Origin of the sequence: Actinomycetospora aurantiaca (assembly GCF_037401875.1) — a bacterium.
GTDB lineage: Bacteria > Actinomycetota > Actinomycetes > Mycobacteriales > Pseudonocardiaceae > Actinomycetospora > Actinomycetospora aurantiaca.
The window spans coordinates 1-56,599 of record NZ_JBBEGN010000002.1; the positions used below are offsets into that span (position 1 = coordinate 1).

52 protein-coding genes and 1 pseudogene (1 of these 53 cut by a window edge) are annotated in these 56,599 nt (G+C 75.5%); 27 read left to right on the plus strand and 26 right to left on the minus strand.

What is annotated here, in order from left to right; genetic code table 11:
- Positions 1-356: DUF3253 domain-containing protein (locus tag WCD74_RS04530; RefSeq protein WP_337693644.1), on the minus strand; the 356-nt coding region annotated here is incomplete at its 3' end.
- A gap of 75 nt (positions 357-431) precedes the next feature.
- Here WCD74_RS04530 and WCD74_RS04535 point away from each other — a divergent pair.
- Positions 432-1,265 carry a PhzF family phenazine biosynthesis protein gene (locus WCD74_RS04535; RefSeq protein WP_337693645.1) on the plus strand — a complete coding sequence of 278 codons (834 nt, stop codon included), beginning with the start codon at positions 432-434 and terminating at the stop codon, positions 1,263-1,265.
- Positions 1,266-1,591: 326 nt separating this feature from the next.
- Here the strand turns inward: WCD74_RS04535 and WCD74_RS04540 are convergent, their stop codons facing one another.
- Positions 1,592-2,110: a GNAT family N-acetyltransferase gene (locus WCD74_RS04540; RefSeq protein ID WP_337693646.1), complete on the minus strand. Its 519-nt coding sequence runs from the start codon at positions 2,108-2,110 to the stop codon at positions 1,592-1,594.
- A gap of 17 nt (positions 2,111-2,127) precedes the next feature.
- Here WCD74_RS04540 and WCD74_RS04545 point away from each other — a divergent pair, with 17 nt between their 5' ends.
- From WCD74_RS04545 to WCD74_RS04555, 3 genes are read left to right on the plus strand one after another with little or no spacing between them, the layout of a single operon-like run.
- Positions 2,128-2,583 (plus strand): GNAT family acetyltransferase, encoded by a 456-nt coding sequence (locus tag WCD74_RS04545; RefSeq protein WP_337693647.1) that lies wholly within the window; start codon positions 2,128-2,130, stop codon positions 2,581-2,583.
- The gene (locus WCD74_RS04550) at positions 2,580-3,713 is read left to right on the plus strand and encodes an alpha/beta hydrolase (protein WP_337693648.1); all 1,134 of its coding nucleotides are present in this window, start codon (positions 2,580-2,582) and stop codon (positions 3,711-3,713) included. Before WCD74_RS04545 ends, WCD74_RS04550 begins: the two co-directional genes overlap by 4 nt.
- 14 nt (positions 3,714-3,727) lie before the next feature.
- Positions 3,728-4,153, plus strand: coding sequence for an SRPBCC family protein (locus WCD74_RS04555; RefSeq protein WP_337693649.1), 426 nt, complete (start codon positions 3,728-3,730; stop codon positions 4,151-4,153).
- A gap of 25 nt (positions 4,154-4,178) precedes the next feature.
- Here the strand turns inward: WCD74_RS04555 and WCD74_RS04560 are convergent, their stop codons facing one another.
- The gene (locus WCD74_RS04560; protein ID WP_337693650.1) at positions 4,179-5,177 is read right to left on the minus strand and encodes an aldo/keto reductase; all 999 of its coding nucleotides are present in this window, start codon (positions 5,175-5,177) and stop codon (positions 4,179-4,181) included.
- 109 nt (positions 5,178-5,286) lie between these two features.
- On the opposite strand from WCD74_RS04560, the gene WCD74_RS04565 reads away from it, so the two are divergent.
- Entirely contained in the window at positions 5,287-6,327 is a 1,041-nt protein-coding gene (locus WCD74_RS04565) for a hypothetical protein (RefSeq protein ID WP_337693651.1), read from the plus strand.
- A gap of 7 nt (positions 6,328-6,334) precedes the next feature.
- On the opposite strand, the gene WCD74_RS04570 is transcribed toward WCD74_RS04565, so the two are convergent.
- The 3 genes from WCD74_RS04570 to WCD74_RS04580 all read right to left on the minus strand — a co-directional run bounded on the left by WCD74_RS04570 (position 6,335) and on the right by WCD74_RS04580 (position 9,551).
- On the minus strand, positions 6,335-7,972 hold the full coding sequence (locus WCD74_RS04570; RefSeq protein ID WP_337693652.1) for an FAD-binding dehydrogenase: 1,638 nt from the start codon (positions 7,970-7,972) through the stop codon (positions 6,335-6,337).
- 22 nt (positions 7,973-7,994) lie between these two features.
- On the minus strand, positions 7,995-8,402 hold the full coding sequence (locus tag WCD74_RS04575; RefSeq protein WP_337693653.1) for a transglycosylase family protein: 408 nt from the start codon (positions 8,400-8,402) through the stop codon (positions 7,995-7,997).
- Between the two features lie 201 nt (positions 8,403-8,603).
- A complete protein-coding gene (locus tag WCD74_RS04580) occupies positions 8,604-9,551 on the minus strand; it encodes an SAM-dependent methyltransferase (RefSeq protein WP_337693654.1) in 948 nt (315 codons plus the stop codon).
- 304 nt (positions 9,552-9,855) lie between these two features.
- On the opposite strand from WCD74_RS04580, the gene WCD74_RS04585 reads away from it, so the two are divergent.
- From WCD74_RS04585 to WCD74_RS04600, 4 genes are read left to right on the plus strand one after another with little or no spacing between them, the layout of a single operon-like run.
- Entirely contained in the window at positions 9,856-11,064 is a 1,209-nt protein-coding gene (locus tag WCD74_RS04585; protein WP_337693655.1) for a glycosyltransferase family 4 protein, read from the plus strand.
- Complete coding sequence (locus WCD74_RS04590; RefSeq protein WP_337693656.1) at positions 11,061-11,903, plus strand: GNAT family N-acetyltransferase; 843 nt, start codon at positions 11,061-11,063, stop codon at positions 11,901-11,903. The genes WCD74_RS04585 and WCD74_RS04590 overlap by 4 nt, the downstream gene beginning before the upstream one ends.
- Entirely contained in the window at positions 11,900-12,847 is a 948-nt protein-coding gene (locus tag WCD74_RS04595; RefSeq protein WP_337693657.1) for a lysophospholipid acyltransferase family protein, read from the plus strand. Before WCD74_RS04590 ends, WCD74_RS04595 begins: the two co-directional genes overlap by 4 nt.
- Entirely contained in the window at positions 12,837-13,502 is a 666-nt protein-coding gene (locus tag WCD74_RS04600; protein WP_337693658.1) for a class I SAM-dependent methyltransferase, read from the plus strand. The genes WCD74_RS04595 and WCD74_RS04600 overlap by 11 nt, the downstream gene beginning before the upstream one ends.
- A 62-nt stretch (positions 13,503-13,564) precedes the next feature.
- On the opposite strand, the gene WCD74_RS04605 is transcribed toward WCD74_RS04600, so the two are convergent.
- On the minus strand, positions 13,565-14,491 hold the full coding sequence (locus WCD74_RS04605) for a DUF4190 domain-containing protein (protein ID WP_337693659.1): 927 nt from the start codon (positions 14,489-14,491) through the stop codon (positions 13,565-13,567).
- A 311-nt stretch (positions 14,492-14,802) separates the two neighbouring features.
- Between WCD74_RS04605 and mihF the strand changes: the two genes are divergently transcribed.
- The gene (gene mihF, locus WCD74_RS04610; protein WP_337693660.1) at positions 14,803-15,114 is read left to right on the plus strand and encodes an integration host factor, actinobacterial type; all 312 of its coding nucleotides are present in this window, start codon (positions 14,803-14,805) and stop codon (positions 15,112-15,114) included.
- Positions 15,115-15,178: 64 nt separating this feature from the next.
- On the opposite strand, the gene WCD74_RS04615 is transcribed toward mihF, so the two are convergent.
- Positions 15,179-16,417 (minus strand): heparin lyase I family protein, encoded by a 1,239-nt coding sequence (locus WCD74_RS04615; RefSeq protein ID WP_337693661.1) that lies wholly within the window; start codon positions 16,415-16,417, stop codon positions 15,179-15,181.
- 460 nt (positions 16,418-16,877) lie between these two features.
- Here WCD74_RS04615 and WCD74_RS04620 point away from each other — a divergent pair, with 460 nt between their 5' ends.
- The 4 genes from WCD74_RS04620 to WCD74_RS04635 all read left to right on the plus strand — a co-directional run bounded on the left by WCD74_RS04620 (position 16,878) and on the right by WCD74_RS04635 (position 22,969).
- Positions 16,878-17,591: a pyridoxamine 5'-phosphate oxidase family protein gene (locus WCD74_RS04620; protein WP_337693662.1), complete on the plus strand. Its 714-nt coding sequence runs from the start codon at positions 16,878-16,880 to the stop codon at positions 17,589-17,591.
- Between the two features lie 4 nt (positions 17,592-17,595).
- A complete protein-coding gene (locus WCD74_RS04625; protein ID WP_337693663.1) occupies positions 17,596-18,627 on the plus strand; it encodes an MBL fold metallo-hydrolase in 1,032 nt (343 codons plus the stop codon).
- A gap of 41 nt (positions 18,628-18,668) precedes the next feature.
- Positions 18,669-21,182 (plus strand): HelD family protein, encoded by a 2,514-nt coding sequence (locus tag WCD74_RS04630; protein WP_337693664.1) that lies wholly within the window; start codon positions 18,669-18,671, stop codon positions 21,180-21,182.
- Positions 21,183-21,403: 221 nt separating this feature from the next.
- Positions 21,404-22,969, plus strand: coding sequence for a protein kinase domain-containing protein (locus WCD74_RS04635; RefSeq protein ID WP_337693665.1), 1,566 nt, complete (start codon positions 21,404-21,406; stop codon positions 22,967-22,969).
- On the opposite strand, the gene eccB is transcribed toward WCD74_RS04635, so the two are convergent.
- Positions 22,970-24,391 carry a type VII secretion protein EccB gene (gene eccB, locus WCD74_RS04640; RefSeq protein WP_337693666.1) on the minus strand — a complete coding sequence of 474 codons (1,422 nt, stop codon included), beginning with the start codon at positions 24,389-24,391 and terminating at the stop codon, positions 22,970-22,972.
- A 104-nt stretch (positions 24,392-24,495) separates the two neighbouring features.
- Positions 24,496-24,966 (minus strand): hotdog fold domain-containing protein, encoded by a 471-nt coding sequence (locus WCD74_RS04645; protein WP_337693667.1) that lies wholly within the window; start codon positions 24,964-24,966, stop codon positions 24,496-24,498.
- 165 nt (positions 24,967-25,131) lie between these two features.
- On the opposite strand from WCD74_RS04645, the gene WCD74_RS04650 reads away from it, so the two are divergent.
- Positions 25,132-25,539, plus strand: a complete 408-nt coding sequence (locus tag WCD74_RS04650; protein WP_337693668.1) for a hypothetical protein — start codon at positions 25,132-25,134, stop codon at positions 25,537-25,539.
- 5 nt (positions 25,540-25,544) lie between these two features.
- Here the strand turns inward: WCD74_RS04650 and WCD74_RS04655 are convergent, their stop codons facing one another.
- On the minus strand, positions 25,545-26,282 hold the full coding sequence (locus tag WCD74_RS04655) for a class I SAM-dependent methyltransferase (RefSeq protein ID WP_337693669.1): 738 nt from the start codon (positions 26,280-26,282) through the stop codon (positions 25,545-25,547).
- Positions 26,283-26,359: 77 nt separating this feature from the next.
- Between WCD74_RS04655 and WCD74_RS04660 the strand changes: the two genes are divergently transcribed.
- Positions 26,360-27,700, plus strand: coding sequence for an MFS transporter (locus tag WCD74_RS04660; RefSeq protein WP_337693670.1), 1,341 nt, complete (start codon positions 26,360-26,362; stop codon positions 27,698-27,700).
- Here the strand turns inward: WCD74_RS04660 and WCD74_RS04665 are convergent.
- A complete protein-coding gene (locus WCD74_RS04665) occupies positions 27,681-29,672 on the minus strand; it encodes a glycosyltransferase family 39 protein (protein WP_337693671.1) in 1,992 nt (663 codons plus the stop codon). The two genes, WCD74_RS04660 and WCD74_RS04665, sit on opposite strands and share 20 nt — an antisense overlap.
- Before the next feature lie 287 nt (positions 29,673-29,959).
- Here WCD74_RS04665 and WCD74_RS04670 point away from each other — a divergent pair, with 287 nt between their 5' ends.
- Both WCD74_RS04670 and WCD74_RS04675 read left to right on the plus strand, forming a co-directional pair.
- Entirely contained in the window at positions 29,960-31,258 is a 1,299-nt protein-coding gene (locus WCD74_RS04670) for an LCP family protein (protein ID WP_337693672.1), read from the plus strand.
- Between the two features lie 31 nt (positions 31,259-31,289).
- Entirely contained in the window at positions 31,290-32,057 is a 768-nt protein-coding gene (locus WCD74_RS04675; RefSeq protein ID WP_337693673.1) for a LamB/YcsF family protein, read from the plus strand.
- On the opposite strand, the gene WCD74_RS04680 is transcribed toward WCD74_RS04675, so the two are convergent.
- The 9 genes from WCD74_RS04680 to WCD74_RS04720 all read right to left on the minus strand — a co-directional run bounded on the left by WCD74_RS04680 (position 32,045) and on the right by WCD74_RS04720 (position 41,602).
- Positions 32,045-33,403, minus strand: coding sequence for an acetyl-CoA carboxylase biotin carboxylase subunit (locus WCD74_RS04680; RefSeq protein ID WP_337693674.1), 1,359 nt, complete (start codon positions 33,401-33,403; stop codon positions 32,045-32,047). The two genes, WCD74_RS04675 and WCD74_RS04680, sit on opposite strands and share 13 nt — an antisense overlap.
- Positions 33,400-33,639 carry an acetyl-CoA carboxylase gene (locus WCD74_RS04685; RefSeq protein ID WP_337693675.1) on the minus strand — a complete coding sequence of 80 codons (240 nt, stop codon included), beginning with the start codon at positions 33,637-33,639 and terminating at the stop codon, positions 33,400-33,402. The genes WCD74_RS04680 and WCD74_RS04685 overlap by 4 nt, the downstream gene beginning before the upstream one ends.
- A gap of 12 nt (positions 33,640-33,651) precedes the next feature.
- Positions 33,652-34,623, minus strand: a complete 972-nt coding sequence (locus WCD74_RS04690; RefSeq protein WP_337693676.1) for a 5-oxoprolinase subunit C family protein — start codon at positions 34,621-34,623, stop codon at positions 33,652-33,654.
- Positions 34,620-35,504 carry a 5-oxoprolinase subunit B family protein gene (locus WCD74_RS04695; protein ID WP_337693677.1) on the minus strand — a complete coding sequence of 295 codons (885 nt, stop codon included), beginning with the start codon at positions 35,502-35,504 and terminating at the stop codon, positions 34,620-34,622. The genes WCD74_RS04690 and WCD74_RS04695 overlap by 4 nt, the downstream gene beginning before the upstream one ends.
- The gene (locus WCD74_RS04700) at positions 35,504-37,882 is read right to left on the minus strand and encodes a xanthine dehydrogenase family protein molybdopterin-binding subunit (protein ID WP_337693678.1); all 2,379 of its coding nucleotides are present in this window, start codon (positions 37,880-37,882) and stop codon (positions 35,504-35,506) included. Before WCD74_RS04700 ends, WCD74_RS04695 begins: the two co-directional genes overlap by 1 nt.
- Positions 37,883-37,944: 62 nt before the next feature.
- Complete coding sequence (locus WCD74_RS04705) at positions 37,945-38,385, minus strand: hypothetical protein (RefSeq protein ID WP_337693679.1); 441 nt, start codon at positions 38,383-38,385, stop codon at positions 37,945-37,947.
- Entirely contained in the window at positions 38,382-39,116 is a 735-nt protein-coding gene (locus WCD74_RS04710) for an SDR family oxidoreductase (protein WP_337693680.1), read from the minus strand. The genes WCD74_RS04705 and WCD74_RS04710 overlap by 4 nt, the downstream gene beginning before the upstream one ends.
- 36 nt (positions 39,117-39,152) lie before the next feature.
- A complete protein-coding gene (locus WCD74_RS04715; protein WP_337693681.1) occupies positions 39,153-40,052 on the minus strand; it encodes an RNA polymerase sigma-70 factor in 900 nt (299 codons plus the stop codon).
- Positions 40,053-40,150: 98 nt separating this feature from the next.
- On the minus strand, positions 40,151-41,602 hold the full coding sequence (locus WCD74_RS04720; RefSeq protein ID WP_337693682.1) for a S1C family serine protease: 1,452 nt from the start codon (positions 41,600-41,602) through the stop codon (positions 40,151-40,153).
- Between the two features lie 226 nt (positions 41,603-41,828).
- On the opposite strand from WCD74_RS04720, the gene WCD74_RS04725 reads away from it, so the two are divergent.
- The 6 genes from WCD74_RS04725 to WCD74_RS04750 all read left to right on the plus strand — a co-directional run bounded on the left by WCD74_RS04725 (position 41,829) and on the right by WCD74_RS04750 (position 48,359).
- Complete coding sequence (locus tag WCD74_RS04725; RefSeq protein WP_337693683.1) at positions 41,829-43,079, plus strand: bifunctional glycosyltransferase family 2/GtrA family protein; 1,251 nt, start codon at positions 41,829-41,831, stop codon at positions 43,077-43,079.
- 94 nt (positions 43,080-43,173) lie between these two features.
- Complete coding sequence (locus WCD74_RS04730) at positions 43,174-45,159, plus strand: glycosyltransferase family 39 protein (protein WP_337693684.1); 1,986 nt, start codon at positions 43,174-43,176, stop codon at positions 45,157-45,159.
- A gap of 126 nt (positions 45,160-45,285) precedes the next feature.
- Positions 45,286-45,720: a hypothetical protein gene (locus WCD74_RS04735; RefSeq protein WP_337693685.1), complete on the plus strand. Its 435-nt coding sequence runs from the start codon at positions 45,286-45,288 to the stop codon at positions 45,718-45,720.
- 167 nt (positions 45,721-45,887) lie between these two features.
- Complete coding sequence (locus WCD74_RS04740; protein WP_337693686.1) at positions 45,888-46,991, plus strand: hypothetical protein; 1,104 nt, start codon at positions 45,888-45,890, stop codon at positions 46,989-46,991.
- The gene (locus WCD74_RS04745) at positions 46,988-47,602 is read left to right on the plus strand and encodes a class F sortase (protein ID WP_337693687.1); all 615 of its coding nucleotides are present in this window, start codon (positions 46,988-46,990) and stop codon (positions 47,600-47,602) included. The genes WCD74_RS04740 and WCD74_RS04745 overlap by 4 nt, the downstream gene beginning before the upstream one ends.
- Before the next feature lie 55 nt (positions 47,603-47,657).
- A complete protein-coding gene (locus WCD74_RS04750) occupies positions 47,658-48,359 on the plus strand; it encodes a phosphatase PAP2 family protein (protein ID WP_337693688.1) in 702 nt (233 codons plus the stop codon).
- Here the strand turns inward: WCD74_RS04750 and WCD74_RS04755 are convergent.
- Positions 48,292-48,767: pseudogene (locus WCD74_RS04755) on the minus strand (methyltransferase domain-containing protein); the annotation flags it as partial. The gene WCD74_RS04750 and the pseudogene WCD74_RS04755 sit on opposite strands and share 68 nt — an antisense overlap.
- A gap of 262 nt (positions 48,768-49,029) precedes the next feature.
- Positions 49,030-50,508 carry a WS/DGAT/MGAT family O-acyltransferase gene (locus tag WCD74_RS04760; RefSeq protein ID WP_337693689.1) on the minus strand — a complete coding sequence of 493 codons (1,479 nt, stop codon included), beginning with the start codon at positions 50,506-50,508 and terminating at the stop codon, positions 49,030-49,032.
- A gap of 280 nt (positions 50,509-50,788) precedes the next feature.
- Between WCD74_RS04760 and WCD74_RS04765 the strand changes: the two genes are divergently transcribed.
- Both WCD74_RS04765 and WCD74_RS04770 read left to right on the plus strand, forming a co-directional pair.
- The gene (locus WCD74_RS04765) at positions 50,789-51,379 is read left to right on the plus strand and encodes a hypothetical protein (RefSeq protein ID WP_337693690.1); all 591 of its coding nucleotides are present in this window, start codon (positions 50,789-50,791) and stop codon (positions 51,377-51,379) included.
- Between the two features lie 37 nt (positions 51,380-51,416).
- Positions 51,417-52,292 (plus strand): acyl-CoA thioesterase, encoded by an 876-nt coding sequence (locus tag WCD74_RS04770; RefSeq protein ID WP_337693691.1) that lies wholly within the window; start codon positions 51,417-51,419, stop codon positions 52,290-52,292.
- Positions 52,293-52,302: 10 nt separating this feature from the next.
- Here the strand turns inward: WCD74_RS04770 and WCD74_RS04775 are convergent, their stop codons facing one another.
- The gene (locus tag WCD74_RS04775; protein WP_337693692.1) at positions 52,303-53,160 is read right to left on the minus strand and encodes a LysR family transcriptional regulator; all 858 of its coding nucleotides are present in this window, start codon (positions 53,158-53,160) and stop codon (positions 52,303-52,305) included.
- A gap of 64 nt (positions 53,161-53,224) precedes the next feature.
- Here WCD74_RS04775 and WCD74_RS04780 point away from each other — a divergent pair, with 64 nt between their 5' ends.
- Positions 53,225-54,211, plus strand: a complete 987-nt coding sequence (locus WCD74_RS04780; protein WP_337694251.1) for an aldo/keto reductase — start codon at positions 53,225-53,227, stop codon at positions 54,209-54,211.
- Between the two features lie 7 nt (positions 54,212-54,218).
- On the opposite strand, the gene WCD74_RS04785 is transcribed toward WCD74_RS04780, so the two are convergent.
- Both WCD74_RS04785 and WCD74_RS04790 read right to left on the minus strand, forming a co-directional pair.
- Complete coding sequence (locus WCD74_RS04785) at positions 54,219-55,772, minus strand: flavin-containing monooxygenase (protein ID WP_337693693.1); 1,554 nt, start codon at positions 55,770-55,772, stop codon at positions 54,219-54,221.
- On the minus strand, positions 55,762-56,599 hold the 3' portion of the coding sequence (locus WCD74_RS04790; RefSeq protein ID WP_337693694.1) for an alpha/beta fold hydrolase. Its footprint extends 131 nt past the window's final position; 838 of the gene's 969 nt are visible here — the last part of the coding sequence; the start codon falls outside the window, past its right edge; the stop codon is at positions 55,762-55,764. Before WCD74_RS04790 ends, WCD74_RS04785 begins: the two co-directional genes overlap by 11 nt.

Consider the following 56,599-nt stretch of genomic DNA (forward strand, 5'->3'; position numbering starts at 1 on the left):
GTCCTCCGGAGCCGGATCGGTCCCTTCGCGGTGGAGGGGTCGACGACGCGGCCCTGCTGCGTGATCTCGATCGTCCCGGCGTCGACGAGCCGGCGCGCGGCGCGGCGGGCGGGCTCCATGAGGTCACGCCAGTCGTCGCCGCCGACCTGCTTCGCCGCCTCGGACGGGCAGATCGTCTTCCCGGCCGCGCGCTGGTCGAGCAGCTCCACGATCGTCGTCTCCAGCGACCGGTCGGTGTCGTCCGGCCTGTGTCGGCGGCAGGCGTCGGAGCAGTAGCGCACGTTCTCCCAGTCGCGGGCCCACTTCTTGCGCCACTCGATGCGGCGGCCGCAGGTGGCGCAGGTCTTCTCCTCCACGACTCCGGTGTACCCGCTGCCACCTGGGCGCGGGTGGCTCTGCCGCCCCGACCCGACGTCGGGAAGGGTCGGATCGTGCACCGCTTCACCCAGGTCGACGTGTTCACCGACGAGCTCTTCGCCGGCAACCCCGTGGCGGTCGTCCACGACGCCGACGACCTCACCGACCGTCAGATGGCGGCCATCGCCTCGTGGACGAACCTCTCCGAGACGACGTTCCTGCTGCGCCCGACTCAGCGCGGCGCCGACTACCGGCTCCGCATCTTCACGCCGCGCCGCGAGCTGCCATTCGCCGGGCATCCCACCCTCGGGTCCGCACGGGCATGGCTGGAGGCCGGCGGGATTCCCGACGACGGGGACGGACCGGTCCAGGAGTGCGGCGCCGGGCTGGTGCGGGTGCGGGCCGGGGCACGGTTGTCGTTCGCGGCGCCGCCGCTGGTGCGGTCGGGGCCGGTCGACCAGGCGGACCTCGAGGCGTTGACGGCGGGGCTGGGGGTGGACGACGTCGTCGACGCGGCGTGGGTCGACAACGGCCCGGGCTGGGTGGCGCTGCTGCTGCCGGACGCCGCGACCGTCCTCGCGCTGGAACCCGACCTGCGGGCGTTGGCGGAGCACGAGCTGGGTCACGCGGTCGGGGTGGTGGGCCCGCACCCGGCCGGGTCGGACGTGGCGTTCGAGGTGCGGGCCTTCGTGCCGGCGATGGGCGTGGGCGAGGACCCGGTCACGGGCTCGCTCAACGCGGGCCTGGCGCAGTGGCTGGTGCCGGCCGGGCACGCCCCGTCGTCGTACGTCGCGGCGCAGGGCACCGCGCTCCGTCGGCGGGGACGGGTCCACATCGAGCACGTCGACGGACCGGTGTGGGTCGGCGGCGACACGGTGGTGGGCGTGTCGGGGACGCTCGCGGTCTGACGCCCGCCGACGCGCGGGCCGGTCCGGCGCGAGGGCTACGTGAGGCAGGAACCTCGACCGCTGGACCTGTCCTGTGTCGCACTCGCGCGGGTGGGCGGGGCTGACCGAGGTCGTCCAACCGTGTCCATCCGACACGGTTGCGCGGTCGCGGTTCGGACCGGAGACCGCCGGCCGCGGGGCCGCTTCGGCGCGAGGGCTACACGAGGCAGGAACCCCGCCCGCTGGACCTGCTCTGTGTGTCACTCGCGCGGGTGGGCAGGGCCGAACCGTGTCCGTCCGACACGGTTGCGCGACCGCGGTTCGGGCCGGAGGCCGCCGCCCAGCGCTCAGCGTTCGAGCGTCAGCACCACCACCTCCCGGACCGAGCCGTCCCGCAGCTGCCGGGCCGGGTCCACGTGGTCCGCGACGAACCCGGGCCGCCGGGCCACGGCGAGCGAGGCGGCGTTGGCCGGCTCGATCGTCAGCTCCAGCCGCCGGCAGTCCCGCTCCGCGAACGTCCAGGCCACCACCGTCGCCAGCGCGTCCGCCGCCCACCCGCGCCCCCGGGCCTCGCGGGCCATCCAGTAACCGATCTCGCCCACGCCCTCCCGGACGTGGAGCAGCGCCATGCTGCCCGCCACGCGGCCCGGGTCGGACAGGCCCTCGACGCAGAACGACGCCCCGCCCTCGGCCGCCACGTCGTGCACGTGGTGGGCCAGGAACCAGTCCGCGTCCTCACGGCGGTAGGGGGAGGGCACCGTCGTGAAGCGCTGGACGTCGTCGTCCTGGCAGGCGCGGTAGATCGCCTCCGCGTCGTCGTCGCGCCAGGGGCGGAGGCGGGTCAGGGCGCCCAGCAACGTCGTCACCACCCCATCATCGGTGCGTGCGCATCCGAGATCTCCGTCCCGCCGAACACGACGCGGCGATCGCCCTCTGGCACGAGGCCGCCCTGACGCGACCGTGGAACGACCCGCGCGCCGACCTGGACCGGGCCCTGGCCGGGCCCTCCTCCACCGTCCTGGCCGCTGTTCCCGACGGCGGGGACGGCCTGCTCGGGACGGTCATGGTCGGCCACGACGGGCACCGCGGGTGGATGTACTACCTGGCCGCGGCGCCCCGAGGCGAGGGCACGGGCCGGGCCCTCGTGGCGGCGGCCGAGGCGTGGTTGTCCGCGCACGTCCCGAAGGTCCAGCTGATGGTCCGCGGCGGGAATCCGGACGCATCGGACTTCTACGCCCACCTCGGCTACGAACGGTCCGACGTCTCCGTGTGGCAGCGGGTGGTCGGGCCGGGCCGCCCGGCGACGCCGTCGCCGGGGCTCCTAGGCTCCCAGGAGTGAAGTTCCCGATCCTGCGTCGCGTGCTGCGTGGGCTCGTCGGGCTCCCGCGTCCGGTGAAGCGAGCAATCGCCGGGCGCCGCGTCGAGCTCGACGGCCAGGTCCTCGATCTCGACGTCCAGATGGTCATCAAGCTGATCTCGCTGGCGGCCAACCCGGGGGAGGAGCCGCCGCTGTCCGACCAGCGACGACTCACCGACGAGGCCGCCACCGGCCTCGCCGAGGTCACCCGCGGGGTGGTCAGCCGGTCGCTGACGATCCCGGTGCCGGTCGGCCCGTCCCGCGACGCCCCGGGCACGCTGGACGCCCGCCTCTACGAACCCGTGGACGTCTCCGGCTCGACGGCCGGCCTGCTCGTGTTCTTCCACGGCGGCGGCTTCGCCCTCGGCAGCATCGTCTCGGGCGACCCGCTGTGCCGGGCGCTCGCCCAGCAGGCCGGCGCCCGCGTGCTGTCCGTGGAGTACCGCCTGGCCCCCGAGCACCCGTTCCCGGCGGGCCTGGCCGACGCCGTGGCCGCCCTCCGGTACGTCCTCGACCACCGCACCGATCTCCGCGCGGGCGCGGTCGCCGTCGGCGGCGACTCCGCGGGCGCCAACCTCGCCCTCACCGCCGCCCACCAGCTCGCCCGCCGGGGCGAGACCACCGCGGAGTTCGTCCTGGCGCTCTACCCCGTCACCGACGCCGGGCGCTCGGGCGGCTCCCGCGAGCTGTTCGCCGACGGGTTCGGGCTGCGCACCCAGGACGTCGAGTGGTTCGAGGGCCTCTACCTGCCCGAGGGCCTCGACCCCATCCGCCCCACCGCCCTGCTCGACGCGCACGACCTCGACGTCATGCCCCCGGCCTACGTCGCCACCGCGGGCTTCGACCCGCTGCGCGACGAGGGCGAGGAGCTGGTGACGGCGCTGCGGCGGGTCGGGGTCCCGGTCGTGGCGCGGCGCTTCCCCGGGCTGGTCCACGGCTACGCCGGCTTCGCCGGGCTCATCCCCGCCGCCCGCGACGCGGTGCTCGACGCCGCCTCCGCGCTGCGGGCGGGGATCGCGCTCACCGGCCCGCACGCGGCGTCCGAGGCGGCGTCGGGGGCCATGGCGCTGGACACGCCGGGCGTGGAGGAGCACGGCGCGGGTATCTCCTGAGCATGGCGGGCCCCGTGAAGGAATCCATTGCGATCGCCGCGCCGGTGGCGACGGTCATCGACGTCGTCGCCGATCTCGAGAACACCGACCGGTGGGCCAACGAGGCGAAGGAGGCCAAGGTCGTCGCGCACGACGACGCCGGTCGCCCGTCCCGCATCGAGGTCACCCTCGGCGCCATCGGGTTCAGCACCACGGCCGTCTACGACGTCGCGTACACCGACTCCTCGGTGACGCTGACGTGCACGAAGGACGGCGGCCGGCTGATCGGCGAGAGCACGATCGCCTACGAGGCGGCGGAGTCCGGCACCGGGACCGAGCTGACCATGACCTCCACGATGGAGGTCACCGTCCCGGTGCCGAACTGGGGCCTGGAGCGGGCGATGCACCGCTCCGCCCGCAAGAACCTCGAGTCGGTGAAGGCCGACGCGGAGGGTCGCTGAGCGGCGCGGTCCCGGTCGGTCCCGCTCAGTGCCGCAGTGACCCCATCGCCGCCTCGGGGTAGCGCTCGCCGGTCGCGACGCCGAGCGGGGCGGCCTCGTCGATGGCAGCGAGGTCCTCGGCGGAGAGCGTGACGTCCAGGGCGCGCACGTTCTCCTCGAGGTAGGTGCGCCGCTTCGTGCCCGGGATCGGCACGACGCCGGACGGGATCTGCCGGGCGAGCACCCAGGCCAGCGCGAGCACCGTCGTCGGCACCCCCTTCGCGGACGCGATCTCCTCCACCCGCTCCAGCACCCGCAGGTTGGCCGTCAGCGCCTCCCCGGAGAAGCGCGGCGCGTTCCGGCGCCAGTCGTCGGGCGGCAGGTCGTCGGTCGAGCGGATGTCCCCGGACAGGAAGCCGCGCCCGAGCGGGCTGTAGGGCACGAAGCCGATGCCGAGCTCGCGGCAGACGTCGAGCACCCCGTCGTCCTCGACCTCGCGGGTGAACAGCGAGTACTCCGTCTGCACGGCCGAGACCGGCGCGGTGGCGTGCGCCCGGCGGATCGTCTCCGGGGCGGCCTCGGAGATGCCGAGGTAGCGCACCTTGCCCGCCTCGACGAGCTCGCCGAGCGCACCCCAGGTCTCCTCGATCGGCACCGACGGGTCGACCCGGTGCTGGTAGTAGAGGTCGACGTGGTCGGTGCCCAGGCGGGACAGCGACCCGTCGATCTGCCCCCGCAGGTAGTCCGGCCGCCCGTTCACCCGGCCGGTCCCCTTCCCGTCGGGACCGATCTCGTTGCCGAACTTCGTCGCGATCTCCACCTCGTCGCGGTGCGGGGCGAGGACGCTGCCGAGCAGCTGCTCTCCTGTGTGCGGGCCGTACATGTCGGCGGTGTCGAAGAAGGTGACACCCAGCTCGAGGGCGCGCTCGAGGGTCGCCCGCGACTCGTCGTCGTCCTGACCGCCGTACGCGAACGTCATGCCCATGCACCCGAGTCCGAGCGCGGACACGGAGAGGCCCTGCGATCCGAGGGTTCGTCGTTCCATGTCCCCGGTGTGCCCGGGCGGGGCCCGGACCGATCCCCACTACGGCATTCCGTGCGCCGCACTACGGCATTCCCGGCCCCGGTCCCGACGACCGGCCTACCGTGCTCGCGTGGTCCGTGCCCTGGTGGTGGCGATCGTCCTGTTCCTGGCCGGCGCCTGCAGCGTGACCGCCCCGTTCCGCGACCAGGCGCGGCCCGCGCCGGACCCCGCCCCGGCCCCGAGCCGGTCGGGCGGGCTCTTCGCCGGCCCGCAGCCCTGGACGACGGACGTGTCCGGCGCCCCGGCCTCGGAACGGTCGCCCGCGGTCCTCGCCGCGCTGACGGCCGCCGGCGGCTGGGGGAACGGGAACGTGCTGCAGATCGACACGTCGATGCCCGTGCTCACCGCGGACGGCTCGACGCGGCGGCTCACGGTGGGGCCGAACGCCGACTACTGCTTCGGCGGCATCCCCGACTGCGACCCCGTCCCCGCGGAGATGCCGGTGCCCGAGGGGGCGGTGATCGAGGGGTCGTCCGACCTGACCTGCGACGCGACCGCCGAGGACTGCCACCTGCTCGTGGCCGACACCGCCGGCCGGCGGCTCTACGAGCTCTACCAGGCCACGCAGGTCGGCGACGGGCTCACCGCGACCGGCCTGTTCGTCTGGGACCTCGACCGCGCCTACTCCGACGACCTCCGCGGGCCGCAGTGCACCAGCGCGGACGCCGCCGGCTTCCCGATCGCCGCCCTCACGCCGACCGCCGACGAGGTCGCCACCGGCCGCATCGACCACGCGCTGCGGTTCATCCTGCCCAACGACCGGATGAAGGCCGACGTCTACGTCCCGCCCGCCACGCACGCCGGCGGCCCGACGAACCCGGACCCGGACGCCCCGCCCTACGGCGTCCACCTCCGGCTCAAGCCGACGGTCGACACCGCGGCGTACACCGGTCCGCAGCGGGTCGTGCTCACGGCGCTGCAGACCTACGGGATGTACCTCTCGGACGGCGGGGAGATCGCGCTGACCTTCGCCGACGACCGGTTCTCGACGGCGAGGTGGGCCGACCTCGGCATCGAGCCCCGCACGTTCGCCGGGCTGACCGTCGACGACTTCGAGGTGATCGACCACGGTCCCGAGGTGCCGGTCACCTACGACTGCGCCCGGAACTGACCCCGACCTACAGCGCCCGGCCGACCGTGCGCCCGCTGAACAGGCAGCCGCCGAGGAAGGTGCCCTCCAGCGAGTTGTAGCCGTGCACCCCGCCGCCGCCGAAGCCGGCCGCCTCCCCCGCCGCGTACAGCCCGGGGATCGGTGCGCCGTCGGCGCCGAGCACCCGCCCGGACAGGTCCGTGTGCAGCCCGCCCAGCGTCTTGCGGGTCAGGACGTGCAGCTTCACGGCCACGAGCGGCCCGGCCGCCGGGTCGAGGATGCGGTGCGGCGGTGCGACCCGGATCAGGCGGTCGCCCAGGTAGCCGCGGGCGTTGCGGATCGCCGCGAGCTGGGCGTCCTTGCCGTACGGATTGTCCAGCTCGCGGTCGCGGGCCACCACCTGGCGCTCCACGTCGGAGAGGTGCAGCAGCGGCTCCGGCGTCAGGGCGTTCATCCGGTCCACCAGCTCGGGCAGCGAGTCCGCCGCCACGAAGTCGGCGCCGCGGCGCTGGAACTCGCCGACCGGCCCGGTCGGACCGGGCCGCCCCCGCTGCAGGGTGAGCCGGACGTCGCGGCCGGTCAGGTCGGGGTTCTGCTCGGAGCCGGAGAGCGCGAACTCCTTCTCCAGGATGCGCTGGGTGGTGACGAACCACGTGTGGTCGTGCCCGGTCCGGCGGATGTGGGCGAGCGTCGCGAGGGTGTCCGAGCCCGGGAAGAGCGGGGCCGGCAGGCGCTGCCCGGTCGCGTCGAACCACATCGACGACGGCCCCGGGAGGATCCGGATGCCGTGCAGCGGCCAGACCGGGGAGTGGTTGACGATGCCCTCGGTGTAGTGCCACATGCGGTCGCGGTGCACGACGGCGGCGCCGGCCGCCTCGGCGTGGGAGATCATGCGGCCGTCGACGTGGGCCGGCACCCCGGAGATCATGTGCTCGGGCGGGGTCCCGAGACGCTCGGGCCAGTACTTCCGCACGGCCTCGTGGTCGCCGCCGATGCCGCCGCTGGTGACGACGACCGCGCCCGCCGCGACCTCGAAGTCCCCCGCCGCCGTCCGCGAGCTGGACTGGCCGCGCCCCACGTCGCTCGGCTCCAGCACCGTGCCGGCGACGCCGGTGACCACCCCCGCCGTCGTCACCACCCGGTCCACGCGGTGCCGGAACCGCAGCTCGACCCGCCCGGCCGCGACCGCGGCCCGCACGCGGCGCAGGAACGGCTCCAGCAGGCCCGGCCCGGTGCCCCACGTGATGTGGAAGCGCGGGACGGAGTTGCCGTGGCCGGTCGCCGACCCGGACCCGCGCTCGGCCCACCCGACGACGGGGAACAGCCGCACCCCCTGGTCGCGCAACCACGACCGTTTCTCGCCGGCGGCCCACTCGACGTAGGCCCGGGCCCAGGCGCGGCCCCACTCGTCGCCGGTCGCGTCGAACTGCGCCGAGCCCTGCCAGTCCGACCAGGCGAGGTCGAACGAGTCGTGGATGCGCAACCGGCGCTGCTCGGGGGAGTCGACGAGGAACAGCCCGCCGAACGACCACCACGCCTGTCCGCCGAGGGACGCCTCGGGCTCCTGGTCGAGCAGGACCACCCGGCGCCCGGCGCCGGCCAGCTCGGCGGTGGCGACGAGGCCGGCCAGGCCGGCCCCGACGACGACGACGTCAGGGGTGCTCACGTCGTCATCATGCCAAGAGCGCTCAGCGCATCCCGAGCTTCTTGGTGCAGGTCGGCCAGGCCTTCCAGCCCTGCTCCTCCTGCACCTTCTTCGCCACGGCGATCTGCTCCTCGCGGCTGGCCTGGTCAGCCGACGAGGCGTACTCCTTGCCGCCGAAGGCCTTCCACGTGGAGTCGGTGAACTGCAGGCCGCCCTTGAAGCCGTTGCCGGTGTCCGCGTCCCAGTTGTTGGTGGACTCGCACTTGGCCAGGCGGTCCCAGGTCGCGTTGCTCTCGGGCGACGCGGAGGCGCTCGGCGCGGCCATGGCGGTGCCGGCCAGCGCCACCGGGGCGGTGACGGTCGCGGCGGCGATGCCGACCTTGAGCGAGGCGAGGGCGAGGCTGCCGGTGGTGTCGGACAGCGTGCTGGGCTTGCGGTGGCGACCAGACATACGTCGGCTCCAAGTCGAGTCGGGGACACTCGGGCCGGGGTGCGTGGGGAGCGGACCGGCAGCGGGGACCGTAATCGAATCGAGACTTACCGTCACCTCGTGTGACCGGCACGGTGCGGTCTGTCGCGGTGAGTGGCGGGTGAGGCGCGCCGGGCGGCGAACGGAGCAACCCTCGTTCGGCTGAATCGGCCGAACGGGCTCTCAGCGCCGGAAGCCCACGGCCGCCCAGTGACCGCGTGCGTCGCCCGGACCGGGAGGGCGTCCGGCCTCGGGACGCCAGTCGCCGGCCCAGACGAGCCCGGGGTCGACCAGGTCCACCCCGGCGACGATCTCCGCCACCTGCTCGCGGGTCCGGGCCCGCGGCGTGCTGTGCACGTACTGCGCGGTGAGGCGCTCGACCGCCGCGGAGGCCCGCGGTCCGTCGGCGGTGTAGTGCGAGACCGCCAGCGCGCTGCCGGGCGCGAGCCGGTCGAGGTAGGCGGCGACCAGGGCGGCCGCGTCGTCGCGGACGTGCTGCAGCACCGAGAAGGCGAGCAGTCCCACGGGACGGCGCAGGTCGAGCAGGCCGGCGACGCCCGGGGCGGTGAGCACGGCGTCGACGTCGGTGACGTCGACCGCGGAGTAGGTCGCGGTCGGGACGGCGGCGACGAGCTGGTGGCCGTGCATCGCGGCGATCGAGTCGACGTCGGTGTACGCCACCAGCGCCCGGGCGCGGGCCCGGGCGACGACCTCGTGGACGTTGCCCATGGTCGGGACCCCCGACCCGAGGTCCAGGAACTGGTCGATCCCGGCCGCGAGCAGGAAGCGCACGGCGCGCCGCAGGAAGGCCCGGTTCTCCCGGACGAGCGCGACGATGTCCCCGCTGCGGGCCAGCTCGTCGCCGAGGCGGCGGTCGACCGCGCCGTGGGCGGCGCCGCCGAGCAGGTAGTCGTAGACGCGGGCGGAGCTGGGGCGCTCGAACTCCTCGGGCGCGGGCCCACTCCGGCGTCCGTGCTCGTCGGCCGGCGGCCGGGCCTGACCCGGCACCGATCCGTCGGGCACGCCCAGCGACGAGCGGGCGGGTGCGGCGCGCTCGGCCAGCCCGCCGACCGGGGCCGGGACGGGGGCGACGGTTGCGGCCGGTCCCTGGCGACGCGGCGGTTCCAGCACGCGACCCCCTCTCCCGACCTGGGCTGACGGCGTTCAGTAGGCGGTGGTGGTCGCGACGGTGTCAAACCGGCGCCACGGTCGGGCCAGCGTTCTCCCGGCTCCACGACCCCGCTGGGTGACCACGCGGGGGCCCCGACCCGACCGCGGGGCCGCACGACCGCGTCCCGGGTACGGGGTGAGCACCCTCGGTGACATGTCACGACTGGGTCACAACGAGTCCCGGCGGAAGCTGTTGGGAGAGGGTTCGGCGGGAGGTCACGTCGTCGTCGCTCACCCGGACCTCACAGCGGCAACCGTCGATCACGTGCGCGTCGCGGTCGTGACCGAATCGTTCCTGCCTCAGGTCAACGGGGTCACCAACTCGGTCCTGCAGGTCATCGCCCACCTCCGGCGGCGGGGCCACGAGGGCCTCGTCCTCGCCCCGGGAGCCGGCCCGGACGAGGTCGAGGGCACCCCGGTCATCCGGGTGCCCGCGCTCGACCTGGCCCTGGTCGACTCCCTGCCGGTCGGGGTCCCCACCCCCGCGGTGCGGGCGACCCTCGAGGAGTTCCGCCCCGACGTCGTCCACCTGGCCTCGCCGTTCGTCCTGGGAGCCCGCGCGATCACCGCGGCCCGCCGGCTCCGGGTCCCCACGGTGGCCGTCTACCAGACCGACGTGGCGGGCTTCGCCGCGTCGTACGGCGTCGGCCTCACCGCGCGGGCCGCGTGGCGCTGGACCCGGCGCCTGCACAGCCGCGCCGACCGCACCCTCGCGCCGTCGGCCTGGGCGGTCGACGCGCTGCGCGAGCACGGCATCCCGCGCGTGCACCGCTGGGGGCGGGGCGTCGACACCGTCCGCTTCCGCCCGGCCGCCGAACAACCCGACGGCGGGGCGGCCGCCGCCGCACTGCGCCGCGAGCTCGCGCCGCGCGGGGAGATGCTGGTCGGCTACGCCGGCCGGCTCGCCCACGAGAAGCAGGTCGAGCGGCTGGCCGCCCTGTCCGGCCTGCCCGGCGTCCGGACCGTGGTGGTCGGGGACGGGCCGGCCCGCGGGCGGCTCGCCGAGCTGCTGCCCGACGCGGCCTTCCTCGGCTTCCGTGGCGGCTCCGACCTCGCCACCGCCTACGCGGCCCTGGACGCCTTCGTGCACACGGGCCCGTTCGAGACCTTCTGCCAGACGGTGCAGGAGGCCAAGGCCAGCGGCCTGCCGGTGATCGCCCCGGACGCCGGCGGGGTGCGGGACCTCGTCGACCCGGGGGCCACCGGCTGGCTGTTCGACACCACCGCCGAGGCGGACGCGGCGGGCGCCGACATCCGCGACCGCGTGCGCGCCTGGCGCGACGACCCCGCGACCCGCCGCCGGATGGGGCTCGCGGCCCGCGCCTCCACGACCGGCCGGACCTGGCCCGCGGTCTGCGAGGAACTCCTCGAGCACTACTCGCAGCTCACCGCCGACGATTCACGCGGAACACACCGAGTCGTCACGCGTGGGTCGGCCGAACGGCGCACTGGCACCGTAGACACCGCGGCATGACCAGCACCGAGGTCCTGCTCACGACGGCGGCCGCCCCGGCCGCCCCGGCCGGCCCGGCCCCCGTCGGGACGGACGTGTCCCGCCCCGGGGACCCCGGAGCCTCCGAGCGCTACAGCCTGCTCGTGTCCCGCGAGTCCGACCACGTCCGCGCGGCGCAGCGCCTGCGCCACGACGTCTTCGCGGTCGAGCAGGGCGCCCGGCTCGCGCCCGGCCCGGCGGCGGACGAGGGGCGCGACGAGGACCGCTTCGACGCGTTCTGCGACCACCTCATGGTCCGGGACGACACCGACGGCCGGATCGTCGGCACCTACCGGATGCTCACCCCCGAGGGCGCCGCCGAGGCGGGCGGCCTGTACTCCGACACCGAGTTCGACCTGCGTCGCCTCGTCGGCCTGCGCCCGCGCCTGGTCGAGGTCGGCCGCTCCTGCGTGCACCCGGACCACCGCACCGGCACGGTGCTGTCCCTGGTCTGGGCCGGGATGTGGCGCTATCTCGTCCTCTCCGGGCACCGCTGGCTGATCGGCTGCGCGAGCGTCCCCCTGACCGCCGACGGCGAGCTGCCCGGCGCGGTGTGGTCGCTGGTGCGGGAGAAGCACTACTCCCCCGACGAGCGCCGTGTGATCCCGCACCGTCCGGCCCCGATCGGTCCCGACGACGGGCGCCGTGCGGCCCGGGCGCAGACCCCGCCGCTGCTGCGCGGCTACCTGCGCCTCGGCGCCGAGATCTGCGGGGCCCCCGCGCTCGACCCGGACTTCGGCGTGGCGGACCTGCCCCTGCTGCTCGACCACACCGCCATCGACCCGCGCTGGCGGCGCCACCTGCTCGGGGAGGACGCATGACCGACGGTGTCTCCGGCTGGTTCCCGACCTCGCCCTGCACCCCGACCTGCCTGCCCACCCCCGCTCCCGACGACGGGTGGGTGCGGCTGCGCCGCCGGGTCCGCACCGTGGCCCGGCTGAGCGCCCTCGCGGTCGTCCTGCTCGCCGGGGTCCCGGTCGCGGCCCTCGCCCCGCTGCTCGGCCCGGCCCGCCTCGGCCGGGCCCAGGCCCTGTGGTGCGGCCGGCTGCTCGCCGCGGCCGGGGTGCGGGTGGTCGTGACCGGACCGCGCCCGGCGCCGGGCTCGCTCGTCGTCGCGAACCACGTCTCGTGGCTGGACGTGCTCGCGCTCAACCGGGTCGCACCGGTGCGGATGCTCGCCAAGACCGAGGTGCGCGACTGGCCGCTGATCGGCCCCATGGCCGCGCGGGCGGGCACGGTGTTCCTGGACCGTGACCGGCTGCGCGCGCTCCCGGACGCGGTCGCCGCCGTCGCCGGTGCGCTGCGCACCGATTCCACGGTCGGCGTGTTCGCCGAGGGCACCACCCGCTGCGGCCGCGACCTCGGGCGCTTCCGCCCCGCCGCCTTCCAGGCCGCGGTGGACGCCGGGGCACCCGTGGTCCCGGTCGCTCTCGCCTACGCGGCCGCCGACGGCACCCCGGACGCGTCCGCGGCCTTCGTCGGCGACGACGACCTGATGTCCTCGCTGATCCGCGTCGCCGCCGCGCCCCGGACGGTGCTCACGGTGCGCGTGCTGCCCTCCTGGACCCCGGTCGCCGACGCCCCGCGGACGGAGCCGGAGCGGCGCCGGTGCGCCCGGCGCGCGGCCGCCGCGGTCACCGCGGCCCTGCCGACGCCCGACCTCGACGCCCGTCCCCTGCCCGCCGTCCACGCGCCGGCCCCGCCGGCCGTCCCTGCCGCGGCCGCCTCGCCGGTCCGGCGCTCGGAGGTGACCCGTGCCGCCTGAGTCCTCCGGCTCGGGACGGGAGGTCGAGCTCCCCACCCGTGACTGGCGCGACGACGCCCGGTTCGCGGCCCAGTTCGTGCGGGCGCCCGTCGCCACCGCGTCCGTGTGGCCGAGCTCCACGGCGCTCGCCCGCGCCGTGGCGGACGCGGCGCTCGGGCCTGCGCGGGCCGGTGACGGTCCCCTGGTCGTGGAGCTCGGCGCGGGGTCGGGGGCCTTCACCGTCGAGCTCGCCCGCCGCCTCGCCGGTCGGGGCCGCCACCTCGCGGTCGAGCTGAACCCGGCGCTGGCCCATCGGCTCGCCGAGCGCCTGCCGTCGGTCGAGGTCGTGCCGGCCGACGTGGCCGAGCTGCCGACCCTGCTCGCGGTCCGCGGGCTGCCCTCGACCGGCGGGGTGGACGTGGTCGTCAGCGGCCTCGGCTGGTCCGCGACGCGCCCCGGCCGGGACGATTCGCTGCTCCCGGTGGTCGCCGCGACGCTCGCCCGCGGCGGCGTGTTCGTGCAGTTCGGCTACACCTTCACCCGCTGGGCCGCGCCGGCGCGGGCCCTGGAGCGGGAGCTGCGCGAGCTCTTCGGCGAGATGTCCACGACCGCGACCGTCTGGCGCAACCTGCCGCCGGCGATCGTGCACCGCGCCGCCCACCCGGTCCGGACGTGACACCGGCCCGGTGCCGGGAGCCTGACGCTCCCGGCACCGGGCCGGATACCCCCCCCCCCGGGTCAGCCGCCGATGACGGCCGTGACCTCGTTCGCCATGGCGGTGGCGTCGTCGCTCAGCGCCGACGCGGCGGCCTGCACCTTGCTGGAGCTCGAGGAGCTGACGATGGTGTTCAGGTCGGTCAGCACCTGGTCGATCGCCGGCAGCATCCGGCTGTCGACCTGCGAGCGCAGCTCGGGGGAGAGCTGGACCGAGGCGGCGGTGTCGCGGAAGCGCTGCAGCTCGTCCCGGTAGGTGGCGACGTCGGCCTTGATGGCGTCCAGGTCGCCGGTGTGGGCGTCCAGGTTCTCGCTCAGCGTCGCGTCGGCAGCGGCCACGTCGAGCCACCCGGTGACCAGCTGGGCCCGCCCGGCGGCCTCGCTCCCGGTGGTCCCGGTGGTCGTCCCGGTGCCGCCCGCCGCGGGGGCCGGGGAGGCGACCGAGGGCACCGCCGGTGCGGCCGCCACCGGCGCCGCGGCGACCGGAGCGGGGTCGGCGGTGTAGGTCACCGTCGTGACCATCGAGAGCACCATGATCGTCGAGACGATGCCCATCAGCGTGAACACGATGCCGAGGGCGAGGCCGGTGGTCGCGAGGCCCTTGCCGCGCTCGCCGGTCCGGGCGATCTGCCGGCGCGAGATCGCGCCGAGCACGATCGCGACCGGCGACACGACGAAGGCGGCGACGACGGACAGCCAGGACAGCGTGTTCAGCGGGGGCTGCGGGGCCGGGGCGAGGGGCCCGGCCGGCCCGGCGAGCCCGGCCGGCATCGCCGCGGTCGGCAGCGGGGCCGCGTAGCCCTGCTGCTGCGGCACGGCGCCCGGCGGGGGCCACCCGGAGGGCTGGGCCAGGGGTGTGCCGCCCGCCGGGGTGGTCGTCTCGGCGTCGACGGAGCCGTCGATCATCGGGGCGGCGGTGGTCTCGGCGCGGGGGTCGGCGTGCTGGGTCATGGCGGTTCCTCCGGGTTCCGGTGCTGGCCCGGCGGCGCCGGGCACGGGACTACCGTCACTCTTCGTGGAACTATTCGCCAAGCAGATCGGCAAATTGCCACTCGTTCGGCCTAGTTAATGTCACGCTGAGCGATATCAGCAGGTCAGCCCGTGGTGGCTTCGAGGTGCCGTGTACGGTCCCGCAACCGTCGGAGTCGTCGGGGCGACCACCTGCCCCCGGCGACACGTGCCGACACGCGGTGCGACATGGTGTGTCGAGGCCGGTCGCACCGACCCACGACCTGTGCAGGTGAGGAGAGAGGGAGACTCCCATGGCACTCCCGACGTTGACCCCCGAGCAGCGCGAGGCCGCCCAGGCCAAGTCGCGTGAGGCTCGTCAGGCCCGTTCGGCCCTGCTGGCGGGCATCAAGAGCGGCGACGAGACGATCCCTGCCGTGCTCGAGCGCGGCAAGGAGGACCCGATCGCCGGCAAGACCAAGGTGTCGCAGCTCGTGCGGGCCCTGCCCGGCTACGGCCCGGCCAAGGCCGCGGCGATCCTCGAGCAGGCCGGCATCCCCGAGGACCGCCGGGTGGCGGGGCTCGGCGCCCGCCAGAAGGAGGCGCTCGTCAGCGCCCTCGGCTAGACCGTTCACGACGACGGGCCCGGTCACCTCGCGAGGTGGCCGGGCCCGTCGTCGTCGGGCGGCGTCAGTCGAGGCCCGCGGGCAGGTCCTTGCTCACCGAGCCCAGGCTGGTGCCGATCGCCCAGCTGCCGAACGAGAGCTTCCCGGCCTGGCCGATGGAGCTGTCGCGGTAGATGCCGGTCTTCACGTAGCTGTTCTTGCCCGCGTACTTGGTGCCCGACGGCGGGGCGTAGTCGGTCAGGCGCTGGACGCCGTCCTGCCAGGCGCTCACGCGCCCGTCGGAGGACGAGAACTTCACCTTGAGCACCAGGTGCGTCCACTGCCCGGGGCGGGCGTCGCCGACGACCTGGCTGAACGACCCGCCGTCGCCGTCGATCAGGAACTTGCCGTCCTGGACCTTGAGCTCGAGCGGCGGGGTGCCGGTGCCGTCGTTCTTGAACTGCGTGATCACCTGCCAGTCGGAGGTGTCCGCAGGGAAGTCCGGGGCGAGGCGCACCGAGAAGCCGAAGTAGTACTCGTCGCCCTCCCGGAGGCTCTTGAAGTCGGGCTCGACCTCCGAGCGCTTGCCGCCCCCGGGCATGAGGAAGTTCAGCAGCCCGCCCGCGAGGGTCGGGGACTTCGCGCCCTGGTTGTTCCACGGGGTGGACTTGAAGTTCGACATGCCCGCGTTGCGGAAGTCCGCCGACCACAGCGTCCGCCCGTCGTCGGCCGGTGCGGGCCGCTCGCTGGTCGTGGTGGGCGCCGGGGTCGTGCTCGGGGCCGGGGCGCTGGTGTGCGGCGTGACCTGCGGGACGGCCTCGGAGAGACCGGCGGGGGCGACCGCGAGGGTGTCCGGGCGCTGCAGCTCGCCGGTGTCCGCGGGCGGGTCGGCGAGGAAGGCCGGGCCGGTGCTGGCGGCGGCCACGCTCGCGCCGGCGAGCGCGCCGAACAGGGCGAGCGCCCCGGCCGCGCGGGTGGTGGTGAGCGCCCGCGGCCGCGTCACGCGGTGGCCGGAGGGGCGGGCGGCGGGAGCCGGCACGGCGGTGGTGGACGGCGCGCCGGCGGGCTGGTCGGAAGGAGCCGGGGACGACCCTGCCTGCGACACCGAGGGCACGGGGGTCACCTGGGTGGCCCGGCGGTCACCGGTGTCCTCCCGGGCGGTGGCCGCGGCCCGGGCGATCGCGGCGAGGTCGAGCGGGGTGGTGGCCGGGTCGTGACGGTGTCGCCCGCCGACGGGACGCGGGCCGGTCGGCGGGGCGTCCAGGGCGGCGGGCCACGACCCCGTGCGCGGGGTCGCGTCGGACCCGGAGCGGTGTCGAGCCATGCGTCGATGTCCTCGGTCGTGGCGCTGCGGACCCGGTCGAGGGGGAGCGAACCGGTACCGCGCCGTCGCGGTGCGTCCACCTGTCCCGCACGGGTTCGGGGGGCCGGGCTCGCCGGGACAGGCAGGCGCGTCGAGACCGGGGAGGGCACCCCGGGGGAGCCCGCCGGGACCCACCGTAGGGAACCCGGGACCGGCGCACCGGTCGGGCGCGGGCGGGCGCGCAGGGGGCACCATCACGAAACGGTCACGTTCTCGCTGCTCACGGGCCGGTCTCGACCGCGGGACGCGCAGGTCACGGGCGGCTGTCCGGCGGCAACGTGACAGACGTCACTCTCAAGTTGCTCCGAACGGCCTCCGGGACCGCGCTCACCCAGTTCGGAGCCGATCGTCGGCGTCCGTACCATCGCTGCGGAGGCGCTCCCCGACCCCCGACACGCGACCCCGACGCGAGACGAGGACCATGACCGACGCTGCCTTCGACCCGCGTGACCTGCTGCCCGGTTCGCGGGGCGAGCACCGGCTGCAGGAACGCCTCGGCACGGTGACGCGGGCCGAGCGCTTCTACGGCGACCAGGTCCGCGACCGCCTGCTCCCGACGATGGTCGAGTTCGTCCAGCGGATGAGCATGATGTTCGTCGCGACCTCCGACGGCCACGGCGAGTGCGACAACTCCCTGCGCGCCGGGCCCGAGGGCTTCGTCGAGGTCCTCGACGACCGTCACCTGGCCTACCCGGAGTACCGCGGCAACGGCGTGATGGCGAGCCTGGGCAACATCGGGGAGAACCCGCACGTAGGGCTCCTGATGGTCGACTTCGTGGAGGACCTCATCGGCCTGCACGTCAACGGCACCGCCCGGGTGGTCGAGGACGCGGACCTGCGCGCGGAGCACCCCGACCTGCCCGCGGACCCTTCCCCGGGTCGCCGGGCGGAGCTGTGGGTGGTGGTCGAGGTCGAGGAGGCCTACATCCACTGCCGCAAGCACATCCCGCGCATGGTGCCGACCGACCGCCGCCGGCGCTGGGGCACCGACGCCGCGGCCCCGAAGGGCGGCGACTTCTTCGGCGCCGCCGCCACCCGGAAGGCCGAGGAGGCCGCCGACGCGACGGCGCACGCCCGGCGCGGAAGTGACGTTGCCCCGTCCGGCGAGCGCGAGGGAGCGGGCGCGGCATCCTGAGCCGATGACCACCCCCGACCGCCACGCCTGGAGTCGTCCGGAGCCCGAACCCGTCGCCCCGGGCGTGCTGCGGGTGCCGCTGCCCCTGCCCTCGGACGCCCTCCGCGCGGTCAACGTCTACGTGCTCGACGACGGACCGGGCCTGACCCTCGTCGACGGCGGGTGGACGCTGAGCCGGTCGCGCGACCTGCTGGCCGCGGCGCTCGCGGGCCGCGGCGCCGGGTTCGGCGACATCCGGCGCTTCCTCGTCACGCACATGCACCGGGACCACTACACCCAGGCCGTCGCCCTGCGCCGCGAGCTGGGCGTGCCGGTGTCGCTCGGCGCCGGCGAGCAGGACTCGATGGCGGCCATGGAGAGCCGCCCCGGGCCGTTCGCGGCCCAGGTCGCCGGGTTGCGCAGCGCGGGGGCAGTGGCGTTGGCCGACCTGGTCGCCGGCGGCCCGGCGGGCACCGCCGAGGAGGAGTACGCGGACTACGCGGCACCGGACCACTGGATCGTCGACGCCGAGGAGATCGCGGTCGGGAACACGGTCCTCACCGCGCTGGAGACCCCCGGGCACACCCGCGGGCACCTGGTGTTCGAGGCCGACGAGGTGCTCTTCGCCGGGGACCACGTGCTGCCCCACATCACGCCCTCGATCGGGTTCGAGCCGGCGCCGCGCCCCGGGTCCCTGCAGCGGTTCCTGACCTCGCTGGCCCGCCTGCGCGAGCGACCGGACCGCCGCCTGCTGCCGGCGCACGGGCCGGTCGCGCCCAGCGTGCACGCCCGGGTCGACGAGCTGCTGGACCACCACGCGGCGCGGCTGGACACGATCGAGCGGGCGGTGGAGGACGGGACCTCGACGGCGGCGGAGGTCGCCGGGGCGATCACGTGGACCCGCCGGGAGTCCAAGCTGGTCGACCTGGAGCCGTTCCACCAGGTGCTCGCGATCCTCGAGACCGACGCCCACCTCGAGGTCCTCGCCGCGCAGGGGCGCGTCGGCCGGGTCGCCGACGAGGCCGGGGTGCACCGGCACGAGGTGCCCGGGGCCTGACCGCGGCCGGACCGGCCGGTCACCGGCGAGGGCTATCCTCGATGGTCCGTCATCGCCGAACGCCCGAGCGTGAACGAAGGTCGTCCTTGTCCCACCCCGCGTCCCCCGCCGCGCCGGAGGCCGAGCCCGCCCCGGACCCGGTCGCCGCGGAACAGCCGTACGTCTCGATGCTCTACGGGCGTCTGGACGCGCGCCGCACGGAGACCGCGGCGCTGCTCGCCCGCGTGCTGCGCGACGAGACCACCGGCACCCCGCAGGCGGTCTCCGAGCGCGACGCCGCGGCGGCGATGTACTCCGAGCAGCTCGCGACGCTCTCCGCGGTGGAGGAGGGGCTGTGCTTCGGGCGGCTCGACGTCGAGCCGGAGGCGTTGACCGGCGACGCCGATCCGGAGACGCCCGGGTTCGACCAGGAGACGGTCTACATCGGGCGGCTGGGGCTGCTCGACGAGGACCACGACTACGAGCCGCTGCTGATCGACTGGCGCGCCCCGGTGGCCCGGCCGTACTACACCGCGACGGCCGCGAACCCGGACGGCATCCGCCGTCGTCGCCACCTGCGGACCCGCAGCCGACGGGTGCTCGCCGTCGACGACGAGATCCTCGACCTCGCCGAGGCGGCCGCGGCGGCGTCGCGGGGCCATCAGCGCCAGGGCCTGACCGGGGAGGCGACCCTGCTCGCCGCCCTCGGCGCCGGGCGGACCGGCCGGATGGGCGACATCGTTGCGACGATCCAGTCCGAGCAGGACCGCATCATCCGCTCCGGGGTCAACGGCGTCCTCGTCGTCGAGGGCGGGCCGGGCACCGGGAAGACGGCGGTCGCCCTGCACCGCGCCGCCTACCTGCTCTACACGCACCGCCGGCAGCTCGCGAAGCGCGGCGTCCTGGTGGTGGGCCCGAACCCGACGTTCCTGCGCTACATCGAGCAGGTCCTGCCCTCCCTCGGCGAGACGTCGGTCCTGCTGCAGACCGTCGGCGAGCTCTACCCCGGCCTCGCCGCCCGCGGCCACGAGACGCCCGAGCGGGCCGCGCGCAAGGGCGACCTGGACATGGCCAAGGTGCTCGCGGCCGCCGTCCGGGACCGCCAGGAGCTGCCGCGGCGCCCGGTCCGGCTCGTCGTCGACGGGGAGCCGGTGGAGATCGACCGCGACCTCGTCGCCCAGGCCCGCACGCGGGCGCGCCGCACCCGGCGCCCGCACAACGACGCGAAGCGCACCTTCGTCCGCGAGGCGGTCGACCTGCTGGCGCGCCGCGAGCGCGACCGGATCAGCGCGCAGGGCTCGCACCCCGAGGTGCCGGACTCCGATCGCCGCCTGCTCGACCGCGGCGACCTCGCGGACATCCGCCAGGCGATGCGCGACGACGCCGACCTCATGGCCGCCCTGGACGCCCTCTGGCCGACCCTGACGCCGCCGCAGCTGCTCGCCGACCTGTACACCGACCCGAAGCGCATCACCGCCGCCACGCGGGGCTGGTCGGACGCCGACCGCGCGCTGCTACGCCGGGAGTCCGCGCCGGCGCACCCGCTGGACGCGGGGTGGTGGACCCCGGCGGACGCGGTGCTGCTCGACGAGGCCGCCGAGCTGCTCGGCGAGGACGACACCGCCGAGCGCGAGCGCGCGGAGCGCAAGCGGGAGGCCGACGAGGCCTACGCGGCGGGGGTGCTGGAGATCCTCGCGATGGAGGAGGACTGGGACCCGGAGCTGCTCCGGCCCACCGACGTCGTGGACGCGTCCGTGCTCGCCGACCGCAGCCGCGAGACGTCGTACGCCAGCGCGGCCGAGCGCGCCGCCGAGGACCGCACGTGGACCTTCGGGCACGTCATCGTCGACGAGGCGCAGGAGCTGTCGCCGATGGCGTGGCGGGTGCTGATGCGCCGGTGTCCGAGCCGGTCGATGACGCTCGTCGGCGACGTCGCGCAGACCGGGGCCCGGGACGGCGCCTCCTCCTGGCACGCGGTGCTCTCGCCCTACGTGGCCGCCCGGTGGCGGCGGGAGGCGCTGACGGTCAACTACCGCACCCCGGCCGAGATCGCCGAGGTCGCGGCCGGTGTCCTGGCGGCGATCGACCCGGGGCAGGCCCCGCCGGAGTCCGTCCGCGACTCCGGGGTGCCGCCGCGGGCGGCGCGGGTGCCGGCCGACGACGCCGAGGCCCTCGCCCACCAGGTGGCCACCACCACGCGGACGGCGATGGACGAGGTCGTCGACGCCGAGGGCAACGGGCGCGTCGCGGTGCTCGCCCCGGAGGGGCGGGTGGACGCGCTCCGGGACCGGTTGACCGCCGACGGCCTGCTGGCCGAGGGCGAGGCGGACGAGCGCGGGGGCTCGGACCTCGAGGTGGCCGTGGTGGTGTCCTCGGTGTCCGACGCGAAGGGCCTCGAGTTCGACGCCGTCGTGCTCGTCGACCCGGAGGGCATGATCGACGGCTCCCCGCGGGGGCTGAACGACCTCTACGTCGCCCTGACCCGCGCCACCCGGTCGCTCGACGTCGTCCACCCGGGGCCGCTCCCGGCGGTGCTGTCCCGTCTCGGGGAGGTCGCCGACACGCCCGTCGGCTGAGCACGACCCGGCGGTCGGTGGAGTCGGCGCCTCCGGCCCATCACGATCGGGACACCCCTGCTCACGGGTCCGTAACGGCGCGCGTCGCGGACCCGACGTCGTCGTTGACCAGGGATGAACCCCGGCCCGGCGGCGGACGAACCGTGTCCGCGGCGGGCCCCGACGGGGGAGAATCGCACCGGGACCACGGTCCGGGGGCCGGAGGCGGAGGAGGTGGCGCGGTGAGCACGACCGAGGCCGGGCCGCCGACCGTCGTCGGCGGCCGCTACACCGTCGGCGACCTCATCGGCCGCGGCGGCGCCGCGGACGTCTACCGGGCCCGCGACGAGCTGCTCGGCCGCGACGTGGCGATCAAGATGTTCGGGGCGGGCGGCGAGGTCGTGGCGGCCGCAAACGCGGAGGCGTCGTCGGGCGCGCCGTCGGGGGCGCCGTCGGAGGGCCCGGACGCGGCCGACGAGCCGGCGGACGGCGCCCGCTACGGCCCGGGCAGCGGGTCCGCCCCACGGGCGTCGTCCCCGCCCGCCGAGCTGGTCGGGGACCTCGAGGAGGGCTCGGACGCCCGCAACCGGCGCGAGGTGCTCACGCTCGCGGCCCTGTCGCACCCCGGGCTGGTCACGGTCTACGACGTGGGCGACGACCGCGGCCGCGCCTACTTCGTCATGCAGCTGATCGAGGGAGACACGCTCGCCCAGCGGATCCGCCGCGGACCGCTGCCCCTCGGTGACGTCGTCGCCCTCGGGGCCGCCCTCGCCGACGCCCTCGGCTACGTGCACCGCCGCGGTGTGGTGCATCGCGACGTCAAGCCCGGCAACGTCCTGCTCGACGCCGAGGGACGGGCGCACCTGTCCGACTTCGGGATCGCCGCCGTCCGCGACGCCGCGCCGGTCACCGCCGCCGGGATGGTGATCGGCACGGCGTCCTACCTGAGCCCGGAGCAGGTCCGCGGCGAGTCGGTCACCCCGGCGGTCGACGTCTACGCCCTCGGGCTGGTGCTCATCGAGTGCCTCACCGGACGCCGGGAGTACCCGGGCAACGCGCTGGAGGCCGCCGTCGCCCGGCTGCACCGCCGCCCCGCGGTGCCCTCCCAGCTGCCCGACTCGCTGCGCACGCTGCTCGTGGCCATGACCGCCGACGAGCCCGGGGCCCGGCCGGACGCCGACGAGGTGCTCGCGGTCATGCGCACGGTCTCGCGCGAGATCGGCCTGGACGCGGAGACCGTGCTCTCACCGGCCCTGATGGCGGCACCGACCGGTGCGGTCCCCACCGCGGCCGGACCGGCGGTGCACGCGACCGGGGCGCCCGCGGTCCTCGCCCCGATCCCCGACGCGGCGGACGTGCCGACCGGGGCCGCCCCGGTGTCGCCCCGCCGGGCACGTCGGGGGCTCCTCGTCGCCGTGGGGATCGCCCTCGCGGCCGTGCTGGTCGCCGGGTCCGCGCTCGCCTACACGCTCGTCGCGGGGGCGCGGGCGACCCCGCTCCCCGCCCCGGTGCCGACCACGGTGCCGGCGCCGCCGGTCCCCGCGGTCGTCGCGCCGACCACCACGCGCGAGGCCGAGCGGGTCGAGTCGCCGCGGCCCCGGGCCACGAGCACCCGGACCCGCGCCCGGACCACCACCCCGGTGCCGCCGCCCGCCGTGGCACCGACGGCCGCGCCCGCACCGCCCGTGGTCACCACGGTGGCGCCGCCGGTCGACCCCCCGACGGGACGCTCGACCAGCTCGCCGACCGTGCCGGAGGAGGAGGACACCGGGACGCCGGCCGAGCCCCGGGTCGCCGCCGCGCCCTGATCAGCCCAGCGGCCGGGTGGCGGCCTCCACGGTGAGCGGGGCGCCGGTGGGGAGCAGTCCGATCACCGCGCGGGGCGCCGGCGAGAACGTGCGCCCGAGTCCGAGCGCCTCCGCCGTGGCCGCGTCCGGCACGCCGTGCACGGACCCGGTCGCGGAGACGACGAGGACCGCCCCGTCCTCCTCCCGCACGGTGACCCCGGTCCCCGGCACGACGGCGCGGTCGGCCCGGTCGCCCGAACCGTCGGCCTGGCGCAGGGCGACCCCGGCGGGCAGGGGATCGGCCGAGACGGTGATCCCGGCGGGCGACCCGGGCGCGGCGGTGCGGTCGGCGCACACCGACGGCGCCCGGTCCGGCGGGAGCGGGACCGGGGCCGGATCGGGGACGGCGCGGACGTCGACGGCGCGGGAGACCGGCGCGTTCGCGACCTGGGCCGGCGCGACGGTGGGGATCGGCACGCCGGCCAGGGTCGGGTCGTCCAGGCGGATCAGGCGGGCGAGCAGCTCGGGGACGACCTGGACACCGTCCGTCAGCACCAGCAGGTAGGTCTCCGAGCTCCCGGCCCCGACCACCCGCACGACGCCGCCGGCGCGCTCCCCCGCGAGTTCCACCGGCACCGGGGCGCCGCGGCGCGGGATGACCGGCGGGGTGATCGGGGGCGCCTCCGGCAGCGCCGCGAGGAACCCGCTGCTGGCCGGGCGCGGCAGCAGGCCGCCGAGTCCGAGGGCCTCCACGACGGCGGGGCGGGTCACGTCGAGCCGGGCGCGGGTGCCGCCGGAGACCAACCAGTTCTGGCCGGCCCGGTCCACCACGACGAGGGCCTCACCCGGCGCGGGCGGCCGGCCCGGCGGCCGGGCGGCGCCGATCACGGTGGTCGTCGTGCGGGGGCGGGCGCCACCGAGGACCGGGTCGGGGGTGGTGGTGTCGCAGACCGACCACGAGGCCGGGCCGGGGAGGTCGGCGGGCGGGGGGACCGGCGCGTCCACGATCCCCACCGGCCGGGCGCGCGGGGCCGCGGCGAGCACGTCGTCGGCGATCTCCACCGGGTCCGCCGGCACGGGCCCGCCCGCGACGGCGGCGGCCGCCAGCCGCGCGGACGCGAGGTTCGGGACGCCGATGAGCGCGGGCGGGTCACCGCGGGTCACCACCGCCAGCGCCCCGGTGCGCTCGCCGACCACGATCGCGGAGCTCCGCCAGTCCGCCGGGCGGTCCACCGCCCCGACCACGGCCGCCGCGCCGAGCCCGAGGGCGGCGAGCAGCACGCCCGCGATCGTCGCGCGCGTGTGCGAGCGCAGCGGGTCGACGATCGGTGTCGGGTCGCGCCGCACCAGCGCCGAGGCGAGCCGCCGGGCGGAGAACCGCGCCGCGACCACCTGCCCGGCGGTGGCGCCGCGGCGGCCGGGGGACTCGGGCGGGGCGCTCATGGTTCCGGCGATCGTGGCACGGCGTCGCCCCCGGCGGGGCAGCAATGGTCCATCGCTGCCACCTGACGTCAGAACGGCGCCACTCGCACGTCCGGCGCGCGGGGCTACCGCGGCGGACGCGGCGACACGCGCAGGTGGATCGAGGCGTGCACGGCCTCGGTGCCGCCGTCGTCGCGCACCGCGACCTCCACGGTCACGTCCTCCTTCTCGCCGCCGAACCAGGGCGGGGTCGCCCACTGGGCGTCCGCGACGACGGAGGTCCTCGCCGGCGCGAGGTAGCGCACGTCCATGCCGATCGGGATCCACCGGTGGGTGGGCGGGACCGCGGCCTCGGCCAGCACCCCCATGGCGTACTCGGCGAGGTTGCACGAGGCGATCGCGTGCACGGTGCCGAGGTGGTTGTGCACCAGCCACCAGTTCGTCATGCGCACGCGGCTGTGCTTCTCGTCGAGCTCGGAGATGACCGGGGCCGCCGTCAGGAAGTAGGGCGCCCGCAGCCAGACGGCCCCGCTGACGAGCAGGCGGCCGGGCCACGAGCCCGAGAGGCGGTTCCAGGAGGACAGCACGGCGCTCATGGGGAGAGAACCTACTCAGGAGTAACTGGCGGCGCACCCACGCGCGCTGTCCCGGTGACCGGAACGTGCGACAGGCCGGTGACGCAGAACGAGGGTTATGGAACATGAACCGGGGGCAGATGGAGGTGTGGAGCGGCACTGCGCCGCCGACCCCGAGGAGCCCCGATGCCCACGACACCCCGCCCCGACCTGGCCGCCGCGCTCGCACCGGTCCCGCGCGACTGCTCGCCGGCGGCGCTCGCCGAGCGTCTCGTGCCGATCCTGCGGGAGGTCCCGTTCCCGGTCCGCCGCTGGCAGATCCTCACCGCGGGCGACCTCTACGGGTGCGACACGGTCACGCGGGAACTCCTGGTGCGGATCCCCGAGGCCGAGTACTCCTCGGTGTCGGACGTCCTCGGCGTGCTCTCCGCGGTGCTCACCGGCCGCCCCCTCCCCGTCACCCCGGCCATGCGCGGTCCGGTCCCGGCGGGCGCCGCGCGACCGGGCGCCCCGGTCGTCCGCCCCGGGACGCCCGCCCGGGTCCCGCACCGCGCGCTCGCGGCCCGGCGCCCGCGGATGCCGCGCCCGGCGTAGCCGGCTCACGGGGACGCCGTCCACCTCCGCCCGATCGTCTCGAACGGCACGTCCACCGGATCCCCTCCGCCGACGAGCTCGTCCAGGCGCTCCCGGGCGGCCCGGAACACCGCGTCCTGCGCGGCCGCGTCGAGCTCGAGGACCCCGCTGTAGGTGCACACCATCCCGGCGACCTCGTCCCGGGTCATCCGCCGGGACCAGGAGACACACACCGGCTCGGGGGTGTCGTCGACGAAGCCGAAGCCACCGGGCAGGGCGAACTCCAGGCCCCGCCGGGTCGGCGGTCGTGCGCCGTCGGCGGCCGTCCGACCGACCCCGCGCACCTCGGCGACCCACGGCACGGTCGGGTCCGGGCGACTCCAGAGCAGGCCCAGGGTCCCGCCGGGGCGCAGCACCCGGGCGATCTCCGCGGTGGCGGCCTGCTCGTCGAACCAGTGCCAGGCCGACGAGGCGACGACCGCGTCGACGCTCGCGTCCGCGAGCGGCAGGTGCTCCGCCACGGCGCACGCGGCGGTCGCACCGGTGACCCGGGCGAGCATGCGCCGGTCGGGCTCGACCGCCACGACGACCGGTGCGTCCGCGCGCGCGAGGATTGCGCGGGTCACGAGCCCGGTCCCCGCGGCGAGGTCGACGACCGTGCGGGCGGTGGCCGGCAGCACGCGGTCCAGGGCGTCGGGGTGGGGCCCGGGACGCAGCCGGTCGTAGTCCGCGGCACGGGTGCCGAAGGTCGTCGCGCGGGGCACCGGCCCACGGTAGGCCCGACTCCGGGGCCGCGGAATCCAGCGGCGCGCGACGTCCCGTTCGTCCTAGCCTCGCGGTCGTGACGACGACCGGCCGCGCCCCGCGGCTCCCCCGGGCGGTCCGGCCGCTGCGGCATCGCAGCTACCGGTGGCTCGCCGGCACGCTGGCCTGCTCCGTGCTCGCCGAGGGCCTGTGGGTGGTCGCGCTCGTCTGGCAGGTGGTGGCGCTCGGCGGCGGCCCGACCCAGTTGTCGCTGGTCAGCGGTGCCCTTGCGGTGGGCGTGCTCGTCACCGCCCTGCCCGGCGGCGTGATCGCCGACCGGGTGTCGCCCCGGCGGGTCCTCGTCCTGGTGGCGGTGCTGCAGACCGCCGCGGTCGCCGCCGTCGCCGTGCTGTCGTCGACCGGTCTGCTCGGGATGGTCGCGCTGGGGGCCGCGGCGCTGGCGATCGGTATCGCGGGCGGCCTGATGTTCCCCGCCTACTCGGCCCTCGTGCCGCGGCTCGTCCCGCCCGACGAGCTGCAGGCGGTGAACGGGCTCGAGGGCGTGCTCCGCCCCGCCCTGCTCAACGCCCTCGGGCCGGCGGTGGCCGGGGTCGTCGTGGCCGCCGCGGGCCCCGCGCCCGCCATGGCCGCCGTCGCCGTGGCCTCCGCGGGAGCGCTCGGGTGTGCGGTCGGGCTGCCCCGCTTGGCCGCCGTCGAACGCGCGTCGGCCGAGGCCGCGTCCCCGCTCGGCGACCTGCGCGAGGGGTTCCGCTACATGGTCCGCACCCGGTGGCTGCTGGTCACCCTGCTGTTCGCCTCGGCGATGATCCTCGTGGTGCTCGGGCCGATGGAGGTGCTCGTCCCGTTCGCGGTCAAGGACCGCGCCGGAGGTGGGCCGGGCGAGCACGCCCTCGTCCTGGCGATGTTCGGCCTGGGCGGCGCCCTCGGCTCGTTCCTCGCGGGCTCGGTCCGACTGCCCCGCCGCTATCTCACGGCGATGATCGCGATGTGGTCCGTGGGCTGCGTGCCGATGGTCGTGTTCGGGCTCGCCGACTCCCTGGTACCGATGGCGCTGGCCGCTGTGGCCGTCGGGGTCCTCTTCAACGCCCCGCAGGTCTTCTGGGGCACCCTGCTCCAACGCCGGGTCCCGCCGCACCTGCTCGGGCGGGTGTCGAGCCTGGACTTCTTCGTCTCGCTGTCGTTCATGCCGGTCTCGATGGCCCTGGCCGGGCCGGTCAGCGCCGTCGCCGGCCTGACCCCGGTCTTCCTCGTCGCCGGCCTCGCACCGCTGCTGATCGGCGCGGTCGCGCTGGGCCTCGGGCGGCTCGGTCCCGACGAGCTGGCCCACCCGATGGACGCGGCCGACCCGGCCGGCCCGGGCGAGACCGAGCCCACCGGGCCGACCGACGACGCCGGGGTCAGCTCGTCGGGCTCGTGAGGTCGTAGACGGTCCGACCGCCGACGGTCGTCGCCGTGTAGTGCTCCGCCACCCACGCCGCGATCTGCGAACCGACGGAATCGGAGCCGCCCTGGCCGCCCCGGTCGCCGGACCCGACGAACCAGTGGACGTCGCCCGCGGCGACCATCGCCTGGAACTCCGCCAGGGTCGGCGCGGCATCGGTGCCGCTCCAGCCGCCGATCGCCATGACGGCGGTGTCCGAGGCGAGCTCCAGCGACGCCGCACCCTGCGACCCGACGACCGCCGCCGACCAGGTGGTGCCCGCGTCCCGGAGCAGGGCCGTGAGCTCGGTGGACGTGGTGGTCGTGCCGCCCGGTCCGCCGCCCTGGCCGCCGCCCGGCGGGGTGCCCGGCTGCGATCCGGACGGCGGCGCCCCGGCGCCGCCCGGGCCGCCCTGCCCGCTCCGGTCCGCGGACCCGGACGTCGGGCCGGCGGACACGATCGACCCGGAGTGGGTGGTCGCGGCCGTGTCCACCGCGTAGGCCACCGAGCCGCCGGCGCCGGCGAGCACCGACCCGACCAGCAGCACCGGCAGGGCGCGGCGGGCCCACGCGCGCCGACCGACCGCTCCGACCAGCAGCCCGACGACCGCGACGGTGCCGGCGATCGCCACCACCCACCGCAGCCACGGCAGGAACTCCGGGGTGCGGCGCAGGAGCACGACGCTCCACGCCGTGGTCGCGGCGAGGGCGACCACCAGGCTCAGGCGAGCGGTGAGCAGCTCGCGGCGGCGCCACAGCAGGGCACCGCCGACGGCCAGCGTCCCGGCCAGGCCGGGTGCCATCGCCACGGCGTAGTAGGCGTGCACCGTGCCGCTCATGACGCTGAACACCAGGGCGTGCACCAGCAACCAGCCGCCCCACAGGACCAGCGCGGCGCGCGCGCGGTCGGTCCGGGCCGCCCGGCGGGTCAGCCACAGCCCCGCCGCGAGCAGGACCAGCGCCGCCGGCAGCAGCCAGCTGATCTGCCCCCCGAACGACTCGTTGAACATCCGGGTGATGCCGGCCGACCCGCCGAAGCCGGTGTTGCCCGAGCCGCCGCCGGGGCCACCGCTGCCGCCTCCGCCGTTGCCCTCGCCGCCGAGGAGGCGGCCGAGCCCGTTGTAGCCGAGGACGAGGTCGAGGAACGAGTCGTCGGTCGAGCCGCCGATGTACGGGCGGTCCGAGGCCGGCCAGAGGTCGACCAGCAGCACGTACCAGCCGACCGAGACGACCATCGCCCCGAGCCCGACGGCGAGCATCGCGAGGCGGCGGCGCCAGGTCACGGCCGCGGCGAGCGCGATCACGACGGCGAGCGCGGGCAGCACCAACCAGGCCTGCAGCATCTTCGTCAGGAAGCCCAGGCCGAGCAGGGCGCCGGTGGCCGCGGTCCACCACAGGCCGGCGCGGCGGTGCGCGACGTCGATCGCGCGGACGGCCGCGTACGCGGCCGCCGTCATGCAGAGCACGAGCAACGCGTCGGGGTTGTCGAAGCGGAACATCAGGACCGCGACCGGGGTGAGCGCGAGCAGGGCCCCGGCGAGCAGACCCGCTCCCGGACCGGCCCAGCGGCGGACCGCCGCACGCAGCAGGGCGACCGACCCCACGCCCATGAGGGCCTGCGGGACGAGCAACGACCACGCGCTGAACCCGAACAGGCGCGCAGACAGCCCCATGACCCACAGCGCCGCCGGCGGCTTGTCCACCGTGATGAAGTTCGACGCGTCCAGCGAGCCGAACAGCCACGCCTTCCACGACTGCGTGCCCGCCTGCACGGCCGCGGCGTAGAACTCGTTGGCGTTCCCGCTCGAGCCCAGGTCCCACAGGTAGAGCACGGCGGTACCCAGGAGCAGGACGAGCAGCAGGGGCCGCTCCCAGACCGGAGCGGCGAGCCGGGCGGCGAGTGCGTGACGCCCCGGTGCGGCGGGCGCCCGCCGGGGTGCGGGCCCGGCGCGGAGGTGGGTCGTCGTCATGGTGTCGACCCTGCTGGCCCGGGATGTCCGGTCCCTGGGTCGACGTTGTGTGCCTGCTGTGCGGAGCTGGATCGGTCGAGAAGGCGCCCTCGGGGGCGAGTGCGACGTGGGGCAGGTCGAGGGTCCCCTGGTCCTGCCTCATGTCGCATTCGCCGCGGCGGATCGGCCCCCCGAATGAGGCCGGAGGTGATCGACATGAGCGGACGGTGAGGCCGCGGAGGCAATAGTTGCCGGGAAACCGGCGACGTCACGGTGACGACGGTGCGATTTGTGGGAACCATGGTGCGGTGAGCGGATCCACGAACGGGCGGCGACGCGTGCGCCTGTTCCTTCGGAGCCTGGTGGTCGTCGTGTCGGCGGCCGTCGTTGCGCTCTCGGCGTTCGCCTGGGTCCAGGTTCGCCAACTGGATCGATCCACCGCGTCGGCGTCGGTCATCCAGCAGCCGGTTGCGGCGCCGCCCACGGCCGAGCAGAACATCCTGCTCCTCGGGGTGGACAGCCGCACCGACCCGCAGGGCAACCCGCTCCCGCCGGCCCTCCTCGACGCCCTGCACGCGGGCGACACCGGCGACGGCGGGGACACGGCGGACTCCATCACCGTCGTGCACGTCCCCGCCGGGGGCGGCCGCGCCACCGCGATCTCGATCCCGCGCGACTCCTACGTGCAGCTCGCGGACGACTTCGGCAAGCACAAGATCAACTCGGCGTACTCCCGGGCGGCGGCCTTCACCACCGACACGCTGACCGAGGGCACGGCCGGCGGTGCGGCCACGTCGCCCTTCGCCCCGGACGCCGGCCCGACCGCGTCGCCGGACGACCCGGCGGTCCGCCGCGCCGCGATGCAGGCGGGCGCCCGCCTGACGATCGAGACCGTCGAGCAGCTCACCGGCCTGCCCATCACGCACTACGCCTCGGTGAACCTCGCGGGTTTCGCCGACGTCAGCCAGGCCCTCGGCGGCGTGCCTGTCTGCCTGCGTGCACCGGTCGACGACCCGTACTCGGGACTGCGCCTGCCCGCCGGGCCCCAGGAGGTGTCCGGGGCCCAGGCCCTCGCCTTCGTGCGCCAGCGCCACGGCCTGCCCGGCGGCGACCTCGACCGCATCACCCGCCAGCAGACCTTCCTGGCGAGCGCCACCCGGGAGCTGCTCTCGGCCGGGACGCTCGCGAACCCGTTCGCCCTCGACCGGCTCTCCGGGACCCTCGCCCGCTCGGTGACCCTCGACGACCGCTGGAACGTGCTCTCGTTCGCCGGGCAGATGCAGGGGCTGTCGGCCGGGGCGGTCACGTTCCGGACGATCCCGACCGGCGATCCCTACCTCCAGACCGGCTCGGACGGCACGGCCGTGGAGGTCGACCCGACCCAGGTCCGCCAGTTCGTGGACGACTCGATCGCCGTCGACGCCGGTGAGCGTCTCCCGGCCCCGCAGCCCATCGGCTGGTCCGACGCGGCGCGCACGCACGCCGCCGAGGTCGGGGACGAGGAGGAGACCCTGAAGGCCGCACCGACCTCCGCGACGACCCCGGCCGCCGCGCCCGCCCCCGTCACCCCGCCGATCACCGCGGCCGCCCCGGGGTGCATCAACTGACCCCTGGCGTGTCGGCCGTCACGCTGGTGCGATGGCGGGCGTGCAGACGCGGATCGACCTGAACGCCGACGCCGGCGAGAGCCTCGGGCTGTGGAAGCTCGGCCACGACTCGGCGCTGATGGAGCACGTGACGTCGGTGAACGTCGCGTGCGGCTTCCACGCGAGCGACCCGGTGACGATGCGCGAGTCGGTGCGCACCGCCGCCGCGACGGACACCGCGATCGGCGCCCACCCGGGGTTGCCGGACCTCGTCGGGTTCGGCCGGCGCCGGATGGCCCTGCGGCCGGACGAGGCGGCGCAGATCGTGCTGTACCAGGTCGGGGCGCTGCAGGCGACGGCCGCGGCGGAGGGCGCCGAGGTGGTGCACGTCAAGCCGCACGGCGCGCTCTACGGCATGGCGCTGACCGACGACGCGATCACGACGGCGATCACCGAGGCGGTCCTGCGGCTCGATCCCGACCTGATGTTGTTCTGGCTCGCCGGGCCCACCGCCGACCTCGCCCGGTCCCTCGGCGCCAAGGTGGCCCGCGAGGGGTTCGCCGACCTGGACTACGACGACGACGCGCGCATCATCGTCGAGCCCGCCCCGCTGGCGAAGGACCCGGCGAAGGTCGCGCAGCAGGCGGTCGACCTGCTCGAGGGCCACGTGACCTCGACGTCGGGGAAGCACCTGGACGTCGAGGTCGACACCATCTGCCTGCACGGCGACCGGCCGAATGCGCCCGACATCTGCGCCGCGATCGTCGCCCGGTTCGACGAGCTCGGGGTGGAGCGGGTGCCGGCGCTTCAGCTGCTCTGAGCCAGGAACGCCTCCAGCGTCGTGATGTCGTGATCGCCGGCCACCAGCGCCGGCTCGTCGACCAGACGTCGGTGCAGCCCGAGCGTCGTGGGGACGCCCTCCACCCGGTACTCCGCGAGGGCGCGTCGGGCCCGGGCCAGGGCGGTGGCCCGGTCCGGTCCCCAGACGGCGAGCTTCGCGACCATCGAGTCGTAGAACGGCGGGATCACGTCCCCGACGGCGAGCGCGGTGTCCACCCGGACCCCCGGCCCGCCCGGCAGCTCCAGCGCAGTGATCTCGCCGGGGGAGGGGAGGAAGTCCTCGTCGGGGTCCTCGGCGTTCACCCGGAACTCGACCGCCGCACCGCGCACGACGACGTCGGACTGGTCCACCGACAGGGCCTCGCCACCCGCGATCCGCAGCTGCTCGGCCACCAGGTCCACCCCGGTGACCAGCTCGGAGACGGGGTGCTCGACCTGGATGCGGGTGTTCATCTCGATGAAGAAGAACTCCCCGTCCTCCACGAGGAACTCGACCGTGCCCGCTCCGACGTAGCCGACCTCCCGCGCGAGGTCGGCGGCCGCGGTGCAGATCCGCTCGCGCAGCGCCGGGTCCAGCCCGGGCGCGGGCGCCTCCTCCAGGAGCTTCTGCCGCCGTCGTTGCAGCGAGCAGTCCCGCTCGCCGACGTGCACCACGTTCCCGTGCGTGTCGGCCAGCACCTGTACCTCGATGTGCTTCGGGTGCTGCAGCGCCCGCTCGACGTAGACCGCGTCCGACCCGAACGCCGAGGACGCCTCGCGGCGCGCCTCGTCGACGACCCGGCGCAGCTCGTCGTCGTCGCCCGCGGGTCGGATGCCCCGCCCGCCGCCGCCGGCGGAGGCCTTGACCAGCACCGGGTAGCCGACCTCCGCGGCGGCCGCCACGGCCTCGTCGGTCGACGTGACGACGCCGCTCCCGGGCACCACCGGGACCCCCGCCGCCTCCGCCGTCGCCCGCGCCGTCGCCTTGTCGCCCATCCGTTCGATGACGTCGCCGGACGGGCCGACCCACGTGACCCCGGCGTCCGCCACCGCGCGGGCGAACCCGGCGTTCTCCGAGAGGAACCCGTAGCCCGGGTGGACCGCGTCGGCGCCGGAGGACCGGACCGCCCCGAGCAGCGCCTCGACGTTCAGGTAGCTCTTCGACGCGGACGACTTCCCGAGGTGCACGGCGGCGTCGGCGTGCCGGACGTGCGCCGCCGACGCGTCCGCGTCGGAGTACACGGCCACGGCCCGCAGCCCGAGGTCGCGGCACGCCCGGATCACGCGCAGGGCGATCTCGCCGCGGTTGGCGACCAGCACCGAGCGGACACCACTGGTCGAGCTCACGTGTCGATCTCCACCAGCTCCTGGCCGATCGTCACCTCGTCCTCGTTCTCCACGTGCCACCGGGAGATCGTCCCGGCGGCGTCCGCGGTCACCTCGCGGAACGTCTTCATGACCTCGATGAGGCCGATGACGTCGCCCTCGGCGACCGTCGCCCCGTCGGCGACGTAGGGCTCGGCGTCCGGGGAGGGCCGGCGGTAGAAGACCCCGGGGGTCCGGGCGGCGATGGTGTGTCCCACGGTGTGCTCTCCTCAGCTCAGGGCGGACCGGATGCGCTCGAGCTGCGCGGTGCGGTCGCGGCGGATGGCCAGCGCCTCGTCGAGCTCGACGGGGACGAAGCGGGTGCGGTCCCCGGTCTTGGTCTGGGCGAGCCGGTCGCGGTCGACCGAGACGACCGTGCCCAGGGTCGCGTAGCCGCCGCCGGTGACGGCGTCCTGGAGCAGCACGATCGGTTCCACGCCGCCCGGCACCTGCACCGAGCCGACGGGGTAGCCGCAGTCGGTGACGTTCGCCGGGTCGCTGCCCGCCCCGAACGGCTGCTCGCGGGGCACGAACTCCAGCTCGGCGCCGCGGTAGCGGTAGCCCACCCGGTTCGCGTCCGGGGTCACCTTCCACGCGGTGTCGGTGAACCGCTCCAGGCTCTCCGGGGTGAGCCGGTAGCTGTGCAGCCCGACCAGCAGCCGCAGCTCGGCCACCTCGGGATAGGTCGGGACGTCCTCGTCGCCCAGCCGCCGTCCGGCCCGCGGCGCGACAGCGTCGTCGCCCAGGGCCAGCTCGTCGCCCTCGGCGACGCCGCGGCCGCCGAAGCCGCCCATGCCGACGAGCGTGTAGGTCGAGCGGCTGCCGTAGACCCTCGGCACGTCGATCCCGCCCGCGACCGCGACGTACGGCCGCGCCCCGCCCGCGAGCTGTCCGAAGGCGAGCGTCTGGCCCGCGCGCACGGCGACCGACTCCCACAGCGGGAGCGGCTCGCCGTCCAGCGTCGCCGGGATGTCCGCGCCCGTCACCGCGATGACGGTGTCCTCGGTGAACTCCAGCGTAGGCCCGAGGTAGACCGCCTCCAGGCCGGCGGCGCCGGGCGCGTTACCGACCAGCGCGTTGCCCACGTGGTAGGCGAACGAGTCCAGCGCGCCCGACGGCGGGAAGCCGATCGCGTAGTGGCCGAAGCGGCCGGTGTCCTGGACGGTGGTCTCGAGGCCGGGGTCGTGCACGAGGATGCTCATCGGTAGAGGGCCTCCAGCATCGCGGCGTTCGTCCCGTCGGGGTCGGCGAGGAAGCGGCTCGGTGAGAACTCCACCGACGCGGTGCGGTACCGCCACTGCTTCGCCGCGACCTGCTCGCGGACCTCGTCGTACCCGGCCTCGTCGACCCGGCGGAAGTTGATGACGTCGCCGTGGCGGAAGAACACCACGGAGTCCTGCTCGGCGAAGTCCGGCTGCTCCATCGCGGCGTCGAAGATCGGGGCCGGGGCGGAGCCGAAGAGCTGGTAGCCGCCGGCGCCCTTGACCGGGTAGATGACCGCGAACGCCCCGCCGAACCCGAACGCGCGCTCCGGGGTCTCGGTGCGCGGCCGGACGTACTTGGGCACCTCGACCTGGCGCTCCCGCGGCACGAGCTGGAAGCACCACGGCAGGCCGGGGACGAAGCCCATCATCGTCACCAGGTACGGCGAGGACGCCAGGGCGTCGACGAAGGCGTCGGTGGTGTCGTAGCCGTTGATCCGGGCGCCGTAGTCCAGGTCGGTGCCCGTCGGGTCCTGGTGGCGGTCCCGGAACTTCATCAGGACCTCGTGGGTCCACGGGTCGTTCAGCATGATCGGCACGTCGACGATGCGGGTGTCGACCGTGAAGTCGTCGTCGCCCGCGCCCACCTCGGACTCGATCCGCTGCAGCTCGCGGACCAGGTCGCGGGGGTGGATGCGGTCCGGGTCGACCCGCACCATGTACGACGCGTTCGACGGGCAGATCTCCTCGACGCCGTCGATCGCCTCGGCCGCGAGCTGCCGGGTGATCGCCAACGACGTGAAGTGCGCCGGCAGGCTCATCGCCGCGTCGATCTCGACGTAGACGAACTCGTCGCCCCCGTGGTCGTAGCGGGTCTCCATCACGCCACCGTCGCCTTCGGAGTGGTCTGCGTGTGCAGGGCGCGCCAGACCCGCTGCGGTGTCACCGGCATGTCGAGGTGGGTCACGCCGCGGGCGGTCAGGGCGTCGATGACGGCGTTCACGACGGCGGGTGAGCTCCCGATCGCCCCGGACTCCCCGATCCCCTTCGCCCCGAGCGGGTTCGTCGGCGAGAGGGTCACCCGCTGCTCGAGGTCGAAGCCCGGCAGGTCGCTCGCGGCCGGCACCGCGTAGTCGGCGAGCGTCGCCGTCGTCGGCTGGCCGGCCTCGTCGTAGGTGGCGTGCTCGTAGAGGGCCTGCGCGATGCCCTGGGCGATCCCGCCGTGCAGCTGCCCGTCGACGATCGTCGGGTTGACGATCCGGCCGCAGTCGTCGACGGCGACGAAGCGCCGCACCGTCGTGAAGCCGGTCTCGGTGTCCACCTCGACGACGCAGACGTGGGTGCCGAACGGCCACGTGAAGTTCGGCGGGTCGAAGTGGTGGTCGGCGGTGAGGTTGGGCTCCATGCCCTCGGGCAGGTCGGCGGCGAGCGAGGCCGCGCCCGCGACCTCCTGGATGGTGATCCCGCCGCCCCCCGTGCCGCGGACCGAGAAGGTCCCGTCGCGGAACTCCACGTCGGACGCGTCGGCCTCCAGCAGGTGCGCGGCGAGCAGCGTCGCCTTCGCGACGACCTTCTCCGCCGCGCCGAACACCGCGCTGCCCCCGACCGCGAGGCTGCGCGACCCGTAGGTGTCCCGCCCGAACGGCGCGATCATCGTGTCCGAGTGCAGGACCTCGACGTCGGCGGGGTCGATGCCGAGCGAGTCCGCGGTGATCTGCGCCCACGCCGTCTCGTGGCCCTGCCCGTGCGGGCTGGTGCCGGTGACCACCTCGGCCCGACCCGCCGTCGTCATGCGGACCGTGGCGGCCTCCCAGCCGCCGGACTGCAGCCGCACCCCGGCGGCGACCTTCGACGGGGAGAGCCCGCCGGACTCGGTGAAGTTCCCGATCCCGATGCCGAGCTCGACGTGGTCGCCCTCCGCGCGGCGCCGGGCCTGCTCCGCGCGCAGCCCCTCGTAGTCGACGAGCTCCATCGCGCGGCGCATGCACGGCTCGTAGTCCCCCGAGTCGTACATGACCCCGGAGGGCACCGTGCGCGGCTCGTCGAACGGCGGGTGCAGGTTGCGCAACCGCAGCTCGGCCGGGTCCATCTCCAGGGCGCGGGCGAGGTCGTCGAGGATCCGCTCGTGGGCGTAGGCCGCCTCGGACCGGCCGGCGCCGCGGTAGGCGTCGGTGGGCGTGAGGTTGGTGAACACGCCGCGGCACTCGAAGTCGTAGGCGCCGAAGTCGTAGAGCCCGCAGTAGGTGAAGGCGCCGAAGACCGCGATACCCGGCGTCAGGAGCTGCAGGTAGGCGCCCATGTCGGCGAGCAGCCGGATCCGCATGCCGAGGATGCGGCCGTCGCGCGTCGCGCCCACCGTCATGTGCTGGACCTGCCCGCGCCCGTGCGTGGTGGCCACGTGGTGCTCGGAGCGGGTCTCGGTCCACTTCACCGGCTTGCGGAGCCGCCGCGCCAGCACCAGCGCGAGCGCCTCCTCGGCGTACACGTTGAGCTTCGCGCCGAAGCCGCCGCCGACGTCCGGCGCGACCACCCGCAGCTTCGTGTCCGAGACGCCGCAGATCGCGGCGAGGATGTCACGGACGAAGTGCGGGACCTGGGTCGAGGTGTGCAGCGTGAAGCCGCCGCCGTAGGGGTCCGGGGTGACGACGACGGCCCGGGGCTCCATCGGGGAGGCGAGCACCCGCTGCTGGACGTAGCGCCCCTCGACCACGACGTCGGCCCGCGCGAGGGCGTCGTCGACGTCGCCGACCGCGAGCGGCCAGGTGTAGCAGTGGTTCGTCCCGAACTGCTCGTGCACCAGCGGCGAGCCCGGCTCGAGCGCCGCCTCGATGTCGACGACCGCCGGCAGCTCCTCGTAGTCCACGACGACGAGCTCGCTCGCGTCGCGGGCGGCCGCGGCGGAGGTCGCGACGACGACCGCGACCCCGTCCCCGACGTGGTTGACCTCGTCGACGGCCAGGGGCGGGTGGTCGGGCACCAGGATGTCCTCGGTGACCGGCCAGCCGCACGGGATGCCGGCCGCGAACTCGGAGCGCAGGTCGGCGCCGGTGAACACCGCGACGACCCCCGGGTGCTCGCTGGCGGCGGCGGCGTCGACGCCGGTGATCCGGCCGTGCGCGATGTCGCTGCGGACCACGGCGAGGTGGACGACGCCCGGCGGCGAGATGTCGTCGGTCCAGGTGCCGCGTCCGGTGATCAGCGCCTCGTCCTCGCGCCGCGGCAGGCTCTGTCCGACGAAGGGTGTTCTCGTCTCGGTCACGCGCGCTCCCCGACCGGTCGGGATCAGTGGTGGTGGTGATCACACTGGCGCGGATGTCCGGTTCAGTCCAGCCCTGCCGTCGGCGCCTCCGACGTGCTACGAGCGCGGTCCCGGCGCGGGAGGGCCACGAGGACGGCCACGGCCAGGAGGATCTCGAGGAGGAACGCCCCCTGCTGCCCGACGGCGTCCAGGACCGGGAAGTGCTCCAGGTGCAGCGTGTGGAACACCGCGTGCGGCACCGCGAAGACCAGGAACGAGACGACCGCGGCGATCACCAGCCGGCGTCCCGGCCACCACGCCGCGAACGCCAGCACCACACCGAGGGCGAGCGTGCCGGCGCCGTGGTCGCGCACGAGGTGCTCGTTGTACGGCGGGAGGAGCGCGACCCACGGCGTCCCGCCGTAGGGGAACCGGTCGTAGAACCCTTGCGGAGCCAGGAGGGCCCAGACTCCGATGACACCCTGGAGCGCGGCGAGGACGGCCAGCAGGACACGGGCGGTCACGGCCGGACCTCGCTCCGGGCGGCGAGGAACTGCTCGAACGTGACGATGCCGTCGGGGTGCTCCGGGGCGAGGTTCGCGCCCGAGCGGAAGCCGCGGACGACCGCCCCGGGCAGGCGGAGGGGGACCACCGGGCGGCGCCGGCCGGTGGCCCGGGCCCAGGTGCGCGCCAGGTCGGCCATCGACCGGACCTCGGGCCCGCCGAGGTCGTCGACGCGCCCCCGCGGCGGCCCGGCCGCCAGTGCGGCCAGGCGGCCGGCGACGTCGGCGACGGCGACCGGCTGGAAGGACACGCCGGAGAGCGCCGGCAGGACGCCGACCCGGGCCGTCGTGGCGAACAGCTGTGCGAGCAGGTCGTGGAACTGGGTCGCCCGCAGGATCGTCCACGGCAGCCCCGATCCTTCGACGAGCCGCTCGCTGCGGACCTTCTGCTCGTAGTAGCCCAGCGGGATGCGATCGGTGCCGACGATCGAGACGTGGACCAGGTGCCCGATTCCCGCGCGGCGCGCGGCCTCGACCACCTCCGCGGTGGCCTGCGCGTCGTGCTTCGGCCGGCTCGCGAGGTGCACCACGACCAACGTCCCGGCCATGGCCGCGTCGAGGCCCTCCCCGGTCTCCAGGTCCCCGACGACGCGCCCCGGTCCGGCGTGCCGGCTCAGCACCCGCGGGTCGTCGAGCAGCGGGACGAGGGCGCGGCCGAGCGTCCCCGTCCCTCCGGTCACCAGCACGGTCATGGCGTCCTCCTCGTCGGGGCGCCCGCGTGGCACCCGTCAGGACCCTCGACCGGACAGCTCCGGCGAACGTGACACCTGCCCGGCGAGGAAGGCGAGCTTGTCGGGGTTGCGGTGGATGCGGACGGCGGTGACGCGACCGTCGAGGGTCTCCACGCACACGACGCCCACCAGCGTCCCGTCGACGAACGCGAGCAGGGCCGGTGCGCCGTTGACCTCGGCGGCGATCCCGGTGCCCCGGAACCGCGACGGAGCGAGGACACCGATCAGGAAGCGCGCCACGGCGTCGCGGCCGACCACCGGGCGGCGGGCCGCGCTGACCTTCCCGCCGCCGTCGGAGACGACGGTGACGCCGTCGGCGAGCAGCTCCTCGAGCGCGGCGATCTCGCCGTCGCGGGCGGCCGCGACGAAGCGGGCCAGCAGCGGGCCGACGTCGACCGCGGTCTGCACGGTCGGCACGGTCGCCAGGTGGCGCCGGGCGCGGGTGTGCAGCTGCCGGGAGGCGGTCTCGCTGACCTCGAGGACCGCGGCGACCTCGGCGTGGCTGTGCCCGAACGCCTCGCGCAGGACGTAGACGGCGCGTTCGGCCGGGGTGAGCCGTTCGAGGGTGGTGAGCAGGGCCAACGACACCGACTCGCGCTCCTCGACCGCGGCGGCCGGACCGGTCGCAGGGTCCGTGGTGAGGATCGGCTCGGGCAGCCAGGGACCGACGTAGGTCTCGCGGCGCTTCCGGGCCGAGTCCAGCAGGTTCAGGCAGAGCCGGGTGACCGCCGTGGTCAACCAGGCGGCGGGGTTGTCGACGGTGCCGTGGTGGCCGGCCCAGCGCAGCCAGGCGTCCTGCACCACGTCCTCCGCGTCGTGGGCGGAGCCGAGCATCCGGTACGCCAGGCCGAACAGCAGCGGGCGGTGCCGGGTGAAGGTGGCGGCGTCCGTCGTCACGGGCTCATCCTGCCCAGCCGACCCCGCACGACGTCGAATGACGAACGGGCCGTTCGTCACGGAAGATCGTGACGAACGGCCCGCTCGTGCGTCCGGGGTCAGCTGGACGGAGCGCGCTCCGACCCTAGGGTGACGGGCACCTGGCGCGGGGCGGCGTTGCCCGACTGCACGGTCACCGTGACCTGGCTGCCCGGCTCCTGGGAGCGGACCGCCGCGACCAGCGCGTCGCCGTCGTCGATGACCCGGTCGTTCAATCTCGTGACCACGTCGCCGGGAGCGAGGCCGGCGGAGGCCGCCGGGCCGCCGGGGGAGACGGTCCCGAGCGTCGCGCCGGTCTCGGTGCTGCCCTGCGGCGTCTGGGCGATCCCGACGCCCATCACGGCCTGGGTGGCGAACCCCTGCTGGGCGAGCTGGTCGCCGATGCGCTTGGCCTGGTCGATCGGGATGGCGAACCCGAGGCCGATCGAGCCGCCCTGCTGCCCGCCGCCGGAGGACCCGCCCAGCGTCGCGATCGAGGACGTGATGCCGACGACGCGGCCCTGCATGTCGACCAGCGCGCCGCCCGAGTTGCCGGGGTTGATCGCGGCGTCGGTCTGGATGGCGTCGGTGACGGTGGCCTGGCCGGAGCCCTCGCCACCGGCGACGACCGGCCGGTTCAGCGCGGAGACGATGCCGGTGGTCACCGTGCCGGAGAGGCCCAGCGGCGAGCCGACCGCGACCACGCCCGCGCCGACCTGCAGCTGCGAGGAGTCACCGAGCTCGACCGGGGTCAGCCCGGAGACGCCGACCGCGCGGACGACCGCGAGGTCCGCGGTCGCGTCCGTGCCCACGACCTGCACCTGCGCCGTCCGCCCGTCCTGGAACACCGCCTGCAGCGCCGGCGCGGCCTGCTGCTGCGGCTGGGCGCCCCCGAGGAGCCCGCCGAGCCCGCCCGACGACGGCTGCTGCGACTGCCCGGCCTCCAGCACGTGGGCGTTCGTCAGGATGAGCCCGTCGGGGGAGATGACGATGCCGGAACCCTCGCCGGAGGCGCCGCGCAGCTGCACGACGCTCGGCAGGACCTTCTGGGCGACGGCCTCGACCGACCCGGCCGGCGCGGCCGCGGACGGCGACGACGAGTCCGAGCTGCCGGAGAGCACCGAGGTGCCCGAGCCGCTGCCCGCGGATGCCGCCTCGTACCCGACGGCGCCGCCGATCCCGCCCGCGACGAGCAGGGCTGCGAGGGCCGCCGCCGCCAGGACGACCGGGCTGCGACGACGGCGTCCGCCGCCCCCGCTCCCGTCGCCGCCGGAACCGCCGGTGGGCCACTGGTTCGTCGGCGGGGGCGGACCGGCCGGGGTGCCGGGCTGCCAGTTCTGTTCGGTGGGCTGGTTCCACGCGCCGGACGGGTGCTGCTCGGACCGCGGCATCGTCGCGGTGCCGCCGGGATTGGTGGGCGGGGCGTCGTAGCGCACTCCGGTCCCGGCGGACCCGTCACGCGGGGCCGGGCCGGCGGAGTGGGCGGGCTCGCCGGACTGCGGGGTCCGGGCGAACGGGTCCTGGTCGGTCATGGAAGCCAGAGTTCCCACGTCGGCTGTGCGCTCACTGTGGACGGGGCGTCGAAGTTCCTGAGAGACACGGATCACGGCGCGCCCGAAGCGGACACGGCGGGACACAGCTCGCGCACAGCTCGCCTCCAGCCCCCGGACATGCCTGCTCCCGACGCTGGTCGCTGTGCACAGGACGATCACAGGCGAGGCCCACCGATCGTCCACGTCCGGCTCCGACGGTGAGGACATGACCGCGACGCTGACCCCTCAGGCTCTCCCCCGACCCGCCGTCGAGACCCTGCCCGGCGCACCCGTGCTCGACGTCGTCGTCCCCGTCTTCAACGAGGAGCGGGACCTCGGCCCGTGCGTTCAGCGGCTGCACGCCCACCTCACCGCTGCCTTCCCCTACCCCTTCCGGATCACCGTCGCGGACAACGCCTCCACCGACCGCACGCTCGTCGTCGGGAAGGACCTGGCCGCGCGGTTCCCGGAGGTGGAGGTCGTGCACCTCGACCGGAAGGGCCGCGGCCGGGCGCTGCGGGCGGTGTGGTCGGCCTCGGACGCGCCGGTGCTCGCCTACATGGACGTCGACCTCTCGACGGACCTCGCCGCCCTGCTCCCGCTGGTCGCGCCGCTGATCTCCGGCCACTCCGACCTGGCGATCGGGTCGCGGCTCTCGCGGACGTCACGGGTGGTGCGCGGCGCGAAACGCGAGGTCATCTCCCGCTGCTACAACGTCATCCTGCGCGGGACGCTGCGGGCACGGTTCTCCGACGCGCAGTGCGGCTTCAAGGCGATCCGCCGCGACGTCGCGCAGCGGCTTCTCCCGCTGGTGGAGGACACCGGCTGGTTCTTCGACACCGAGCTCCTGGTGCTCGCCGAGCGCTCTGGGCTGCGCATCCACGAGGTGCCGGTGGACTGGGTCGACGACCCGGACTCCCGCGTCGACGTCGTGGCCACCGCAATCGCGGATCTGAAGGGCGTCGCGCGCGTCGGGAAGGCCCTCGCGACGCGAGCGCTGCCGATCGCCCAGCTACGGCGGGAGTTCGGCCGCGGGCCCATCGGCGAGGCCGACGAGGCGGCGGGGGTGGCCACGGGCACGACGGCGCAGATCGTGCGGTTCGCGGCCATCGGCGTCGTCTCGACCCTGGCCTTCCTGCTCCTCTACTCGCTGTTCCGCACCGCCGTGCCCGCGCAGGTGTCGAACCTGCTCGCCCTGGTGATCACCGCCGTCGGCAACACGGCGGCCAACCGTCGCCTCACCTTCGGCATCCGGGGGCGCCGCCACGCGGGCCGCAGCCAGCTCGAGGGGCTCGTCGTGTTCGGGCTGGGTCTGGTCCTGACGTCGGGGTCGCTCGCCCTGCTCGACGTCCTCGCGCCCGGCGCCTCGCACGCCGTCGAGCTGGCCACGCTCGTCGTCGCGAACCTCGTCGCCACCCTCCTCCGCTTCGTGGCCTACCGCGCGTGGGTGTTCCACCCGCGCCGCCAGTCCGCCTGAGCACCCTCCCGGCGTGTCAGCACTGCGGCCTTGCTGACGCTGGACGTCACGAATCCACCTCATACGACCTGCCCACCAGGAGCAGCCACCCGCCATGAGCACCACCCTCGACACACCCCGCCCGGCGGCCGACGAGCCCGTCGTCGCGACCGTCGCCGATCCTCGCTGGGTCCGCCCGACCTTCTGGCTCCTGCTCGTCGCCACCGCGGTGACCTACCTGTGGAACCTCGGCGCCTCGGGCTGGGCCAACTCCTTCTACGCGGCGGCCGTGCAGGCCGGGACGCAGTCGTGGAAGGCCTGGCTGTTCGGCGCGCTCGACGCCCCCGGCCTCATCACCGTCGACAAGCCGCCGGCCTCGCTGTGGGTCATGGCGCTCTCCGGGCGGGTCTTCGGGTTCTCCTCGTGGTCGCTGCTCGTACCCCAGGCGCTCATGGGCGTCGCATCGGTCGCGCTGGTGTACGCGTCGTGTCGACGCTGGTCGGGACCCCGCACCGCGCTCGCGGCGGCGGGCCTGCTGGCCTTCATGCCGGTGGCCGCGCTGATGTTCCGGTTCGACAACCCGGACGCCCTGCTCGTGCTCGGCATGGTCGCGGCGGCGTATGCGACCGTGCGCGCCGTCGACGCCGGGGGGACCCGGGCCGGGACCTGGTGGCTCGTCGTCGCCGGCGTGCTCGTCGGGTTCGGGTTCCTGACGAAGCAGCTGCAGGTGCTGCTCGTCGTCCCCGGTCTCGCGCTGGTGTACCTGCTCGTCGCCGCGACCACGCTGCGGCGTCGGATCGGTGACCTCCTCGCCGCGAGCGTCGCGATCGTGGTGTCGGCCGGCTGGTACGTCGCGCTGGTCGACCTGTGGCCCGCGTCCGACCGGCCCTACGTCGGCGGCTCGACCGACAACTCCCTGCTGCAGCTCGCCCTCGGCTACAACGGGCTCGGTCGCATCCTCGGCAACGAGCGCGGTGGTGGTGGCATGCCCGGCGGTGGCACGCCGGGCGGTGGCATGCCGCCCGGAGCCGGCGGACCGGGTGGACCCGGCGGTCCCGGGGGAGGCGGCTTCGGCGGGTCGCCGAGCCCGTGGCGGATGCTGACCTCGGAGTTCTCGGCCAACGCGTCCTGGCTGCTCCCGGCCGGCGTGGTCCTGCTGGTGGTCGGCCTGTGGTTCGCGAGGCGGGCGCCCCGCACCGACCGGTCCCGCGCCCTGCTGCTGCTCGGCGGGGCGTGGATGGTCGTGCACACGGTCGTGTTCTCCGCGATGAGCGGGATCATCCACCCCTACTACACGGTGGCCCTCGCGCCCGGCGTCGCGATCACCGCGGCCGCCGGGGCATCGATCCTGTGGCGGGCGCGGGCCTCGGTGGCCGCGCGGGTGGTGCTCGCCGTCGTCGTGCTCGGGACCGCCGTCTGGAGCGCGGTCGTCCTCACGCAGGCGGAGTCACTGCTGTGGCTGCGGTGGGTGGTGATCCCGGCCGGCGTGCTGGCCGCCGTCGGACTCCTCCTGCCGAGGCTGACCGCGCGCCGGACCGGAGCGGTCGTCGTGACGACGCTGGCGCTGCTCGGGACCGTCGGCGCCTCCACCGCGCTCGCCGCCGTCACGGCCGCGACCCCGCACCAGGGCTCGATCGTCTCCGCGGGTTCGACCTCCGGCGGACCCGGCGGCGGGATGCGGCGGGACGGCGACGGCGCGCCGACGGGCGGGCGGGCCGGTGGGATGCGGGGAGGCCCGGAGGGCGAGCAGGCGTCCCCGCAGCTCGTGGCGATCCTGCAGGGCGCCGGCACCCGCTGGGCGGCCGCCACGACCGGCGCCATGAGCCAGGCCTCGATCCAGCTCGCGTCCGGGGTGCCGGTGATGGCCCTCGGCGGGTTCAACGGCGGCGACCCGGCCCCGACCCTCGCGCAGTTCCAGGAGTACGTCGCCACCGGCCAGGTCCGGTACTACCTCGAGGGGGGCGGCCCGGGCGGCGGCGGGCCCCACCGGGGCACCGGTCGCGGGACGACGGGGGAGATCGCGACCTGGGTCGCCGCACACTTCACCAAGCTGGACGTGGGCGGGCGCACCGTCTACGACCTGGGCCGGCCGCTCGTCTGAGGAGCGGTGCGAGCCGACGCGGCGGTGTCCTGCCCCCCGGGACGCCGCCGCGTCGGCGTGCCCGCACCGGGAATCCCACAGACGGCGCTCAGGTGACGGCCAGGAACGCGGCGCAGCATCGGTGGCATGAGGTTCTCGCTGCGCCCGGGTCGGCACGCGCAGCCTTCGGTCGGCGCCCCGATGCCCGTCGCGACGACGCCCGACCCGCGGCTGGTCGACGACGCACCCGCGACCGTCGAGGTCGTCGCCTCCCGCGCCACCGCCCGACTGCTCGCCGACGCGGTGCCGGCGGGCTGGCACGTCATGGCCGGCGAGCGCCCCTCGCACCGGCCCGGCATCGACTTCGTCGTCCTGGTCGACCCCGACCCGGACCTGGCGTCGGACGCGCTGGAGCGCGGCGGCGCGGAGGTCGTCGTGCTGCTCGGGCGGCACGCCCCGACCGCTCGCCTGGTCGCGCTGCTCGACGCGGGGGTCTCGATCTGCCTGCGGGAGAGCCCGGCCCGCCTGGTCGCGGGCCACATGGTGGCGCGCCGCCGTCGGGGGCACCCGCCGACTCGTTGACCACCGCTCCGACGGCAGCGGTGGCCCACGGCTGACGTCCGACGTCAGCGGGACACGCTCGCCCACCGGGTCTGCTCCGATCGGTGTAACGCGGACGGGATCTCCGGGCGATGCGCTCCTCGAACGGTCCCCCACCGAGGCGGGACGACGGAGTCGAGGAGTTCACGGTGAGGACTGGCAGGGGGACCCGCTCCGCCGCGGTGCTGATGGCGGGCCTGGTGGGCGCCGCGGTGATCGCGCCGGGTGTCGCGGTGGCGCAGGAGTCGGGCCCGTCCTCGGCGACGTGTGCCGCGCAGGGCCTGGTCTACGACGCCGACGAGCAGGCGTGCGTCTCGCCGGCCGCGAAGGCGGCGCAGGCGGCGGCCGAGGCGCAGACGGCGGCCCGCGCGCGGGTCGCCCAGGCGCAGGAGCAGGCGCGGGCCCGCGTGGCCGAGGCGCAGGAGCAGGCCGCAGCCCGCGTCGCGGCGGCGCGGGAGGCCGCCGCGGCCGCCACCCCGACCACCACCCCGACCACCACCCCCACGACCAGCACCACGACCGACGACGCCGCCACCACGACCACCACCGAGGCCGAGGACGAGGACGCCGCACCGGCCGCCCGGTCCCAGGTCTCGATCGAGGACGCGGCCGCCGCGCTGGAGAACCTCACCGGTGCCGCCCGTCCGGGGCTGCCGATCGACGAGGCGCTGGCCGACCTGCCGAGGGGCAACCTCGACCTCGACGGCGTGACGATCTCCGACTTCCCGGCCTCCGGCTCCTTCGCCAGTCCGAAGGACGCCTGCCTGTACCTGGCCAGCAAGGTCAGCGTCGACGACGCCGACCGCGACGCCGTCGGCACGCAGTTCGCCTCGTTCTGCGGCGCCCTGCCGGACTCCTTCGACCCGGCGACCGGCTACGGCACCCTGCCCGACCTCGTCGCCGCGCTCGACGAGCTGTGCCACCACCTGAAGCACTGGAAGCACCACGACGGCTACCGTCACGGCCGCGACGACGTCAACTGCGACGAGGTCTCCGACGACGAGGCCCAGGCCATCCTGGCGCGCGACCCCTCCGACCCCAACAACCTCGACGCGGACAACGACGGGTACGCCTGCGACTGGGGCGCGGACGACCACGAGGTCGAGGCCGCGAGCTACGAGGGCTACCCCCAGGGCGGCGTGGCGACGGGTGACTCGCTGCCGACCGGTCCGGCCGGCGCCCCGATCGCCCTCGCCGGACTGGCCCTCGCCGGCGTGGCCGGCGCGACCCGCCGTCGGGAAGAGGTCCGATGACCCGCACCCGCTCGCCCTTCCTGATCTGGGTGCTGGCGATCGCCGCCGCGGTGATCACGCTGACGGTGCTCATGACCGGCCCGGGCTCGGCGCGCACCGGCACCAGCACGGTGTCGATGCCCGCCGGCGCGGCCGCCGAGTCGCTGCCCCTGGCCGCCTCGGCGCCGACCGGCATCGAGATCCCGGCGATCGGCCTGACCCGCGACTCGGTGATGAAGCTCGGCTACAACGAGGACCTGTCGCTGCAGGTCCCGCCGGACGCGGCGACCGTCGGCTGGTTCTCCCGAGGGGCCGCGCCCGGGACGAACGGGCCCGCGGTCCTCGCCTCGCACGTGAGCTACCACGGCGTCGAGGGCGGGTTCGCCCACCTCGACGACCTCACCGCGGGCGACGAGATCCTCGTGCACCGGGCCGACGGCTCGTCGGTGGCCTTCGCGGTCGACCGCGTCGAGCAGGCCCCGAAGGACGCGTTCCCGACCGCCCGGGTCTACGGGCCCACCGGCGACGCCCAGATCCGGCTGATCACCTGCGGCGGGCAGTTCGACGCCGACCGGCGCAGCTACGAGGACAACGTCATCGTCTTCGGCCACGCGGTGCGCGCCTGGCGCTGACGTCTCTCCGCGTCCTCTCACCGCATCCTCAGATTCGGCGGGGACCCTGGACGCCATGACCACGCTCGCCACGCGGCCCACCGTCCCGCTGCACCCGGCCGTCCGGCCGCGCGGGGGATGGGCCGCACGCGTCGTGGGCGGGCTCGTGCTGGGGCTGCTCGGGACGGCGCTCACGGTGGCGAGCTGGCTGCTGCTGGTGGACTCCACGACCGGCCGCCGGCTCGACCACGGCGTCATGGTCGCGGTCGAGGACGTGTTCTCGGGCGTCCGCGGCGACGTCCTCGACCTGCTGGGTCTGGTCAGCGTGGCGTCGGTGGGCCTCGCGCTGGTGGTGATCGTCGCGATCGCCCTGTCCCGACGGCGGGTCGGGGCCGCCGTCGCGGCGGTGGTGCTGGTGCTCACCTCGCAGGTGATCACGCAGGGGCTCAAGGCCGTGCTCCCGCGCGAGGGCGCGGGCGAGAACTCGCTGCCCAGCGGCCACGTGACCGTCATCGGCGCACTGGTCGTCGCGACGCTGCTGGTGCTGCCGGCCGCGGCGCGGTACCTGGCGGGCGCGGTCGGGCTCGTCGTGGTGGCGGGCGCGTCGGTCGCGGTGGTCGCCGCCGGCTGGCACCGCCCCGGCGACGTGCTCGCCGCCTACGGCGTGATCGCGGCCGTCGGCGGTGCGCTGCTCGTCGTCGACGGGCTGCTCAGGACGGTGGGGCGCTCGCGTCCACGACCCGCACCCCACCCAGCCGGCGTTCCGTCACCCCGGTGAACCCGAGGTCGCGCAGCACCCCGGCGAGGTCGTCGGCGCCGAACAGCCGGGCCTGCCCGAGCCGGGCGAGCACCTCGCTGACCGCCCGCAGCGGGCCCGGGGCGTGTGCCGGCACGGTGAATGCCACCGCACCGGACGGGCGGGTCACCCGGGCGATGCCGCGCACGGTGGTCACCAGGTCCGGCACCAGGTGCAGGCCCATCGAGCAGGACACCGCGTCCACCGAGCCGTCGGCGAACGGCAGGTCCATCGCGTCGAGCCGGACGAAGTCGGCCTGCGCGAACGCGGTCGACCGGGCGCCCGGGCGAGCATCGGCTCCGAGAGATCCGCCCCGATCACCAGGCCGCTCCGGCCGACCGCGCGCGCCAGGCGCCGGGTCAGCGTGCCCGGCCCGCACGCGAGGTCGAGCACGGTCTCGCCGCCGCCGAGCCCGAGACGCTCGTCGACCCGGTAGAAGTCGCGCAGCGCGGCACCGCCCACCAGGTCCGGGACGTAGGCCTCGACGCGGTCGCCGATCCCGAGCAGCCCGTCGTACCCGCTCGCCCCGGCCGCTCCCAGAGGTCCTGCACCCGCCCCCGGGTGCCCGGGCGGCCCTGCACCAGGTCCAGCCACGGGCCGGTGACCTCGCCGGGCCGCTCGACGAGCAGGTCCAGCACCCGGCTCCGGGCGGTCACGACGCGCGGAGCGTCTCGAGCTCGTCGGCGATCAGGTCGACCAGCCGGCGCAGGTCCGGGACGAGGCGGGCGCACGAGACGAGCCCGATGTCGACCGACCCGTCGTAGCTCTGCACCGTGATGTTCAGGCCCTGTCCGTCGGCGACCGCGCTCACCGGGAAGTAGTGCCGCGCGCGGGCGCCCGCCATGTACAGCGGGTCCTGGGGCCCGGGCACGTTCGAGATGATGACGTTGAACGGGGCGAACCCGCGGGCCGCGGTGCGGGTGGTGACCCGGCTGATCAGCGTGGTCAGCGCCGGCACGCCCAGTCCCGCGCCCTCCGGCGCCAGCGCGGCCGGGGTGGCCGCGAACACCGCCTTCGCGGTGTCGAGCGCCCGGTGCGCCGCGGCCAGGCGGTCCAGGGGGGCGGCCAGGTCCGTGGGCAGCGAGGCGACGGTCGCCGAGACCCGGTTGGTCCACCGGTCCGGCTCGTCGCCGGTGCGCAGCGAGACCGGGATCATCGCCGTGAGCGGCGCGTCCGGGAGCGCGTCGTGCTCGATCAGGTAGGTGCGCAGGGCCCCGGCACAGGCCGCGACGACGACGTCGTTGACGGTCGCGTCGTGGTCCTTGCCCGCGGCCTTCACGTCGTCGAGCGGCACCGAGCGCCGCGCGAACCGGCGGTAGCGGCTGATCGGCGTGTTGAACGGCGTCGCCGGCGCCGGGGTGGAGGGCAGCCGGGGCGGCGTGACGTCCGCGTCGCGGGGCCGCCCGAGGTTCAGCACCGCGCCCAGCTGACCGCGCAGCGTGTCCCGGATGCGGTCCGCGAGGTCGATGACCGCGGGGTGGCGGGTCGCGCCCGCGACCTGCTGGCCGGCCTTCGCCGCGAGCAGCAGGGCCCGGCCGGGCCGCTGCGCCCCGTGCCATGCGGCCCGGGCGAGCAGACCCGGGTACGACGGCGGGTCCTCCGGCTGCCAGCGGCCCGCGTCGGCGGGCCGGTCCGCGTCCGGGGCGTCGTCGAGCATCAGGGTCAGCAGCTCGGCGCCCGACGCCCCGTCGATCGCGGCGTGGTGGATCATCGTGAGCAGGGCGAACCGGCCGTGGGGGGACTCCTCGGTCGGCGCGAGCCCCTCGATGACGTGCGAGACCCAGAGCGGGTGGTCGCGGTCCATCGGCCCCGCGATCAGGCGCCCCACGAGCTCGTCGAGCTGGTCGTCGGTCCCGGGCGGCGGCACGGCCGAGTGCCGGACGTGGAAGTCCAGGTCGAAGTCCGGGTCCGCGATCCAGTACGGGTGGTCCAGGCCGAGCGGGACCTCGACGAGGCGGCGGCGCAGCGGCTCGAGCAGGTGCAGGCGGTCGGCGAGCTGGCGACGCCAGGCCGTGAACGGCTCGTAGTCCGGCGACGGCATCTCGAGCACGACGAGCTGGCTGATGTGGGTGAACTGGTGGTCGTCCTCGGCGGCGAGGAACACCGCGTCCAGACCGGACAACTGCTGCACGCGTCTCCTCCCACCGGCCCCGGCGCCTCGGCGAGGAGTCTGACCGGTCGAACGGGCGAGGGCCAGTCGGTCGGAGTCGGTCACGGAACGCGATGTCTGGTGACGGTGGGTATCACCTCGTCGGTCGATCGAGAATTTCCGACGTCACCCGTAACGGTGGCGAACCGGGCGCGTTGGGTGCATCGAGTGGTCATGCCGCCGTGTGTCCCGGGAGGAGAGCTCGATGCCCCGCGCTCGTCACGCCATGCGTGTGCACCCCCTGAAGTCCAAGGGTGTCGTCGTGGGTGTGCCCGTCGCCGCCGCGGTCGCCTTCGGGGCGCACTCGGTGCTGGGGGTGACGCCGCTGTCCGAGCAGCAGGACACCGCGCCCGCCGCGGCGACCGCCGCTCCGAGCCCGATGCAGAGCTACGGCCTGGCCCAGGCCCCGGCGGCCCCGCCGCCCGCGACGCTCGACCTGCTCTCCGCCCCGGGCGACGAGGAGAGCACCGCCGGGTCGGACTCCCCGGGCACGGGCGGCTCCGCCTCCCGCTCCGGCACGACGACGACCCCGATCGGCTCCGGCCCGGCGTCCGCCGCCGCCGCGCCGACGCAGACCATCCCGATCGCCGCCGCGCCCGCGCCATCGATGATGACCTTCTCCGGCGGCGGCGAGGCCGCGCCGGTGCAGGACGCCGCGCCCGCGCCGGCACAGCGGGCCGCCGCGGCACCGGCGGCAGCTCCCCAGGCCGCGCCCGAGCAGGACCGGGGTGCCGCCGAGGCCGACGACACCGACGGCGGCGGCGAGCAGCAGCAGGGCTCCGGCGGGGGCGGGGCCCTGCTGGGTCTGGACCTCGGCGTCGCAAAGGTCTCGGTCCTGTCCTTCGGGGAGTGATCGACGGGGCTGATCCCCTCCGGGAGGATGCCGCCCCATGAGCAAGGCTCTCGACGAGCTGGTGGGCGACGTCCTCGACCTCGAGCCGATCGAACGCGACATCTTCCGTGGCCGCAGCCCGCGCGAGTCGCTGCTGCGCGTGTTCGGTGGGCAGGTCGCCGGCCAGGCGATGGTGGCGGCCGGGCGGACCGTGGACGACGACCGCGACGTGCACTCCCTGCACGGCTACTTCCTGCGCCCGGGCGACCCGTTCGCGCCGATCGTCTACGAGGTCGACCGGGCCCGCGACGGTCGGTCGTTCACCACCCGCCGGGTCACCGCGGTGCAGCACGGCGAGACGATCTTCACGATGTCGGCGTCCTTCCAGCGCCCGGAGTCGGGCGTGGAACACCAGGCACCGATGCCGGAGACCCCCGGTCCGGACGGGCTGCCGCGCCGTGACATGCCGCCGGTGCCCGCCGACCGGCCCGCCTTCACGACGACGGGCAAGGCGCTCACCTGGCCGCTCGACGTCCGGTACGTCGACCACGCGCCGTGGGACGACACCGCCGAGCGGCCGCCGCGCAACCGGGTGTGGATCCGGGCCGACGGCGAGCTCCCGGATCCGTCCACGCCGAGCGGACGGCTCCTGCACGTCTGCGTGCTCACCTACGCCAGCGACCTCACCCTGCTCGAGGCCGCGGTCTTTCCACACGTGCGGGGCGGAGCCGGATCGCGCGACGTCAGCCTCGCGAGCCTGGACCACGCGGTGTGGTTCCACCGCCCGTTCCGCGCCGACGACTGGCTGCTCTACGTCCAGGAGTCCCCGAACGCCGGCGGTGGCCGCGGCCTGGCCACCGGGCGCCTCTACAGCGCGGACGGGACCCTGGTCGCGAGCGTCGTGCAGGAGGGCCTGATCCGCCGCCGGCAGTAGCGACCCGCCGTCAGGACGGCAGCAGGGCGTCGACGGCCGCGCGCACCAGGTCGCGGTCGTCGCCGCGTCGCCAGGCGACGGCGAGCTCGCAGGGCGCCAGGTCCGGGACCGGGACGCAGACGACGTCCGGCCGGGCCAGGAGCCGCGCGTTGCCCTCCGCGATCAGCGCGACGCCGCTCCCCGAGGCGACGGCCTCGATCGCGCCCTCCGCGGTGTCGGCCTCAACGGCGATCGACCGGGCGACCCCGCCGAGCCAGAACTCGCGCAGCGGCCCGGCCGACCGCGGGAGGGCGACGAACGGCTCGTCGGCGAGGTCCGCGGGCGCCAGCGTCGGCCGTGCCGCGAGCGGGTGGTCTGCGGGCAGCGCCACCCGGCGGGGTTCGCGCAGCAGCACCCGCGCCTCCAGGTCACCCGCCACCAGCGGCAGCCAGACGAATGCGACGTCCGTGGTCCCGTCGGCGAGGCCGGCGCTCGGGTCCGACCAGCTGATCAGGCGGACCTGCAGGCGGTGCCCGCGCTCCCGGGTGGCCGCGAGCAGCCGGCGGGTCAGGTCCCGACCGACCGTGGTCTGCATCCCGACGACGAGCGTGGGCGCGGTGCCGGCCCGCCGCACGTCGTCCCGGGCCCGCGCCCAGTCCGTCACCAGCCGCCGGGCGTGGGGGAGCAGGGCCTCGCCCTCGGCGGTCAGCGTCAGGCCGCCCGGCCCGCGATCGAGGAGCCGCACCCCCAGCCGGGTCTCGAGTGCCCGGACCTGCTTGGACAACGCGGGCTGCGAGACGAACAGCGCGGCGGCGGCCGACGTGAAGCTGCCCGCGTCGACGACCGCGACGAAGTAGCGCAGGTCCCGCAGGTGGACGTCCCCGCTCATGACCGATGGTTATCACAGCAGGTCTTGGACGTCCGCCTCGTCACCCGCGAGGCTCGGCGGCGTGATGCCCACCCGCACCCTCGGCAGCCTGACCACCTCGGCCCTCGGGGTCGGCGCGATGGTCCTCTCCCCCGGGATGTACGGCGAGATCGACGACGAGCGCGGCGAGGCCGCGCTGCGGGCCGCGGTCGACGCCGGCGCGACCCTCGTCGACACCTCCGACGGCTACGGCACGGACGGCCACAACGAACGCCTCGTCGGCCGCGCCCTCGCCGCGGTCCGCGACGACGTCGTCATCGCGACGAAGTTCGGCTTCCGCGTCCCGGACGGCGAGCCCGCCCACCGCTTCGGCGTGAGCATGGAGTTCGGCGAGCTGGCCGTGAACAACGACCCGCGGCTGGTCCGCGGCTACGCCGAGCAGTCGCTGCGCGAGCTCGGGACCGACCGGATCGACCTGTACTACCCGCACTTCCCCGACCCGGAGGTCCCGGTCGAGGACACCGTCGGCGCCGTCGCGGAGCTGGTGGAGGCCGGCCTCGTGCGCCACCTCGGACTGTCCAACGTCGACGCCGACCAGGTGCGCCGCGCCCACGCCGTGCACCCGGTGAGCGCGGTGCAGACGCAGTGGGCGATGTGGCACCGGCCGGACGAGGACCTCGTCGCGGCCTGCGACGAGATCGGCGCCGGGCTCGTCGCGTGGAGCCCGCTCGGCAGCGGCTTCCTGACGGGGGCCGTGGCCGGGATCGGCGAGGGCGACTTCCGGCAGAACCTGGAGCGGTTCTCCCACCTGCAGGAGAACAACGACCGCTACGCGCCGGTGCGGGCGATCGCCGAGGACCTCGGCATCAGCCCGGCCCAGCTCGCCCTGGCGTGGCTGCTCGCGCAGCACCCGCACGTCGTCCCGATCCCCGGCAGCCGCGCCCCGTCACACGTCGTCGAGAACCTCGACGCCGCGCGGGTCGTGCTCGACGAGTCCACGCTCGCCCGCATCGACGAGGCCCTGGCCTCCGCCGGGTTCCGGGGCACGGCCGACGTGTTCGGGGACCGCTGAGGCTGCGTCAGGCCGGGGTCGCGACGGGCGTCCGCTCCGCGGTCGTCCCGGCGGCGAGGTCCGACGCGCGGCCGAAGAACTCGAAGTCCGCGGCCCGGAAGCGGCGGGTCTCGGCCCAGTAGCGGACGGTGAAGCCGGGCCAGATGGTGCGGTTCACCCCGGCGGCGTCCAGGTACCAGGACGTGCAGCCCCCGCGGGTCCAGATGCCCTTCTCCAGGCGGCGCTGCACCGCGGCGTTGGAGCGTTGGAGCACCTCGGCGCGCACGTCGAGCCCCGAGCAGCCCAGCTCGTGCACCGTCGAGATCGCCTGGGCGACGTAGCGGGCCTGGCACTCGATCATGAAGACGACCGAGTTGTGGCCGAGGCCGGTGTTCGGGCCGAGCAGGAGGAACAGGTTCGGGAAGTCGGTCACGGTCATGCCGTAGTGCGTGCGCATCCCGAGCTCGCCCCAGCTCTGACGCAGGGTGCGCCCGCCGCGGCCGGTGAACTCGAGGCCGTCGAAGGCGTCGGTGACGTGGAACCCGGTGCCGTAGATGATCACGTCGGCCGGGTGCTCGACGCCGTCGTGGTCGACCACGCCGTGCTCGGTGACCTCGGCGATGCCGCTCGAGACGACGTCGACGTTCGGCCGGGCCAGCGCCGGGTAGTAGTCGTTCGACACCAGCACCCGCTTGCAGCCCAGCGAGTAGCGCGGGGTGAGCCGGTCGACGAGGTCGGGGTCGGAGATCGAGCGCTCGATGTGCTTGCGCGCCACCCACTCCGCCGGGCGCAGCAGCTCCGGACGGCTCATGAAGCCGAACGCCCGCGACTCGAGCGCGGTGTAGACGGCGCCGCGGTAGGCCCGCTGGACGACCGGGGCCTTCTCGAACAGCCGCTTGCGCCACTCGCCGATCGGGTGGTCGCCCTTCGGGAGCACCCACGCGGGCGTGCGCTGGAAGAGCGTGAGCTCCGAGACCAGCGGGGCGATCTGCGGCACGAACTGGATCGCGCTCGCGCCCGTCCCGACGACCGCGACCCGCTTGCCCCGCAGGTCGACGTCGTGCCGCCACTGCGCGGAGTGGAAGGTCTCGCCGCGGAAGCGCTCCACGCCGGGCAGCGCGGGGGTCGACGGCAGGTGCAGCGCGCCGACCCCGGAGACCAGGAAGCGGCAGCGGTACTCACCCGTGGTCGTGTGGACGGTCCACGTGCGCGACTCCTCGTCCCACGTCGCCCCGGTCATCTCGGTGGAGAAGCGGATGAGTCGGCGCAGGTCGTGGCGGTCGGCGAGGTGCTCGAGGTAGTCGTGGATCTCCGGCTGCGGGGAGTACGAGCGCGACCACCGCGGGTTCGGGTCGGTCGAGAGCGAGTACATGTGCGACGGGATGTCGCACGCGCAGCCGGGATAGGTGTTGTCCCGCCACGTCCCGCCGACGCCGCTGTTCTGTCGGGTCGAGCTCCGCTCCGCTGCGTCTCCCGGGGCCTTCTCCAGGATGACCACGTCGGTGATCCCGGCCTTCCGCAGCGCGAGCGCCTGCCCGAGCCCGGAGAAGCCCGAGCCGACGATGACGACCTCACTGAACAAGGGATGCTTCCTTCGCGACGGCGGGTGTGGGCACGGTGGCGGCCTCGACGAGGCCCTGCAGGTGGGCGGCCACCTCGACGGACCGCTCGAAGGTGATCATGTGCCCGGCGTCGGGCAGCACGACGAGCTCGGCGGCGGGCAACGCCGTCGCGATGGTCTTCGCGTGGTCGATCGGGCAGAGCCGGTCGCGGGTGCCGACCAGCACCACCGTCGGGACCCCGCGCATCGACTCCAGCGACGAGGTCCGCCGGTGCTCGCCGATCGACGCGCGGAACGCGAGGACGGCGACGGGGTCGGCGGCGAAGGTCTGCTCGGCGACCGACAGGACGTCCGCGCGCCGCGGGTGCCGACCGAACACCAGCGCGCGCACCACCGGGGCCAGCGCGACCGAGCGGGCGTGCACCCCGCTGCCCTCGGGGTCCGCGCGGTTGACCGGCGCGCGGTTGCCCAGCGACGCGAGCCAGGGCATCACGGCCCGCTCCCCGTGGGCGACGAAGGCCCCGCGGCGGCCCGGGATCGCGAGCGTCAGGTCGGCCATGTCGTCGCTCGCCGTCGCGACGAAGCCCGCGCCCACGACCCGCTCGCGCACGAGGTCGGGGTGGCGCTCGGCGAGCGCCATGAGGGTCATGCCGCCCATGGAGTGCCCGGCCACGACGAGCGGCCCCTCGACGTGGTCGCGCAGGAGGACGGCGAGGTCGTCGGCGGCCCTGCCGATGGTCGAGGCGTGCTCCCCGCCCGACTCGGACCCGCCGTGGCCGCGGTGGTCGTAGCGCACGATCTCGCCGGTCATCCCGGCGCGGCGCAGGTCGGCGACCACCCGGTCCCAG

Excerpts from the sequence above, each read along its gene's own strand:
- WCD74_RS04650 (WP_337693668.1), top strand. The coding sequence starts at position 25,132 with ATGCCCACGACACCCCGCCCCGACCTGGCCGCCGCGCTCGCACCGGTC.
- WCD74_RS04615 (WP_337693661.1), bottom strand. The coding sequence starts at position 16,417 with ATGGCTCGACACCGCTCCGGGTCCGACGCGACCCCGCGCACGGGGTCG.
- WCD74_RS04665 (WP_337693671.1), bottom strand. The coding sequence starts at position 29,672 with ATGACGACGACCCACCTCCGCGCCGGGCCCGCACCCCGGCGGGCGCCC.
- WCD74_RS04645 (WP_337693667.1), bottom strand. The coding sequence starts at position 24,966 with ATGAGCGCCGTGCTGTCCTCCTGGAACCGCCTCTCGGGCTCGTGGCCC.
- WCD74_RS04675 (WP_337693673.1), top strand. The coding sequence starts at position 31,290 with ATGGCGGGCGTGCAGACGCGGATCGACCTGAACGCCGACGCCGGCGAG.
- WCD74_RS04695 (WP_337693677.1), bottom strand. The coding sequence starts at position 35,504 with ATGGAGACCCGCTACGACCACGGGGGCGACGAGTTCGTCTACGTCGAG.
- WCD74_RS04560 (WP_337693650.1), bottom strand. The coding sequence starts at position 5,177 with ATGGAACGACGAACCCTCGGATCGCAGGGCCTCTCCGTGTCCGCGCTC.
- WCD74_RS04735 (WP_337693685.1), top strand. The coding sequence starts at position 45,286 with ATGAGGTTCTCGCTGCGCCCGGGTCGGCACGCGCAGCCTTCGGTCGGC.
- WCD74_RS04595 (WP_337693657.1), top strand. The coding sequence starts at position 11,900 with ATGACCGACGGTGTCTCCGGCTGGTTCCCGACCTCGCCCTGCACCCCG.
- WCD74_RS04575 (WP_337693653.1), bottom strand. The coding sequence starts at position 8,402 with ATGTCTGGTCGCCACCGCAAGCCCAGCACGCTGTCCGACACCACCGGC.
- WCD74_RS04750 (WP_337693688.1), top strand. The coding sequence starts at position 47,658 with ATGACCACGCTCGCCACGCGGCCCACCGTCCCGCTGCACCCGGCCGTC.
- WCD74_RS04625 (WP_337693663.1), top strand. The coding sequence starts at position 17,596 with ATGACCACCCCCGACCGCCACGCCTGGAGTCGTCCGGAGCCCGAACCC.
- WCD74_RS04720 (WP_337693682.1), bottom strand. The coding sequence starts at position 41,602 with ATGACCGACCAGGACCCGTTCGCCCGGACCCCGCAGTCCGGCGAGCCC.
- WCD74_RS04710 (WP_337693680.1), bottom strand. The coding sequence starts at position 39,116 with ATGACCGTGCTGGTGACCGGAGGGACGGGGACGCTCGGCCGCGCCCTC.
- WCD74_RS04780 (WP_337694251.1), top strand. The coding sequence starts at position 53,225 with ATGCCCACCCGCACCCTCGGCAGCCTGACCACCTCGGCCCTCGGGGTC.
- WCD74_RS04620 (WP_337693662.1), top strand. The coding sequence starts at position 16,878 with ATGACCGACGCTGCCTTCGACCCGCGTGACCTGCTGCCCGGTTCGCGG.
- WCD74_RS04745 (WP_337693687.1), top strand. The coding sequence starts at position 46,988 with ATGACCCGCACCCGCTCGCCCTTCCTGATCTGGGTGCTGGCGATCGCC.
- WCD74_RS04605 (WP_337693659.1), bottom strand. The coding sequence starts at position 14,491 with ATGACCCAGCACGCCGACCCCCGCGCCGAGACCACCGCCGCCCCGATG.
- WCD74_RS04770 (WP_337693691.1), top strand. The coding sequence starts at position 51,417 with ATGAGCAAGGCTCTCGACGAGCTGGTGGGCGACGTCCTCGACCTCGAG.
- WCD74_RS04590 (WP_337693656.1), top strand. The coding sequence starts at position 11,061 with ATGACCAGCACCGAGGTCCTGCTCACGACGGCGGCCGCCCCGGCCGCC.
- WCD74_RS04775 (WP_337693692.1), bottom strand. The coding sequence starts at position 53,160 with ATGAGCGGGGACGTCCACCTGCGGGACCTGCGCTACTTCGTCGCGGTC.
- WCD74_RS04725 (WP_337693683.1), top strand. The coding sequence starts at position 41,829 with ATGACCGCGACGCTGACCCCTCAGGCTCTCCCCCGACCCGCCGTCGAG.
- eccB (WP_337693666.1), bottom strand. The coding sequence starts at position 24,391 with ATGAGCGCCCCGCCCGAGTCCCCCGGCCGCCGCGGCGCCACCGCCGGG.
- mihF (WP_337693660.1), top strand. The coding sequence starts at position 14,803 with ATGGCACTCCCGACGTTGACCCCCGAGCAGCGCGAGGCCGCCCAGGCC.
- WCD74_RS04630 (WP_337693664.1), top strand. The coding sequence starts at position 18,669 with ATGGTCCGTCATCGCCGAACGCCCGAGCGTGAACGAAGGTCGTCCTTG.
- WCD74_RS04730 (WP_337693684.1), top strand. The coding sequence starts at position 43,174 with ATGAGCACCACCCTCGACACACCCCGCCCGGCGGCCGACGAGCCCGTC.
- WCD74_RS04690 (WP_337693676.1), bottom strand. The coding sequence starts at position 34,623 with ATGAGCATCCTCGTGCACGACCCCGGCCTCGAGACCACCGTCCAGGAC.